Origin of the sequence: Bifidobacterium pongonis, from assembly GCF_019331805.1 — a bacterium.
Classification (GTDB): Bacteria; Actinomycetota; Actinomycetes; order Actinomycetales; family Bifidobacteriaceae; genus Bifidobacterium; species Bifidobacterium pongonis.
Genome location: NZ_JAHBBE010000011.1, coordinates 1 through 57,671 on the forward strand (window position 1 = coordinate 1; position 57,671 = coordinate 57,671).

The 57,671-nt window shown below is 62.7% G+C and carries 44 protein-coding genes, 5 tRNA genes, 1 pseudogene and 1 riboswitch; of the genes and pseudogenes, 10 read left to right on the forward strand and 40 right to left on the reverse strand.

All coding sequences use genetic code 11. The features are described 5' to 3' along the window. From KIH75_RS03945 to gltB, 6 genes are all read right to left on the reverse strand, one after another. On the reverse strand, window positions 1–658 hold a 658-nt coding region (locus KIH75_RS03945), incomplete at its 3' end, for an ABC transporter ATP-binding protein (protein WP_219055498.1). A 145-nt stretch (window positions 659–803) separates the two neighbouring features. Further along, window positions 804–2,048 (reverse strand): glycogen synthase, encoded by a 1,245-nt coding sequence (glgA, locus tag KIH75_RS03950; protein WP_219055499.1) that lies wholly within the window; start codon window positions 2,046–2,048, stop codon window positions 804–806. Window positions 2,049–2,150: 102 nt separating this feature from the next. Beyond that, the gene (locus KIH75_RS03955) at window positions 2,151–5,885 is read right to left on the reverse strand and encodes a DEAD/DEAH box helicase (protein WP_219055540.1); all 3,735 of its coding nucleotides are present in this window, start codon (window positions 5,883–5,885) and stop codon (window positions 2,151–2,153) included. Between the two features lie 209 nt (window positions 5,886–6,094). Beyond that, the gene (locus KIH75_RS03960; RefSeq protein ID WP_219055500.1) at window positions 6,095–6,556 is read right to left on the reverse strand and encodes a tripartite tricarboxylate transporter TctB family protein; all 462 of its coding nucleotides are present in this window, start codon (window positions 6,554–6,556) and stop codon (window positions 6,095–6,097) included. A gap of 222 nt (window positions 6,557–6,778) precedes the next feature. Further along, window positions 6,779–8,326, reverse strand: coding sequence for a glutamate synthase subunit beta (locus KIH75_RS03965; RefSeq protein ID WP_219055501.1), 1,548 nt, complete (start codon window positions 8,324–8,326; stop codon window positions 6,779–6,781). A 1-nt stretch (window position 8,327) separates the two neighbouring features. Next, a complete protein-coding gene (gene gltB, locus KIH75_RS03970) occupies window positions 8,328–12,899 on the reverse strand; it encodes a glutamate synthase large subunit (protein WP_219055502.1) in 4,572 nt (1,523 codons plus the stop codon). A 313-nt stretch (window positions 12,900–13,212) separates the two neighbouring features. Between gltB and KIH75_RS03975 the strand changes: the two genes are divergently transcribed. Further along, entirely contained in the window at window positions 13,213–13,731 is a 519-nt protein-coding gene (locus KIH75_RS03975; RefSeq protein ID WP_219055503.1) for a MarR family winged helix-turn-helix transcriptional regulator, read from the forward strand. Continuing rightward, window positions 13,728–15,260: an MDR family MFS transporter gene (locus tag KIH75_RS03980; RefSeq protein ID WP_219055504.1), complete on the forward strand. Its 1,533-nt coding sequence runs from the start codon at window positions 13,728–13,730 to the stop codon at window positions 15,258–15,260. The genes KIH75_RS03975 and KIH75_RS03980 overlap by 4 nt, the downstream gene beginning before the upstream one ends. 60 nt (window positions 15,261–15,320) lie before the next feature. Here the strand turns inward: KIH75_RS03980 and hemW are convergent, their stop codons facing one another. Together hemW and lepA are read right to left on the reverse strand one after the other, a co-directional pair. Continuing rightward, window positions 15,321–16,487: a radical SAM family heme chaperone HemW gene (hemW, locus tag KIH75_RS03985; protein WP_236028030.1), complete on the reverse strand. Its 1,167-nt coding sequence runs from the start codon at window positions 16,485–16,487 to the stop codon at window positions 15,321–15,323. Between the two features lie 72 nt (window positions 16,488–16,559). After that, window positions 16,560–18,440 (reverse strand): translation elongation factor 4, encoded by a 1,881-nt coding sequence (gene lepA / locus KIH75_RS03990; RefSeq protein ID WP_219055541.1) that lies wholly within the window; start codon window positions 18,438–18,440, stop codon window positions 16,560–16,562. 167 nt (window positions 18,441–18,607) lie between these two features. Between lepA and rpsT the strand changes: the two genes are divergently transcribed. After that, on the forward strand, window positions 18,608–18,868 hold the full coding sequence (gene rpsT, locus KIH75_RS03995) for a 30S ribosomal protein S20 (RefSeq protein WP_033522849.1): 261 nt from the start codon (window positions 18,608–18,610) through the stop codon (window positions 18,866–18,868). A gap of 84 nt (window positions 18,869–18,952) precedes the next feature. On the opposite strand, the gene KIH75_RS04000 is transcribed toward rpsT, so the two are convergent. The 3 genes from KIH75_RS04000 to KIH75_RS04010 form a co-directional block, all read right to left on the reverse strand. After that, the gene (locus tag KIH75_RS04000) at window positions 18,953–19,684 is read right to left on the reverse strand and encodes a trimeric intracellular cation channel family protein (protein WP_219055506.1); all 732 of its coding nucleotides are present in this window, start codon (window positions 19,682–19,684) and stop codon (window positions 18,953–18,955) included. A 224-nt stretch (window positions 19,685–19,908) separates the two neighbouring features. Then, window positions 19,909–21,036 (reverse strand): branched-chain amino acid aminotransferase, encoded by a 1,128-nt coding sequence (locus KIH75_RS04005; RefSeq protein ID WP_219055507.1) that lies wholly within the window; start codon window positions 21,034–21,036, stop codon window positions 19,909–19,911. A gap of 196 nt (window positions 21,037–21,232) precedes the next feature. Next, window positions 21,233–21,844, reverse strand: a complete 612-nt coding sequence (locus KIH75_RS04010; RefSeq protein WP_219055508.1) for a 50S ribosomal protein L25/general stress protein Ctc — start codon at window positions 21,842–21,844, stop codon at window positions 21,233–21,235. A 223-nt stretch (window positions 21,845–22,067) separates the two neighbouring features. On the opposite strand from KIH75_RS04010, the gene KIH75_RS04015 reads away from it, so the two are divergent. Beyond that, the gene (locus tag KIH75_RS04015; RefSeq protein WP_219055509.1) at window positions 22,068–23,072 is read left to right on the forward strand and encodes an alpha/beta hydrolase; all 1,005 of its coding nucleotides are present in this window, start codon (window positions 22,068–22,070) and stop codon (window positions 23,070–23,072) included. A 63-nt stretch (window positions 23,073–23,135) separates the two neighbouring features. On the opposite strand, the gene KIH75_RS04020 is transcribed toward KIH75_RS04015, so the two are convergent. The 9 genes from KIH75_RS04020 to treP all read right to left on the reverse strand — a co-directional run bounded on the left by KIH75_RS04020 (window position 23,136) and on the right by treP (window position 33,161). Beyond that, window positions 23,136–23,795: a hypothetical protein gene (locus KIH75_RS04020; protein WP_219055510.1), complete on the reverse strand. Its 660-nt coding sequence runs from the start codon at window positions 23,793–23,795 to the stop codon at window positions 23,136–23,138. A gap of 75 nt (window positions 23,796–23,870) precedes the next feature. Continuing rightward, a complete protein-coding gene (locus KIH75_RS04025) occupies window positions 23,871–25,346 on the reverse strand; it encodes an ABC transporter ATP-binding protein (RefSeq protein ID WP_476695623.1) in 1,476 nt (491 codons plus the stop codon). A gap of 44 nt (window positions 25,347–25,390) precedes the next feature. After that, entirely contained in the window at window positions 25,391–26,077 is a 687-nt protein-coding gene (locus tag KIH75_RS04030; protein WP_219055511.1) for an energy-coupling factor transporter transmembrane component T, read from the reverse strand. Next, window positions 26,077–26,703: an MptD family putative ECF transporter S component gene (locus KIH75_RS04035; RefSeq protein WP_219055512.1), complete on the reverse strand. Its 627-nt coding sequence runs from the start codon at window positions 26,701–26,703 to the stop codon at window positions 26,077–26,079. The genes KIH75_RS04030 and KIH75_RS04035 overlap by 1 nt, the downstream gene beginning before the upstream one ends. 151 nt (window positions 26,704–26,854) lie before the next feature. Beyond that, window positions 26,855–27,268, reverse strand: coding sequence for a GNAT family N-acetyltransferase (locus KIH75_RS04040; RefSeq protein ID WP_219055513.1), 414 nt, complete (start codon window positions 27,266–27,268; stop codon window positions 26,855–26,857). A gap of 157 nt (window positions 27,269–27,425) precedes the next feature. Then, the gene (gene bsh / locus KIH75_RS04045) at window positions 27,426–28,373 is read right to left on the reverse strand and encodes a choloylglycine hydrolase (RefSeq protein ID WP_219055514.1); all 948 of its coding nucleotides are present in this window, start codon (window positions 28,371–28,373) and stop codon (window positions 27,426–27,428) included. A 142-nt stretch (window positions 28,374–28,515) separates the two neighbouring features. Beyond that, entirely contained in the window at window positions 28,516–29,190 is a 675-nt protein-coding gene (locus KIH75_RS04050) for a Pr6Pr family membrane protein (RefSeq protein ID WP_219055515.1), read from the reverse strand. 185 nt (window positions 29,191–29,375) lie between these two features. Then, complete coding sequence (gene treC / locus KIH75_RS04055) at window positions 29,376–31,070, reverse strand: alpha,alpha-phosphotrehalase (protein WP_219055516.1); 1,695 nt, start codon at window positions 31,068–31,070, stop codon at window positions 29,376–29,378. A gap of 93 nt (window positions 31,071–31,163) precedes the next feature. Next, window positions 31,164–33,161, reverse strand: coding sequence for a PTS system trehalose-specific EIIBC component (gene treP, locus KIH75_RS04060; protein ID WP_219055517.1), 1,998 nt, complete (start codon window positions 33,159–33,161; stop codon window positions 31,164–31,166). Window positions 33,162–33,399: 238 nt separating this feature from the next. Between treP and treR the strand changes: the two genes are divergently transcribed. Then, window positions 33,400–34,116, forward strand: a complete 717-nt coding sequence (gene treR / locus KIH75_RS04065) for a trehalose operon repressor (RefSeq protein WP_219055518.1) — start codon at window positions 33,400–33,402, stop codon at window positions 34,114–34,116. 132 nt (window positions 34,117–34,248) lie between these two features. Here treR and KIH75_RS04070 read toward each other — a convergent pair whose 3' ends face one another. From KIH75_RS04070 to KIH75_RS04080, 3 genes are all read right to left on the reverse strand, one after another. After that, entirely contained in the window at window positions 34,249–36,921 is a 2,673-nt protein-coding gene (locus tag KIH75_RS04070) for a bifunctional amino acid transporter/iron-containing alcohol dehydrogenase (RefSeq protein WP_219055519.1), read from the reverse strand. Window positions 36,922–37,002: 81 nt separating this feature from the next. Then, a complete protein-coding gene (locus tag KIH75_RS04075) occupies window positions 37,003–37,593 on the reverse strand; it encodes a cytidylate kinase-like family protein (RefSeq protein ID WP_219055520.1) in 591 nt (196 codons plus the stop codon). A gap of 45 nt (window positions 37,594–37,638) precedes the next feature. Continuing rightward, on the reverse strand, window positions 37,639–38,856 hold the full coding sequence (locus KIH75_RS04080) for an aspartate aminotransferase family protein (RefSeq protein ID WP_219055521.1): 1,218 nt from the start codon (window positions 38,854–38,856) through the stop codon (window positions 37,639–37,641). Window positions 38,857–39,158: 302 nt separating this feature from the next. Here KIH75_RS04080 and KIH75_RS04085 point away from each other — a divergent pair, with 302 nt between their 5' ends. Continuing rightward, window positions 39,159–40,322, forward strand: a complete 1,164-nt coding sequence (locus tag KIH75_RS04085; protein WP_219055522.1) for a PucR family transcriptional regulator — start codon at window positions 39,159–39,161, stop codon at window positions 40,320–40,322. 34 nt (window positions 40,323–40,356) lie between these two features. Here the strand turns inward: KIH75_RS04085 and KIH75_RS04090 are convergent, their stop codons facing one another. From KIH75_RS04090 to KIH75_RS04105, 4 genes are all read right to left on the reverse strand, one after another. Further along, window positions 40,357–40,728 carry a fluoride efflux transporter FluC gene (locus KIH75_RS04090; RefSeq protein WP_219055523.1) on the reverse strand — a complete coding sequence of 124 codons (372 nt, stop codon included), beginning with the start codon at window positions 40,726–40,728 and terminating at the stop codon, window positions 40,357–40,359. Further along, window positions 40,725–41,186: a FluC/FEX family fluoride channel gene (locus tag KIH75_RS04095; protein ID WP_219055524.1), complete on the reverse strand. Its 462-nt coding sequence runs from the start codon at window positions 41,184–41,186 to the stop codon at window positions 40,725–40,727. Before KIH75_RS04095 ends, KIH75_RS04090 begins: the two co-directional genes overlap by 4 nt. A 91-nt stretch (window positions 41,187–41,277) precedes the next feature. Beyond that, window positions 41,278–41,355: riboswitch (Fluoride riboswitch) on the reverse strand. 57 nt (window positions 41,356–41,412) lie between these two features. Continuing rightward, window positions 41,413–42,039: a TetR/AcrR family transcriptional regulator gene (locus KIH75_RS10205; RefSeq protein WP_219055525.1), complete on the reverse strand. Its 627-nt coding sequence runs from the start codon at window positions 42,037–42,039 to the stop codon at window positions 41,413–41,415. Between the two features lie 138 nt (window positions 42,040–42,177). Continuing rightward, a complete protein-coding gene (locus KIH75_RS04105) occupies window positions 42,178–42,585 on the reverse strand; it encodes a cupin domain-containing protein (RefSeq protein WP_219055526.1) in 408 nt (135 codons plus the stop codon). A 275-nt stretch (window positions 42,586–42,860) separates the two neighbouring features. Here KIH75_RS04105 and KIH75_RS10210 point away from each other — a divergent pair. Both KIH75_RS10210 and KIH75_RS10215 read left to right on the forward strand, forming a co-directional pair. Beyond that, window positions 42,861–43,403, forward strand: a pseudogene (locus KIH75_RS10210) (aldo/keto reductase); the annotation flags it as partial. A gap of 181 nt (window positions 43,404–43,584) precedes the next feature. Next, window positions 43,585–43,827, forward strand: coding sequence for an aldo/keto reductase (locus tag KIH75_RS10215; protein WP_274608096.1), 243 nt, complete (start codon window positions 43,585–43,587; stop codon window positions 43,825–43,827). A gap of 117 nt (window positions 43,828–43,944) precedes the next feature. Here KIH75_RS10215 and KIH75_RS04115 read toward each other — a convergent pair whose 3' ends face one another. The 5 genes from KIH75_RS04115 to KIH75_RS04135 all read right to left on the reverse strand — a co-directional run bounded on the left by KIH75_RS04115 (window position 43,945) and on the right by KIH75_RS04135 (window position 49,958). Then, window positions 43,945–45,297 (reverse strand): MATE family efflux transporter, encoded by a 1,353-nt coding sequence (locus KIH75_RS04115; RefSeq protein WP_219055527.1) that lies wholly within the window; start codon window positions 45,295–45,297, stop codon window positions 43,945–43,947. 152 nt (window positions 45,298–45,449) lie between these two features. Then, window positions 45,450–46,832, reverse strand: coding sequence for a hypothetical protein (locus KIH75_RS04120; protein ID WP_219055528.1), 1,383 nt, complete (start codon window positions 46,830–46,832; stop codon window positions 45,450–45,452). A gap of 242 nt (window positions 46,833–47,074) precedes the next feature. Continuing rightward, window positions 47,075–48,502 carry an NAD(P)(+) transhydrogenase (Re/Si-specific) subunit beta gene (locus KIH75_RS04125; RefSeq protein ID WP_219055543.1) on the reverse strand — a complete coding sequence of 476 codons (1,428 nt, stop codon included), beginning with the start codon at window positions 48,500–48,502 and terminating at the stop codon, window positions 47,075–47,077. Next, entirely contained in the window at window positions 48,502–48,807 is a 306-nt protein-coding gene (locus KIH75_RS04130) for an NAD(P) transhydrogenase subunit alpha part 2 (RefSeq protein ID WP_033522866.1), read from the reverse strand. Before KIH75_RS04130 ends, KIH75_RS04125 begins: the two co-directional genes overlap by 1 nt. A gap of 2 nt (window positions 48,808–48,809) precedes the next feature. Next, window positions 48,810–49,958, reverse strand: a complete 1,149-nt coding sequence (locus tag KIH75_RS04135; protein ID WP_219055529.1) for an NAD(P) transhydrogenase subunit alpha — start codon at window positions 49,956–49,958, stop codon at window positions 48,810–48,812. A gap of 267 nt (window positions 49,959–50,225) precedes the next feature. On the opposite strand from KIH75_RS04135, the gene KIH75_RS04140 reads away from it, so the two are divergent. Next, window positions 50,226–52,259, forward strand: coding sequence for an AMP-dependent synthetase/ligase (locus KIH75_RS04140; RefSeq protein WP_219055530.1), 2,034 nt, complete (start codon window positions 50,226–50,228; stop codon window positions 52,257–52,259). A gap of 156 nt (window positions 52,260–52,415) precedes the next feature. Here KIH75_RS04140 and KIH75_RS10090 read toward each other — a convergent pair whose 3' ends face one another. The 6 genes from KIH75_RS10090 to KIH75_RS04170 form a co-directional block, all read right to left on the reverse strand. After that, complete coding sequence (locus KIH75_RS10090) at window positions 52,416–53,114, reverse strand: M23 family metallopeptidase (protein WP_236028032.1); 699 nt, start codon at window positions 53,112–53,114, stop codon at window positions 52,416–52,418. A gap of 219 nt (window positions 53,115–53,333) precedes the next feature. Continuing rightward, window positions 53,334–53,409 (reverse strand) — tRNA-Gly (locus tag KIH75_RS04150). A 20-nt stretch (window positions 53,410–53,429) separates the two neighbouring features. Next, window positions 53,430–53,502: transfer RNA gene (locus tag KIH75_RS04155), tRNA-Val, on the reverse strand. Between the two features lie 46 nt (window positions 53,503–53,548). Next, window positions 53,549–53,620: transfer RNA gene (locus KIH75_RS04160), tRNA-Val, on the reverse strand. Window positions 53,621–53,663: 43 nt separating this feature from the next. Continuing rightward, a tRNA-Cys gene (locus KIH75_RS04165) sits at window positions 53,664–53,734 on the reverse strand. A 29-nt stretch (window positions 53,735–53,763) separates the two neighbouring features. Continuing rightward, window positions 53,764–53,836, reverse strand: a tRNA-Gly gene (locus KIH75_RS04170). A 155-nt stretch (window positions 53,837–53,991) separates the two neighbouring features. On the opposite strand from KIH75_RS04170, the gene KIH75_RS04175 reads away from it, so the two are divergent. Further along, a complete protein-coding gene (locus KIH75_RS04175; RefSeq protein ID WP_219055531.1) occupies window positions 53,992–54,816 on the forward strand; it encodes a PAC2 family protein in 825 nt (274 codons plus the stop codon). Here KIH75_RS04175 and KIH75_RS04180 read toward each other — a convergent pair. Further along, window positions 54,783–56,405: a hypothetical protein gene (locus tag KIH75_RS04180; protein ID WP_219055532.1), complete on the reverse strand. Its 1,623-nt coding sequence runs from the start codon at window positions 56,403–56,405 to the stop codon at window positions 54,783–54,785. The two genes, KIH75_RS04175 and KIH75_RS04180, sit on opposite strands and share 34 nt — an antisense overlap. A gap of 138 nt (window positions 56,406–56,543) precedes the next feature. Next, the gene (locus tag KIH75_RS04185) at window positions 56,544–57,584 is read right to left on the reverse strand and encodes a hypothetical protein (RefSeq protein WP_219055533.1); all 1,041 of its coding nucleotides are present in this window, start codon (window positions 57,582–57,584) and stop codon (window positions 56,544–56,546) included. Window positions 57,585–57,671 lie beyond the last annotated feature (87 nt).

Here is a 57,671-nt window from a genome sequence, read left to right on the forward strand (position 1 = left end):
CCATGATGGCGATATGGTCGAAGCCTTCGGGGATCTCCTCGAGGCGATGCGTGACGAGCACCACCGCGCGTTGCGAGGATTCGCGCCCGATACGGCTCAACGTGCGCATCACCTGCTCGCGCCCGCCCAGATCGAGGCCCGTGGTCGGCTCGTCCATGATGAGCAGTTCCGGATCGCCCATCAACGCACGGGCGATGAGCACGCGCGTACGTTCGCCTTCGGACAGGCGCCACATCTGCTTGCCTTCGAGATAGCCCACGGAGAAATCGTGCAGCAGGCGGCGGGCGCGGGCGTACTCCTCGTCGGTGTATTCGTCATGCCATTTGCCGGTCACGGAGGTCAGTCCGGTGACCACCGCGTTGAGCGGATCCTCGCCTTCCGGGAACTGGCGGCCCAGGGCGGCGGAGGCCAGGCCGATGCGGGTGCGCAGTTTGAACACGTCGTATTTGCCGAGCTGATGGCCGAGGATGAACACCTTGCCTTCGGAGGGGAAGGTGCGCGTGGCGAGCATGCCGACCGCGGTCGACTTGCCGATGCCGTTGGGGCCGAACAGCACCCAGCGCTCCCCCGCATGGATGGTCAGGTTCATGTCGGTGATGATCACACGACGGTTGCGGCGGAATTCCACATTGTCGAGTTGCAATACGGTTTCGTTCATATCATCCCCATTCGCATATGCGTTGTTGCGACACGAAGGCCGCGCGATATTCCGTGTGTAAGAATATCGCGCGGCCTTCCGTCATGCCCTGCGCCGTCCACCGCCGCGACGGGCGGGCGCTGCACGGTACCGGGGTGGTCTTGGATCACTTGCGTTCGGCGAGCACGTCCTCGTAGACCTTGACGGTCTGATCGGCGATGGACTCCCAGCTGAAGTGGTCGCGTGCGCGTTCATAACCGGCCTGGCCCATCTTCTTGGCCAGTTCCGGATCGGCCATCACCTTGTCGATGGCGGCGGCCATGTCGGCCACGAACTTGTCCGGATCGGTGGGCGTGCCGGTGCCGTCGTGCAGCTGGTCGATCGGCACCAGATAACCGGTTTCGCCGTCGACCACGACTTCCGGGATACCACCGGTCGCGGAGGCGACCACCGGCAGGCCGCAGGCCATGGCCTCAAGGTTCACGATGCCGAGCGGCTCGTAGATCGACGGGCAGATGAACGCGTCGCAGCCATGTTCCAACGCGTTGAGTTCGGGCTTCGGCAGCATCTCCTCGATCCAGATGATGTTGCCGCGCTCCTCGTCGAGCTTGGCGAACGCGGTCTTGACCTCCTCGGCTATCTCCGGGGTGTCCGGGGCTCCGGCGCACAGCACCACCTGAATGCCCGGATCGACCAGATGCAGCGCCTTGAGCAGGTACGGCAGACCCTTCTGACGCGTGATGCGGCCGACGAACAGCAGCGTCGGCTTGCTGCGGTCGATGCCGTAACGGTCGAACACCTTCCAGCCTTCGTCGTCCTCGGCCGGGGTGGCGAAATCGGACATGGTGATGCCGTTGTGCACCACGACGACCTTGTTCGGGTCGACGTTCGGGTAGGCGGCGAGAATGTCCTCGCGCATACCGCCGGAGACGGCGATGATGCGGTCGGCGTGCTCGTAGGCGTCACGCTCGGCCCACGAGCTCAGGTTGTAGCCGCCGCCGAGCTGTTCGCGCTTCCACGGGCGGAAGGGTTCCAGCGAATGCGCGGTGATGACCAGCGGCACCTCATGCAGCTGCTGGGCCAGACGCCCGGCGAGGCAGGCGTACCAGGTGTGCACGTGGACAAGATCGGCATCCACGTCGTTGGCGATCTGTAGGTCGACGCCGAAGGTCTTCAGCGCCGCGTTGGCTTCGCTCAGCTCGGCTGGCGTGTCATAGCCGACCAGCTGCAGCGAGCCCTTCGGGTCGGTTCCGGGGATGGCGGGGATGTCCGCGCCGGTGCGTGCGCCGTCGAACGCGCGTACCGTCACGTCGATGCGTTCCGCCAGCACCTTGGAGAGTTCCTCGGCGTGCACGCCGGCACCGCCGTAGACGTGCGGGGGATACTCGCGGGTGAGAATGTCGACTTTCATGGGGGAAGGTCCTTTCCATCGTTGGAATTGGAGTCGTTTTCAGCTTACCTCATCGGCACGGTGAAGTTCCGGAGCATCGCCGGCGCGTGGGGAATTCCGCATTCAGGACAGCAGGTCGAGCAGCTCGTCCCTGGTGAGCGAACCCACGCCCCCACCGGCGGTGCCGTCCGTGAACTGTTGCGCGAGCTTGCTTTTCTCCTTCTGCAACCGCAGAATACGCTCCTCGATGGTGTCCTGCGCCACGATCTGGTACACGTTCACATCCTGCGTCTGGCCGATGCGATGCGCACGGTCGGTGGCCTGGTTCTGCGCGGCGGCGTTCCACCACGGGTCGGCGTGGATGACCACGGACGCGCCCACCAGGTTCAGGCCGGTGTTGCCCGCCTTCAACGAGATCAGGAACACGGGCACGTCGTCGCCGTTGAACCGGTCGACCAATTCGACGCGTCGTTTCTTGGGCGTCTCCCCCGTGATCGAATGGAACGCGACGCCGTGCTGCGCGAGGCGCTCGCCGATCAGGTCGAGGAACGAGGTGAACTGCGAGAAGATGAGCACCTTCTTGCCGGAATCCATGCAGCTCGCCACCAGATCGTCGATCGCGTCGAGTTTCGCGGAGTCGACGCGCGCATCCGCATACACGAGTTTCGGCGAACAGCAGATCTCACGCAGCAGGGTGAATTCGGCGAGGATGCGGATCCTGCTCGTGTCGAAATCGGCGTCGTCGACCGTGTCGAGCGAGGCGCGCAGCCGCTGCTCATGCGCGGCATACAGTTTGCGCTGCTCCCCCTCAAGCCTGACGGTGACGACGTTCTCGAACTTGTCCGGCAGATCGGTGAGCACGTCGCGCTTCAACCTGCGTTTGATGAACAAACCCACCAACGCCTGCAGTTTGGCGGCCATAACCGACTGTTCCGGGCCGGGCGCGAGGATCGGCTGCTCGTAGCGTGCGCGGAATGCCGCGTAGGAGCCGAGCAGCCCCGGCATGAGAAAGTCGAAGATGCTCCACAGTTCGCTGAGCCGGTTTTCGATCGGCGTGCCGGTGAGCGCGAAGCGATGCCCCGAACGCAACCGTTTCACCGCCTTGGCGACCTTGGTCGTATGGTTCTTGATGTACTGCGCCTCGTCGAGCACCACGCAGTCGAACGCGCAACCGTCGTATTCGTCGATGTCGCGACGCAGCAGATCGTATGAGGTGATCAGAATATCCGGCGCATCTTGCGGGCGATCGCCTCCCGAGTCTTCCCCATCGGCGTTCCGCGCCACGGCAGCCAACGCGCGTCGGCGTTCGGCCTTGCTTCCGGCGACGACGCCGACATGCAGGTCGGGCGTGAATTTCGCGCATTCCGCGGCCCAGTTGTATACCAGCGACGCCGGGCACACGATAAGCGAACAACCGTTACCCTTGCGTGATTCGAGCAGGGTGAGCGTCTGCAATGATTTACCCAAGCCCATCTCGTCGGCGAGAATGCCGCCGAACCCCTTGTCGCATAGCGTCGACAGCCACTGGAACCCTTCGACCTGGTACGGGCGCAGTATGCCGCGCAACGATTGCGGCACCTCGTAACGGCTCGGATCGATCACCTTGACGTCATCGACGTACGCGCGGAACGATGCGCTTTTCCCGCTGTCAGAAACGTCGGAGTCGAGCAGGAACGCCTGGTAGCCGGGCAGCTCGATGCCGCCCTCGTTGAGCTGGCGTTCGGTCAGCCCGAAGTCGACGGCGACCGTATCGAGCTCGTCGAGATCGGCGTCCTTCAGGTCGATGAAGGAACCGTCGCGCAGCCGGTGGTAGCGGCGTCTGCGCCGGTAGCTTTCCAGCAGCGAGCCGACCTCGTTCATCGGCACCTCGTCGGCGATGGGCGAGATCTCCACCAAGTTCGAGTCGATGGACAATCCGACCTTCACCGTCGGCGTGCTCTCCCTGAGCAAACCGTCGAACGCGGCGGTGGAGAACACGTCGCCGATGGAACGCAGCATCTCCACGCCGTCGGTGAGCAGCAGCAGAACGGCGTCTTCATCCTGTTCGTCGATGCGGGCGAGGCTATGGTCGCCATGTTCGGGGAACAGTTGCCCGACGAGTTCCACGCCGAGCCGTTCGCGTTCCGCGTCGCGTTTGACGAGCGACGCCCGGCTGGTGGAATCCGGGTGGATGATGCCGCGCAATGCCTTCGCCGCGGGCACGAGCTGGAACGCGAAATCACCGTAGCGGGCCAGGACTTCGCAGGTGATGCCGTCCAGATCGCGGTCCAAGTAGAATTCGAGCCCGCATTCGCCACCGGCGACGAACGCGATCTCCTGCGGCACATCGAAACCGATGCCGGCCTTCGCCAGTGCGGGCAGGATGGTCCGGGCGAACATCGGCCAATCGTCCTCATGCACGAACACGCCGTCCGGCTCGCCGGTGCACAACGATTCCAACGCGCGCAACGCCGGCTCAAACATGCTTGGGCAACGGTGGAACTCCGGTCGGGAGCGCCCGCCCTCCGAGGCGAGTATGTAGCGGCTGTGCGGGCCCGCGATGGTGGCGAACACCGTACGGTCGCCGGTGATCCTCACCCCGTTCGAAGCCATCCGATGCGTGTATTCCGCATGGAAGGTGACGTCGAGGCCGCCGTCCACTATGGGCGTGCCCTGATCGCCCGCCACGGTCACGCCATCCAGTTTCAGACCGATCGAGGCGGGCAGTTCACGATACAGATCGAGCAGGTCGCAGACCTCCCAGTCGGCGAGGAAAAGTTCACGGTCGACCATCACGCTGGAGGCGTACTGCCGGTTCTGCAGCATGGCGATCTTCCGGGATCGGATCGCGCGTTCGATGAACTCGATCAGGCTCCGGGAGAACGGGGAGAACATTTCCGGGGAATGCCGGAAGGAAAGTTTTCTGCCATAACTGGCGTATATGCCGCCACGGATGTCGGCCATCATCTTTGCGATGTTGCGCACCACATACGAGGTGTTCGCCCCGGCCGCGGCGTGCGTGATGCGCAATTGCAGCGACCATGTCCCATAGCCGAGTACCAGCGTCGGCTCCAATTCCACGCTTCCCGGTCTGACCGCGGGCGGTGCGGCGGTGCGTTTCCTCGCGCCCCGCCCGCCGCCCGATGGCAGAGGCTTGCCCTGTTCGGCGGCGAGACGGCGTTTCGCCCCGTCCATGCGTTCGAGGAGGCCGTCGCGAACATCGTCGCCCGTTTCGGTGTTCCGCCCGTCGAGCAGACGCATGCAGTCCCTCAGACGCCGAGGCGTCGCGCCGGAGACGCCATGGTAGCCGTGGAAGAGGTCCGGATTGTCCAAAAACAGCAGGATCATGGCCGCCACATGCTTGCACACCCCGGTGTAGCGCGCGTTCGCCGTCAGGCTTCCGGAGCCGTTGCCGAACCCGCGTGCCGGCGCGGGGGCCGGTTCGTCATCGTCGGGGATATGGCCGAATGCCGAACCGCCGAATGCCGAAGCGCTGCCCGTGCCATGGCCGTCATGGCCGAAACCGTCATAATCGTCGTAGCCGCCGTAATCCCCATACGAACCATACGAACCGTATGAACCGTATGAACCGTCGTCCCCGTAATCGTCCGCATCGAAATCACGGTACCCGGCCATGCCACGGTAGCCACCGCCATCGGCTTTCCCGAACGCCGGGCAGCTGCAGTAGCGTGACAACAGCAGTTCGTCGCCAAGATCGATGGTCGCCTGCACGGTATAGGTGCCGGCAGTGGTCGACGCGGCCCGCATACGGGCGGTCAGGGTGATGCGGGTGCCGTCGCCATCCGACGAATCCAGGCATTGCGCCCCCATCATCCGATCCTGCTCATACCATACGATCCGTTGCGCGCGCTGAAGCATCCCCTCACCGCATTCGCTGCGGATCTCATCGCCCAGCCATTTCAGTGAATCGTCTGCCACCCCATTACCTCTCTACCCGGCAAACCGTTTGCGTCCAACCATATCAGCCGCGCGCATTCCCCTACGCCCGGCATATACAAAAACGGGGGATGCGCCCGGCGGTTCATCGCCGTTCGCATCCCCGTTACGCCTTGCATGGCCGGCAGCCGTCAGACCGCGGTGCCGTTCTGGTCAAGATTCGGATTGTGCTTGTAATCGCCGGCGGTGAAGAACAGGCTCAGCACGCCCACGATGAATACGCCGGACACTGTGGCGATCAGCCACATGGGGTGGCTCGGCAGCCACATCACCACGAAGAAGCCGATGATGGACAGCGCGATCAGCACCCAGCTGACCACGCGGAACCACTGGCGCACGGAATGCGGCGCCTTGAACATCTTCGGATTCGTGTAGTCGGGGTTCGTGGTCAGCAGGTTCTCCTGCTCGGTGATGGTGTGCGCGGTGGGCTTCCAGGGGCCGTCGGTCCCCTCCTGCAGCCTGCGGGACTTCTCCTGCAGCTGGTATTCGTCGATCATTCCCGCGCGTGCGCGCCCACGGGTCTGGTCGTACTGGGAGGGTACTCCCCTGCGGTCGGCTTTGGCCTTGGCGCGACGTTCTGCACGATTGGGCATTGAAACACTCCTTTGTTACGTATCGCTGCATGTCACTTTACTGCATGCCGGCCGTTTTTCCCGGTCACGGCGCGGGATTCGGTCGTTTTTCGTTCCAAATCCCGCATCGCGGGCGGTCTTCGCATAGCAGTCGGGCGGCCACGCGTCCCCAGCGTTTCGTCTGGGAATCGCACGGCCGCCCGTATCACGCCTGTATTATCGGCGACTTATCGGCAACGCCGATCAGCGAGGCAGCATCATCGGACGCTTGGAGGCGACGATGGGCGCCTGCAGTTCGGTGGCTCCGGTCAGGTACTCGTCGACCGCGGCCGCGCAGGAGCGGCCTTCGGCGATGGCCCAGACCACAAGGCTCTGGCCACGTCCGGCGTCACCGCAGGCGAACACGCCGTCCTGGGAGGTGGCGAAGGCGTCGTTGCGGGCCACGTTGCCGCGACCGTCGAGTTCGACGGGCAGCTGGTCGACCAGCGTGGTGGTGTCCGGGTGCAGGAAGCCCACGGAGATGAGCACCAGATCGGCGGGGATCACACGCTCGGTGCCGGGCTGACGGGTGAACGGCCCGTTCTCGCCCGGAGCGACGTTCACGACCTTCAGACCGGTCACATGACCGTTCTCGTCGGCGACGAAGCCTTCGGTGGCGGTGGAGTTCTCGATCGTGACCTTGGCCTGTTCCTCCTCGGAATCGACGAAGTTCACCGAGTCGGTGTTGTAGACGTATTCGGCGCGACCCGTCTCGAAGCCTTCCTCCATGGAGGATGTCTTCTGGTACAGGCGAGCGAAGGTAGGCCACGGCTGGTTGTCGGGGCGCTCGCTCGGCTCCTGGGGCATGATCTGCAGCACGGTGACGTCCTTCGCGCCCTGGCGGATGGACGTGCCGAGGCAGTCGGAGCCGGTGTCGCCGCCGCCGATGATGACGACGTGCTTGTCCTTAGCGGTGATGTCGTGCACCGGCTTGACGCCGTAGACGCGACGGGTGGCGTCGGGCAGGAACTCCATGGCGAAGTGGATGCCTTCGAGTTCACGGCCGGGAAGCTTCATGTCGCGCGGCACGGTGGAACCGATGGCCACGACCACGGCATCGTAACGGGAACGCAAATCGTCCCAGGAGATGTCCTTGCCGATCTCCACGCCGGTGCGGAATACGGTGCCTTCGGCTTCCATCTGCTCCACGCGGCGGTCCAGCAGTCGCTTGTCGAGCTTGAAGTTCGGGATGCCGTAGCGCATCAGACCGCCGATGGCGTCGTCACGCTCGTACACGACCACGGTGTGGCCGGCACGGGTGAGCTGCTGGGCGCAGGCGAGGCCGGAAGGGCCGGAACCGACCACGGCCACGGTCTGGTCGGTCAGACGCTGCGGCGGCAGCGGCTTGACGTAATCCAGATTCCAAGCCTGATCGATGATCGTGCACTCGTCGTTCTTGATCATGGTCGGCGGCTGGTGGATGCCCAGCACGCAGGCAGCCTCGCACAACGCGGGGCAGATACGGCCCGTGACCTCAGGGAAGTTGTTGGTTTCGGACAGGCGGTTGTACGCGTCCTCCCACTTCTCCTGGCGGACTAGATCGTTGAATTCGGGGATGATGTTGCCCAGCGGGCAGCCGTTCATGCAGAACGGGGTGCCGCAATCCATGCAGCGTGCGGCCTGTTCGGTGGTCCAGGACTGCAGGCCGGATTCGGCGTGGACGTCGAACCAATCCTTGATTCGCTCCTCAACGGGGCGTTCGGCCAGTTCGCGACGGGTACGGACCTTCAGGAATCCACGAGGATCTCCCATGTCAGCGCGCTCCTTCCATAACCTGCTCGTACACCTGTTCCCAGACGCCGGGCGTATTGAAATCGATGTTCTTCTCCTCGGCTTCCTTCATCGCCTTCTGCATGGCGAGGAAGTGCTTCGGCACGATGCGGGTGAATCGCTTGGACGCGTTCGCCCAGTCGGCGAGCAGGTCGGCCGCGAATGCGGAACCGGTCTCCTCGGCGTGCTGCTTGACCAGATCATGCACCAGCTTGTCGGATTCGCCGTCGAGCGGTTCGAACAGCAGGGCGCCGTTCTTCGCCGCATCCGGGTTGACCTTGTCCATGTCGAGGTCGAGCACATAGACGTTGCCGCCGGAGAAGCCAGCGCCGAGGTTGCGCCCGGTGGGGCCGAGGATGACCACGGTGCCGCCGGTCATGTATTCGCAGCCGTGGTCGCCGACGCCTTCGACCACGAAGGTCGCGCCGCCGTTGCGCACGCCGAAGCGTTCGCCCGCACGGCCGGCGACGAACATCTGGCCGGAGGTGGCGCCGAAGCCGGTCACGTTGCCCGCGATCACGTTGACGTGCGGGTCGAAGGTGACGTCGGATTCGGGGCGCACGATCATGCGGCCGCCGGACAGGCCCTTACCCGCGTAATCGTTGACCTCGCCGTAGATGCGCATGGTTTCGCCGCGCGGAATGAACGCGCCGATGGACTGGCCGCCGGAACCGTGGAAGGTCATGTCGATGGTGTCGTCGGGCAGGCCCTCCTCGCCGTAGCGCTTGGTGATCTCGTAGCCGACCATGGTGCCGAGCGTACGGTTCACGTTGCGGATCGGCATGTCGATGCGCACGGGCTCCTTGTTCTCAAGGGCGGGCTGTGCGATCTCGATGAGCTTGTTGTCCAGTGCCTTGTCGAGCTCATGGTTCTGATCGATCGTCTTGTGCAGGATCGTTCCCGGAACCGGGCCGGGCTGCATGAGCACGTTGCTCAGGTCGATGCCGTCGGACTTCCAACGCTTGATGGCTTCGTTCTGGTCGAGGCACTCGACGTGGCCGACCGCTTCCTCAAGCGTGCGGAAACCGAGCTGCGCAAGCAGTTCGCGGACTTCTTCGGCGATGAACATGAAGAAGTTGATCACATGCTCGGGCTTGCCCTTGAAGCGTGCACGCAGTTCCGGATCCTGGGTGGCGATGCCCTGCGGGCAGGTGTTCTTCTGGCAGGCACGCATCATGACGCAGCCTTCGACGATCAGCGCCGCGGTGGCGAAGCCGAACTCCTCGGCGCCGAGCAGCGCCGCGATCACGACGTCACGGCCGGTCTTGAGCTCGCCGTCGCACTGCACGGTGATGCGGGAGCGCAGGCCGTTGAGCACCAGCGTCTGCTGGGTTTCGGACAGGCCGATCTCCCACGGGGTGCCGGCATGCTTGATGGCGTTGAGCGGAGCCGCGCCGGTGCCGCCGTCGTAGCCGGAGATCAGCACCACGTCGGCATGGCACTTGGCCACGCCGGCCGCGATGGTGCCGACGCCGAATTCGGAGACGAGCTTGACGTGCACGCGGGCCTTCGGATTGGCCATCTTCGCATCGTTGATGAGCTGCTTCAGATCCTCGATGGAGTAGATGTCGTGGTGCGGCGGCGGGGAGATGAGCTCGACGCCTGGCGTCGCGTGACGCACCTTGGCGATCCACGGCGGAACCTTGGCTCCGGGCAGGTGACCGCCCTCACCGGGCTTGGCGCCCTGGGCAAGCTTGATCTGCAGGTCGGTGGCATGGACCAGGTAGTCGCTGGTGACACCGAAGCGTGCGGACGCGATCTGCTTGATCTTGCTGTAGCGCAGCGGATCGTTGATGCGGTCCTCGGATTCGCCGCCCTCACCGGAGTTGGAGCGCGCGCCGATCTTGTTCATGGCGATGGCGAGCGTCTCGTGCGCCTCCTGGGAGATGGAGCCGTAGCTCATGGCGCCCGTGGAGAAGCGCTTGACGATTTCGCTGGCCGGTTCGACTTCGGAGATGTCGATCGGCTTGCGGGTCTGCTTGAACTTCATGAGTCCGCGCAGCGTCATCAGACGGTTGGACGTGTCGTTGATGTGGTCCGAATACTTCTTGAACATGCCGTAGTCGCCGCGCTGGGTCGACTGCTGCAGCAGGAAGATGGCTTCCGGATCGTTGAGATGGTCCTCGCCGGTGCGACGCCACTTGTAGTCGCCGCCGGTGCGGAGGTTGCGATGCGGGGTCGCGGTCCACTGGTTCGGATAGGCCACGCGGTGGCGGGTGGCGACCTCTTCGGCGATTTCGTCGAGGCCGACGCCGCCCACGCGGGAGGTGGTGCCGGTGAAGTATTCGTCGATGACGCTCTTGTCGAGGCCGACGGCTTCGAACAGCTGCGCGCCACGGTAGCTCATGATGGTGGAGACACCCATCTTGGCCATGATCTTGAGCACGCCGGTGGACAGCGCCTTGGTGAGGTTGCTCACGGCGGTTTCGGCGTCCACGTTGAGGTAGCCTCGGCGGGACAGATCCTCGACGGATTCGAACGCCAGATACGGGTTCACCGCGGCGGCGCCGTAGGCGATGAGCAGTGCGACATGGTGGATTTCGCGCACATCGCCGGCCTCCACGACCATGGAGATCTGCGTACGCGTATGGCGGCGCAGCAGGTGGTGCTGCACGGCGGAGGTGAGCAGTAGCGACGGGATCGGGCCCCACGTGTGGTTGGAATCGCGGTCGGACAGCACGAGGAAGTTCTTGCCCGCGGCGATGGCCTCGTCGATTTCGACGAAGATCTCGTCCAGACGTTCCTTCAGCGCCTTGCCGCCGCCTGCGACCTGGTACAGGCCCTTGACCACGTACGGCTTGTAGTAGCCGCCGAGCAGCTTGGCCTTGTCCAGGCGCTTGAGCTGCGCCATTTCGTCGGAGTTGAGCACGGGAAGCGGGATCAGGATCTTCTTGGCGTGCAGTTCGCTGTCGGACAGCAGGTTGGGCTCCGGGCCGATGGCGGATTCGAGGCAGGTGACGATCTTCTCACGTTCCCAATCCAGCGGCGGGTTGGTGACCTGCGCGAACTTCTGCGTGAAGTAGTCGAACAGCATGCGGCTGTGGGACGACAGCGCGGCGAGCGGAGCGTCGTTGCCCATGGATCCCAGCGGTTCCTTGCCGGTGTTGGCCATGGGGGTGAGCAGCAGTTTGAGATCCTCTTCGGTGTAGCCGAACGCGCGCTGGCGGCGCTGCACGGACTGGCCGGAATGGTTCACGTGCTCGCGCTTGGGCAGCTGGCTCATCTCGATGGAGTTGCCTTCGACCCACTTGCGGTACGGATGCTGGGCGGCGAGGTTCTTCTTGATTTCCTCGTCGGGGATGATGCGGCCTTCCTCGGTGTCGACCAGGAACATCTTGCCCGGCTCCAGGCGGCCTTTGGAAACGATGTGCTCGTCCGCGATCTCGGGCAGCACGCCGGCCTCGGAGGCCAGCACGACATAGCCGTCGTCGGTGAGCTGCCAGCGGCCGGGGCGGAAACCGTTACGGTCGAGTAGGGCGCCGACCTGGGTGCCGTCCGTGAACACGATGTGCGCGGGGCCGTCCCACGGTTCGATCAGCGTGTTGTTGTACTCGTAGAACGCCTTGACGTCCGGGTCGAGCTGGTCGTTCTTCTCCCATGCGGGGGGAAGCATCATGCACACGGCGTGCGGCAGGGATCTGCCGGCCAGATGCAGCAGTTCGAGGCATTCGTCGAAGGTGCCGGAGTCGGAGTAGCCGGGGGTGGTGATCGGCAGCAGCGGCTCGAATTCGCCGAGCAGTTCGCTGCTCAAACGGCCTTCACGGGCGGACAGCCAGTTGCGGTTGCCCTGGATGGTGTTGATCTCGCCGTTGTGCGCCAGCAGGCGGAACGGCTGAGCCAGCGGCCAGCTCGGGAAGGTGTTGGTGGAGAAGCGGGAGTGCACGATGGCGACCTTGGCCTTCATGCGCTCGTCGGAAAGATCGAGGAAGAAGGGCTTGAGCTGCATGGTGGTGAGCATGCCCTTGTAGGTGATGGTGCGCGAGGACAGGGAGGCGAAGTAGATGCCCACTTCATGCTCCACGCGCTTGCGGATGCGGAAGGTCTTCCGGTCGAGTTCCACGCCCGCCAGCTTGCCTTCGGGATCGGCCACGACAAGCGTCTTGAAGGACGGCATGCTGGCCAGTGCCTGCAGACCCAAGCCGTCGGGGTTGGTCGGCACCACACGCCATGCGAGGGTTTCCAGACCTTCTTCGCTTACGATGCGGGCGATGGCCTGCTCCTGCTGGCCGGAGGTGGCGATGTCGCGATCAAGGAACGCGATGCCGGCCGCGTAATGCCCTTCCTCGGGCAGGTCGACGCCGACGGTCGCACGCATGAACTCGTCGGGCATGCTCATGAGGATGCCGGCGCCGTCGCCGGTGTTCTCCTCGGCACCCACCGCGCCACGATGATTGAGGTTGACGAGCACTTCGATGGCATCGTCCACGATCTTGCGTTCCGGGCGCTTGTTGAGGGTGGTGACCATACCCACGCCGCAAGCATCATGCTCAGCTCCAGGATCGTACATACCTTGTGAATCATGGATCGTTAGATCTAACGGGGCGTGGAAAGTCACCGAAACCACCTTCAATGTTTTTGGGCAAGAAAAGTCTTGCGGTTCTTTAATGCGTGGATTAGAATAACGCGCCCTTGTGTCGTGAACATTTCCGTGTCCATATAACGAATACCCCGAAAAGTCAAGACATATTTTCCTTGGAAAACGGCCGGAGTGTCGAATGTCAGGCGATATCCGCGACCGTGTTTCCGAAGTACGTTTCCGCCCGAAACGCCCATGCGGAAACGTGTACGACACATATCAGGTTTGGCCACACGATGAGATAGTCTGCTCTCAGACTAAATTAGTCCGAAAACAGACCAATGGAGAATGAATGGAATCCATATCCATCGAACAGCTTCACCCGATCGACGAGCTGTATACCCTGGGATTGCGCCTCGACAAAATCTACAGCGCTCTGGCGAAACGGTATGACGAAACATATTTCAGCCTTGGCGTGCTGGAAGAGTTGAAGGATCACCCCGAAGGCATGACGCAGAAGCAACTCTGCACCGCTCTGTACATGCCGAAACAGACCGCCAGCTCGGTCATATCCTCATTGGGACGCCGAGGATTGGTCGAAACAAGCGCCTCCCCCGCCGACAAACGCAGCAAAGTGCACACACTCACCAGCCGCGGACTCGGCATCGCCGTACGCGCCGGAGCCGAGGAACGCCAAGCGGAGGAACATTGCATGACCGAGGTCGGCGTACAGAACATCGCAGCCATGATCGACACCATGCACCGACTGGTCGATCATCTTGAACAAACCCTCGGCAGCACCGTCGTCACCGACCCCATCAGCGTACCCGTCGATGACCTGACGGCAGGCAGCACGGAGGCCAAAGCATGAACGAAACCTCCGAACAGACACTTCAGGTCCGTTCTACCGGACTGGTATTCGCGGCCCTGCTCATCGGCGAAACCATCAGCTCGCTCGATCAGACCATCGTCGCCACCGCACTGCCCACCGTCGTCGGCGAACTGGGCGGCGTGGACCACATGCTCTGGGTCACCACATGCTATGTGCTTGCCAGTACCATCGGCATGCCCGTATACGGCAAAATCGGTGATCTTATCGGGCGAAGAGAACTGTTCCTCGGCGCACTCGCGTTGTTCCTCACCGGTTCGATCATCTGCGGGTTCACTCCGAACATGGCCGGGCTGATTGCCGGACGCGCCATTCAAGGGCTCGGCGGAGGCGGTGTCATGGTGCTTTCGCAAGCGATCGTCGCCGACATCATACCCGCCCGCAAACGAGCCATATATCTGAACGCGATGGGCGTGGGCTGGGCGGCACCCATGCTAATCGGCCCCCTGCTTGGAGGTTTGTTCACCGACCATCTCACCTGGCGTTGGGCGTTCTGGATGAACATCCCGCTGGCGGTGGCCTGCATCGGCATCTGCGCCGTATTGTTGCCGAAATACCCACAACGCGCATCATTGTCGCATTTCGATTCGTACGGCATGGTCACGATTGCCGTGGCGGTGACGACGCTTACGCTGGCCACATCCTGGGGCGGTGTGCGGCATGACTGGCATTCGCCCGTCATCATCGGTCTGATCGCGGCAACCATACTGTTCGGCGTGTTGTTCGTAATCGCGGAACACCGTGCGTCCGAACCAATCATGCCGCTCGCATTGTTCCGAAACCGTAATTTCGTACTGGCCACCGTCGGAGGGTTCATCATCCTGTTCGCCATGATGGCGTCCATGTCGTACCTGCCCACCTATTTCCAGCTGGCACACGGCATGAGCGCCACGTTCGCCGGGTACATGGAAGTCCCGTCATCGGTCCTGTATTTCGTGGCCTCATTGATCTCCGGGGCATTGGTGGCCAAATATGGCCGATACAAGAAGCTGATGGTGACCAGTTTCGTCATAGCGCTGCTGGGAGCGCTCGGACTGTGCACGTTGACAGCCACCGCATCGCCGTTCCTCGCCTGCATGTATCTGACGGTCATGGGATTCGGCATGGGGTTGAGCTTCGAGATCCTGGTATTGATCGTGCAGAACGAATTCCCCTCATCCATGGTGGGCACGGCCACCAGCGCGACGAACTTCTTCCGTGAAATCGGCACCACGCTCGGCTCGTCCGTGGCCGGCGCGATTTTCACCGGAAATCTGACTCGCCTGCTCATCGAGCGACTGGAACCGTTGGGCGGCGCACATGCGCTCGGCGTCGACCCGAATTCGCTCACACCCGGCATCGTCCACGCATTGCCATCCCATGTACGCAGCACAGTCGCGGCCGCCTACAACGACGCCCTCGTCCCGCTGTTCATGCTGGTGGTTCCGTTGATAATCCTCGCTGGCATTCTCATGGCGCTTCTCCGGGAAACACCGTTGGCGGAAAGCCTGCAGGAGCAGGGAACCAAATAACCATTCGGGGGTGCAAGGCATGATGTTCCGCACCCCCACCAGCATTTCCCGTACGCGGCGTTATAACGAGCAGGCGTCGAAGAAACGCTCGATGACGGTGTCGTTGAGCAAGCGGCCGGTTCGGGTGGGAATCACACGGCCGTCACGAATCGTGATCAGCCCTTCGCCTTCCATGGGGCGAATGCGGGACATGTCAACCACGCCGTCCAGAAGCGCCAGATCCAATCCCTCGCGGATGCGCAGGCCGAGCATGATGGTTTCCTCAAGATGCTCCTCATGGGAGATCCGTTCGTTTCCGCCCCATGGCACCTTGCCGTCGGTGATGGATTGTCCCCATAGCTTCGGATGCGCGATATCCCAACTGCGCAGACCGAGCGGCGAAGATGCCGTCTCCCCCGGTTCACCGGAGGAATCCGCAGGGCACCGGTTGTAATGGCTGTGCGCCCCCGGTCCAAGCCCAGCCCAGTCGACGTTGCGCCAATACCCAAGGTTATGTTGCGATTCGTAGCCTGGACGTGCCCAATTGCTGATCTCATACCATTCGAGCCCCGCGGCGCTCAGCAGATCATCGGCGATCTCGTATTTGCTCGCCTCATCGTCGTCATCCGGCGTGGGCAACGTTCCCGCGGCGATTCGGCGCCCCATCTTCGTATGCGGCGCGATGGTCAACGCGTATGCGGAAATATGGTTCACGCCCAGATCGATGGCGGTGCTCACGGAAGTACGCCAATCGTCGAGGCTCTCCCCCGGCGCTCCGTAAATAAGATCCACGCTGGAACGCATGTTGGCCGCGTTCGCCGCCGCGACGCCGGCCGCCACATTGGCCGGGGTGTGCGTACGGTCAAGCGTCTTCAGCACGGACGGCACCGCCGACTGCATGCCGAAGGAAATACGGTTGAATCCGCCATCGGCCAGTTCCTTCACGTAATCGGCGTTCACCGTATCCGGATTCGCCTCGGTGGTGATCTCCGCGTCTTCGGCGATTCCCCACGTGCCACGTATGGCATCCAGCATGGCCACCAGATCGGAGGCCGGCAGGATGGTCGGCGTGCCGCCGCCGAAGAACACGGTCGCCGCCGACGGTTCAGCGACGCCGTGCGCCTGCTGCCAGTCGTGCACCAGGCGCATCTCACGGATCACCATATTGGCGTAGTTGCCACGGGACGCGCCGCCACCCAAATCGGTGGCGGTATACGTGTTGAAATCGCAGTAGCCGCAACGCCTCATGCAAAACGGCACATGGATGTAGATTTCATATACCAAGGGAGACTCCCGTTCCACGCGCTTAGGCTTCGAACATCAGCCTTCGGTCTTCTGCGCGGCGCGGATCTTATCCTTGGTGTCGCGATCGTTGGCGTCCTCACCGGTGGACAGCGCGGCGATGAAGGCCTCCTGCGGCACCTCCACATGGCCGAGCATCTTCATGCGCTTCTTACCGGCCTTCTGCTTTTCGAGCAGCTTGCGCTTACGCGTGATATCGCCGCCGTAGCACTTGGCGAGCACGTCCTTGCGCAGGGCGCGGATGTTCTCGCGGGCGATGATGCGCGAACCGATGGCGGCCTGGATCGGAATCTCGAACTGCTGGCGCGGAATCAGCTCACGCAGCTTCTTCGTCATCATCACGCCGTAGCTGTACGCCTTGTCGCGGTGCACGATGGCGCTGAACGCGTCGACCTTCTCCCCCTGGATGAGAATATCCACCTTCACCAGGTCGGCGGACTGTTCGCCGTCCTCATGGTAGTCGAGCGACGCATAACCCTTCGTGCGGCTCTTCAACTGGTCGAAGAAGTCGAACACGATCTCGGCCAGCGGAATGCGGTAATGCATTTCCACACGATCCGTGGAAATATACTCCATCGTGCCCATCTGTCCACGGTGATCCTGGCACAGGTCCATCACGGCGCCGATGAACTCCTTCGGCGCGATGATGTCGGCGGCGACCATCGGCTCGACGATGTTCTTGATCTTGCCGTCCGGGAATTCGCTCGGATTGGTGACGTGATGTTCGCTGCCATCCTCGGCGGTCACCTCGTAGGTGACGTTGGGCGCCGTCTGGATGAGATCGAGGTTGAATTCGCGGCTGAGTCGTTCGGACACGATCTCCATGTGGAGCAGGCCGAGGAAGCCGCAACGGAAGCCGAATCCCAGCGCGACCGACGTTTCCGGCGTATAGACCAGCGCGGCGTCGTTGAGCTTGAGCTTGTCCAACGCCTCACGCAGTTCGGGGAACTGGGCGTTGTCGATCGGGAACAGACCCGCGTACACCATCGGCTTCGGATCGCGGTAGCCGGGCAGCGGTTCGGACGCCGGCTTGAGCGCGGAGGTGACGGTGTCGCCCACCTTGGACTGGCTGACATCCTTCGCGCCGGTGATCACATAACCGACCTCGCCGGCGCCGAGCGCTTTGGTGGGGGTCATGTCGGGGCTGATCACGCCGATCTCGATCGGATCGTGCGTCATGCCGATGCCCATCATGTGCAGTTTCTCACGGGAGCGCAGTTCGCCATCGACCATACGGATGTAGGTGACGATGCCGCGGTATGAGTCGTACACGGAGTCGAAGATCAGTGCACGGGCGGGAGCTTCCGGATCGCCCTTGGGAGCGGGAACGTCCATGACGATCTGGTCGAGCAGGTCGGCCACGCCTTCGCCGGTTTTGCCGGAAACGCGCAGCACGTCGGACGGCTCGCAACCGATGAGGCCGGCGATCTCCTCCGCATGCTTGTCCGGTTCGGCGCTCGGCAGGTCGATCTTGTTCAGCACGGGGATGATGGTCAGATCGTGGTCGATGGCCATATACAGGTTGCTCAGCGTCTGCGCTTCGATGCCCTGCGTGGCGTCCACCAGCAGCACGGCGCCCTCGCATGCGGCCAACGCTCTGGAGACCTCATAGGTGAAGTCGACGTGGCCGGGAGTGTCGATCATGCCAAGCGTGTATTCGGTGCCGTCGAAGGTCCACGGCACGCGCACCGCCTGGGATTTGATGGTGATGCCGCGCTCCTGCTCGATGTCCATGCGGTCGAGGAAACGGTCGCGCATCTCACGCTCCGGCACGATGCCGCTGAGTTGGAGAATACGGTCCGCGACGGTCGACTTGCCATGGTCGATATGCGCGATGATGCAGAAGTTGCGGATCAACGACTGATCTGTGGAACCGGGTTGGTTGTGCTGAACGACCACCGAATATGCCTCCTGACGAATGCTCAAACTTCACCCAGTGTAGCAAGCACCGGCCTGTTCTCCGTCATTCCCGCGCTGTTTCCGGCGTGCCATCCTGACTTTTTCCAACCCCCATGCTATCCTCTAACTTTTGTATGTCCTTGTAATACACATCGTTTGGAGTAAACGTGGCAAACATTAAGTCGCAGAAGAAGCGCGTTCTCACCAATGAGAAGTCGCACAAGCGCAATGTGGCCGTGAAGTCCGGTCTGAAGACCGCCATCCGCGCCACCCGCAAGGCCATCGAGGCCGGCGATAAGGCCGCTGCCGAAGCCGCCTACAAGGTCGCCGCTCAGAAGCTCGACAAGGCCGCCGGCGCCGGCGTGATTCACAAGAATCAGGCCGCCAACCGCAAGTCCGGTCTCGCCCTGGCGATCAACGCTCTGTGAGCTAGCGCCTAGCGCATGAAAATCCCGCAGGTTTTCCTGCGGGATTTTTTGTTATCCGGAGAGTTTCGCAATCAATCTCAATCCTCAGTCCTTGTGCCCGTCTCCCCTACGGCGCGTTGCCGACGAACCCTTTTCCGTTGATTTTCCTGGAAGATGGGCGGTGTGTCTTGTCAACGCCCCGGGAAGCTGAATATCGAAGATCACGGACGCCAATCTCATGCCGACCATCAGCACGACGATCAGCACGTCAAGCACGACCTCACCGGCGAAGTCGATGATCCCGGCGTTCACGCCCTTGCAGACGAGCACGGTGAGCACGCAGCCGACCGCGGATGGCACCGCATACCAATGCTTGTCGCGGATCACCATCGGCACCTCGTTGATGAGCATGTCGCGGATCAGACCGCCGCCCAAGGCGGTGAACATGCCCAGGAACACGGCGGTGATGCCGGACATGTGGTACATCATGGCTTTGCTGGTGCCGTTGACGGCGTACAATCCCAACGCCAGCGCGTCCAAGGTCAGCATCGACCATTTCAGCTTGTCGATTTCGGGATATATCACGGCCACGGCGATTGCCGCGAGCAGTGCGGTGATCACCAATCCCTTGTCGGAAACGCCCACGGGCGGCAATACGCCGAGCAGCACGTCACGGATGATGCCGCCTCCCAGAGCCGTGAGCCATGTCGTGACGAGGATCGCGAAAATATCGTACCCTTTGCGCACCGCCGCCAGACCGCCGACCATACCGCAGCAGAACGTCGCCAGATATTCGATTCCCCAGAAGAACGCGTTGCTCTCCAAGGCGACTTCCATACTTCCCTCCATTCCTTAGGCCTAGGTGAGCCTACCATCATTCGCCCGATCCCACGCCCGGCCCGCATCGCACGTCTGCGCCCCGCCAAGCCTGCGCCCGACTGCTGTGTTCAAGGCGCAGCGAAACAACCCGCGACAACGAAACGGAGGGCGGGACATGCGCTGCCAATGCGGCGCATGTCCCGCCCTCCGGCGGTTCACACTGGTGATTCAGCGGATGCGAATCAGCAAACCTTCCACATCCAGTTGTGCGGATCGTCGATCTCGCCAAGCTGAATGCCGAGCAGCTGGTTGCGCAGGGCCATGGTCAGCTCGCCGGAGTTGCCGTCGGCGACGGTCACGTCGAACTTCTCGGACTTGAAGCGGCCGATCGGGGTGATGATGGCGGCGGTACCGCAGGCGAACACCTCGGTGACCTCGCCGGACTTGATGTCTTCGAGCAGCTGGTCCAGGGCGATCATGGTCTCGACCACGTCATGGCCGTCGTCCTGCAGCAGCTGGATCAGGGAGCGGCGGGTCACGCCCGGCAGAATGTTGCCGGTCAGCGACGGGGTCTCCACATGGCCGTCCTTGTGCACGACCATCATGTTCATGCCGCCAAGCTCCTCAAGGTAGGTCTTGGTCGCGGCGTCGACGAAACAGACCTGCTGGCAACCGTGGTCGATGCCGGTGTACTCACCGAGCAGGGACGCGGCGTAGTTGCCGCCGCACTTGGCGAAGCCGGTGCCGCCAGGGCCGGTACGGAACCACTTGTCTTCAACCCAGATGCTGACGGGCTTGACGCCGCCCGGGAAGTACGGGCCGGACGGGGAGGCGATCACGCAGTAGTCCACTTCCTGCGGGGCACGCACGCCCAGGAACGGCTCGGAAGCGAACATGAACGGACGCATGTACAGGGTGTATTCGCGGCGGGACGGAACCCAGTTCACGTCACGCTTGACGAGAGCGGCGACGGAGCCGATGAAGTCGTCGATCGGCAGCTCGGGCAGGTACAGACGCTTGGCGGAGTTCTGGAAACGCTCGGCGTTCGCATCCGGGCGGAACAGCCAAGTGGAGCCGTCGGCGTGACGGTAGGCCTTCAGGCCTTCGAAGCACTCCTGCGCGTAGTGCAGCACGGATGCGCCCGGGTCCATCTTCAGCGGTGCGTACGGTTCGATGCGGCGATCGGACCAGCCTTCGCCCTTGGTCCAGGTCATGTGCGCCATGTTGTCGGAGAAGACCTGGCCGAACGCCGGCTTGTCGATCAGTTCGTTGCGCTTGGCGTCGGATGCGGGGTTCTCGTTCGGCAGGACGGTGAATGCCTCGGTCAGCTTGTCCAGGGCTGCGGGGTCGTGATGTGTGTTCTCAGTCATTTCACTTCTTCTTGACATCGATGGCCGTTGGGGGCGGCCGTTGTACTGTTTTGTCCGCTTGTGGCGGGCGCTGATGTTTACTTTCTCACAGCGTCGTAACTCATCGCGGGAAAGGTTCACATCGTGAAAGCAATGAAGGCCCGCGAATATTCGCGGGCCTTCATCACGTTATATGGTCACGTCTGTGGCGTTACGCTCACTCGGCGTCGGCGGCCGGAGCGGCTTCGGCGGCGGCCGGAGCGGCGGCCTCGGTGGACTCGGTGGCGTCATCCGGCACCTCGACGGTGACGACGGACTCTTCGAGGTCGTCCATGTCGAGCTCGGCGCCTTCCGGCATCTGGACGTCCTTGAGCAGAACCTTGGTGCCGTCGGTCAGGCCTTCGACGTTCACGACGATCTTCTCAGGCAGGTTGGCGACATCGGCGCGGACCTTGAGCTCCTGGATGTCGACGAACGCCACGGCGGCGCCCTTCGGCTGGCCTTCGACGAACACCGGCACCTCGACGTCGATCTTCTCGCCGGCCTTCACCTCGAGGAAGTCGATGTGCTCGATGATGCGCTTGACCGGGTTCTTCTGCACGTCCTTGACGACGGCCATCTTGGTCTGGCCGTCGAAGGTGAGGCTGAACAGGGCGTTGGTGTGACGCAGGGCCAGGGTGGTCTCGCGCATCGGCAGGGTGAGGTATGCGGGCTCGGTGCCACCGGCGTAGATGGTCGCCGGGATCTTGTTGGCGACGCGCAGGCGGCGGGCGACGCCCTTGCCGAACTCGTTACGTGCTTCACCGTTCAGGGAAATGGTGTTGGCCATGTTGGATTGCTCCTTCGTAGTGTTCTTGTATTGGCGCCACGACGCGCCGAACAACATCCGAGGAGGGTGAGATACGCCGAGTCGATAACGGAAGTGCACACCTGTGCCTTCCCTCGCCAAAGCCTTCTCAATCATACGCATGCCTCGGACAAACCTCCGCACACCGTGAACGGTCTGAAGGAAGGTAAGCTGTACTGAAGTAGTGAATGTCCGAAACGAGGCAATGATGACGCAGCATGACACCCACGATATCGTCCGTACTTCCTGTATTGCGGCCACGGCGGCCACGCTCGCGGCGACGGGGCTGCTCGCCGCCACCGCGGACGGCATGTTCCGGTTCGCCATCGACACCCAGTCCAAGAACTCCATCTTCCATAGGAACCTCATCGCGCCCGACCGCAACGAGAAGATGAACATGGGTGAGGCCAAGGAGGCCGGCGAATGGTTCGACCAGGCCAAGCAGCCGGTGCGAATCGTCAGCTCCGACGGTCTTCGCATGCATGGTTGGCTGTTCGACCCGGATTGCGTCGCTCCCCTGCCCCACGCCTACGCGATCTGCGTGCACGGCTACACCGGCGCCCCGGCGGAGATGGCGAAGTGGGCGCATCGTTACGCCCGTCTCGGATTCACGGTGCTGACCCCGGCGCAGCGCGGCCATGAGCTCAGCGAGGGGCGTTATGTGGGCATGGGCTGGCTGGAACGCAACGACCTGCTGGATTGGATCCGTCTCATCGTCGCCAGCGACCCCGATGCGCGGATCCTGCTGTACGGCGGTTCGATGGGTGCGAGCACGGTGATGAACACGGTGGGCGACCCGCGCCTGCCGCGCAATGTGGTCGCGGGCATCGCGGAAAGCGGGTATTCCTCCGCCCGCGACGAGTTCATCGACATGGCGCATTCCATGTTCCATCTGCCGCGCTTGGCGGCGGCGGCCTGCGTGGATGCGGCCGGCCTGATCTGCCGGAAGCGCGCGGGCTACGATTTCACCGAGGCATCCTGCGTCAAGTCGTTGAGACATGCGGTCATTCCCATGCTGTTCATCCACGGCGGCGGCGACCGGATGGTAAGCCCCCGCTTCCTCGCCATGAACTACGACGCCTGTTCCAGCATCGACCGTGAACGACTGCTCGTGCCCGGCGCCGACCATATGGAAAGTTCGGCCGTGGCACCGGACGTGTACTGGCATAAGGTGGAGGGTTTCATCAGGCGCACGTTCGACCTGCAGTAACGTTCGACCTGCGGCAACGCGCGGCCCGCACACACGGCCCTGCACTACAGCCGGCATACACGGTCACTCTGCGTGCGGCAACGCCGTCCATACCGGCAGCTGGTGCAACGCTCGCACGATATTGCACTGGTCGAGCAGGCCGCCTTCCGCCGCGCACATGGTCGGGTACCACATGCGGCGCTTGAGCTTCGCGCCCTCGCCCGCGCCTTTGATGAGCTTCCCCTCGCTGGACGCGTACTGGAAATGCATGTGGCTGAGCAATCCGCCGTCGGCGAGCGCGGCGCGTTCCGGCATGGGGTCCATGGCGATGAGCACGTTGAATGGGTTGTGTGGTTGTTGTTGGGTGGCGTGGAATACGTAGCAGGGTTTGCCTTCGAGTCCGTGTTCGAGCATGTGGTCGAGTTGGTAGTCGAGTGTGCGTAGTGGTTCGCCGTGTTCGTCGAGCCAGGTCAGGCGGAGGCCGGGGGTTTCCGCTGGTGTTTGCTTGTTCGGGGTTTCGATGCGCCATCCGCCGATGCGTGTGGGGTTTTCCCTGCTGGTGGTGGTGCAGGCTTTGTTCCAGAAGCGTTGTGCGCCGCCGAGCATCATGAGGGCGAAGAGTGGTTTGCCGCGCATGGCTTGTGTGGCTTCGTGCCATGCTTGGGTGAGGTTGGGGTCGTTGCTTTCGATGATTTGTTCGAAGCTGATCCATTCCCCTTGCCAGTCGTTGGGCCGGAAGGTCATGCGTGTTCCTTTCGTTCGTCCGTTTGCGTGGTTGCGTTTGTGTTGCCGGTTTGCGCGTGGTTCATGGTGCGTGGTTCATGGGGTGAGGGTCATGATCTGATCGCACCATCCTGCGGCAAGTTCGTTGTCGTGGGTGACTACGAGTACGGCTTTGTCGTGTTCCGCCAGGTTGCGTAGCAGTTCGCCGACTTGTTCCATGTGCAGCCGGTCGAGGCCGCTGGTCGGTTCGTCGAGCACGATGAGTCGTTTGTCGCTCATGAGGGCGCATGCTATGGCCAGTCGTTGTTTTTGGCCGCCCGATAGGCTCATGGGGTGTCGTTCGGCCATGTCGAGCAGGTCGAGGCTGGCGAGCACGTCGTCGCATCGGCGGCGTGTGCCGGTGTCCGTTTCGTCGCATCCCAGCATTGTCTCTTCGCGTACGCTGTCGGAGAAGAGCTGGTAGTTGACGTCCTGCATGACGAGGAATCCGGCTTTGGTGAGTTGGGGGCGGTTGGCTGGCTTGCCGTCCAGCAGTATGGTGCCTTCCAGTGGTCGTTGCAGTCCGCATAGTGTGCGTACGAGTGTTGATTTGCCGGAACCGTTGAGTCCCATCAGTCCCATGATCCGTCCTGCGTGCAGGTCGAAGTCGTCGATGCGTTTGCCGAATGCGGTGGTTTTGCGGAGTCGTCCCTTGCGGTAGCCGACGTTGAGGCCGCGGGTGGCGATCACCGGGGTTGTGGTTGGTTCGCCGGGGCCGGTGGCGTGGTTGGCCATCCGTTGCACGGCGTGTTCGTATGGTGTGGTGTCGAGTGCGCGCAATCCCAATGCGGCGATGCGTTCCTGCGGCATGGCGCGCATGGTTGCCGCGGTGTATTCGCCGGTGATCCGCCCGTGGTTGAACAGGATGAACCGGTCGGCGATGTCGGCGCACCAGGCGAGTCTGTGTTCCGCGATGATGACGGTGCGCCCTTCGGCTTTCAGTTGCGCGACCATGTCGTGCAGTCTGCGGATGGCTCCCATGTCGAGGTTGCTGGTCGGTTCGTCCATGACGACCGTTTCGGGGTCGAGCATTACCGATACGCCTACCGCGAGCTGTTGTTTCTGCCCGCCGGACAGTGCCATGATGTTGCGGTCCAGCAGTTGTTCGATGTGCAGGCGGCTGGCGACCTCGTGGATTCTCGCGTTGATGGTTTGCGGTTCCATGCCGAGGTTTTCGAGCGGGAAGGCCATTTCGTCGGTGGAGTTCGCGTTGAAATACTGCGTTTTCGGATTCTGGAACACGCTGCCCACGTGCGGCACGTATTGTTCCATCGTCGATTCGCCCGCCATAAGCCCGCAGGTTTCGTGCGTTCCGCGCAGGATGCCGTTATGGAAGTTCGGGATGAGCCCGTTGATCAGGCGCGTGTATGTGGTTTTGCCGCAACCGCTCTGCCCGCACAGCACCACCACTTCGCCTTGCCTGATCGTGCATGTGATGGTTGCCAACGCGTTGATGTTCTCCGCATGATCTTCGCCGATGTTGTAGGAGAACGAGCAGTCCTCGGTGCGCACGATGGGCGTGCCATCCGCCATGCCGCCCGCCATGCCGGCGCCGCGCTGGTATGGTTCGTCGAGGCTCATAGCAGTCCTCCCATGTTCAACGCCAACGGCAGGGTGCATGCGAGCATCCACGCCCAGTCGAACCAGCGCATACGGATCAGCACGCGACTGGTATGCTCGCCCGGCATGCCCAATCCCTTGGTCAATGCCGCAACCGAAAGATCCTGCGCCACGTTGGCCGCGTTCATCAGCAGCGGCATCAGAACGTATTCCAACGATTGCGCCGGGTGGCGCAGCAGCGCGGCCCGCCCTTGCGCGATGCCGCGCAACGCCATGGCGTTCCTGATCTGCCGGTAGTCGCTGTGGATGGTGGGGAAGAAACGGATGCACACCACGCAGGGAATCACCACCGATTCCGGAACGTGCATGCGGCGCATCGCGCAGACGAATTCGCTGGACGACGTGGTGGTGAACGCGTACGCGCCCGCGACCAGGCAGGGCATCATCATGCGGATGCCGACGCACAGCAGACCCAACGCGTGCAGCCAGACATTGCCGTCATCCCACGTGGACACCCATGTTCCGGCAAGCAGCAGCGCGTAGACTGCGCCGAGCCGGACGCATGACGCGTATTTGCGCGCGGCGAGCAGCAACATGAGCAGCATCGCCACCAGCAGTACCTCCGCCGTGACCGAAGCGTGGAAGAACAGCAGCAGATTGGCGAGCAGCAGCAGATACAGTTTGGCGCGCGGGTCAAGCACCATCAGGCGATGCCGGCCTTGACGAAATGCTTCCTCATCATGCGCTGGCCGAACCAGCCGCCCGCGAGCGCGCACACCAGAATCGCGATCATGGACAGTGCGAAGGTGCCCATGTTGATGTTCGCGAACACGCCGTCGATGTATGCGGTGTCCTTGCCGCGGGCTTCGAGGCTGGCCACGTACGCGTCCTTCATGAACCACAGGGGCAGGATCGGGCCGGTCAGCCCGTATGAGAACACCACGTAGCTGGCGAGGATGCCGGCCTTGCTTTTGTATCCGCCGGCGCGGGCGACCAGATCGGCGGCCACGGGGAACACCACGCTGGCCGCGAAGGAGAGGATGAAATGCCCGGAGATGAACAGGAACAGGCCCACCACGATGCCCATTATGGAAATGCCGCCGAATTTGCCTACGCGGGCGACCAGCAGCATGTACACGCAGCCGCTGATCAGGGCGGAGACGGCGGGCAGCAGGATCATGCCGAAGCCTGCGAGCGCCACCGAGCTGAACAGTGTGGCCACGGCCACGAGCACGAAGTACAATGCGGTGAACACGCCGATGGTGATGAGGTCGGGGATGGTCAGGCGTGTGGATGGGGTGGCGTTGTTCCGTTCGATGCGTTCGGGCATGTCGTGGCCTTTCGGGAGTTGTTTTCGGACCAACGCACCAATGTATCGGCGTGTGGGTGAAAAGGCAATACCCAATTTTTCCGAATATTTCCGAATGTTTCCGAGTGTTTCGTAAGGCTGCGGGGGCGTTCGCGCCTATGGGACCGTTGGCTTAGCGGCGCTCCCCCGGATTGCAGATCTGCATGGCGACGCCGTCCTCCATGATTGTGAAGCCGTGCTTCTGGTAGAACGTGGCGTTCTTGCTTTCCTCGGGCATGACCTCGATGTAGAGGTAGTCGCGGTATTTCTCCTTGACCATGCCGACGAGATGGCCTGCGATGCCGTGCCCCTGGTATTCGGGGTCGACGAGCACGTAATGCATGTACGCCACCATTTCGGTGTCGTCCAAGACGCGCACCAGTCCGGCCAAGCGGTCGCCGTCCCATGCGGTGAACACGGTCGACGATCCCATGAGCGCCTTGTGCAGGCGTTCGGGGTATTCCCCCGACACCCATCCCACGGATCGGAACAGCTTCTGCGTCTGCTCTTTGGTGAATCGCTTCTCGTCGGTGTACGTGATGGTCATGGTTTTGCGCCTTTCCCGCTGGGTCCGTTGTGTTGGTCAGTCGCGATGATAGCCGCGCGCATATGGGGCAAGGCCGTTCCCTTTCGATGGGTGGAAGGTTCCCATCGAAAGGAAACGGCCTTGCCGTGATGTGTGCAGGTGTTTTGCGGTGCGCCGGTCAGGCCCTGATGAGCTCCGTGGAGTCGAGGTCGTAGTCGGCGAGCGGGTATGTGCGGATGGCGGGATCCTCGTAGGTGTTCATGTAGTAGGCGTTCGTCTTCGCGTAGTAGCCGCTGGTGAACAGGGTCCTCTCGTACTTGCCGTCGGCCATCCGGGCCATGCCTTCGACCATCTGCACGGAGCCGAGTGTGTGGAACAGCCGGGCGATGTTCGCGGTTTCGCCGCTCTGCACGGGGTAATGGGTGTTGGTGTACGCCACGCGCACGAAACGCGACGGCGAGCTCACATCGCCGGGGATGCCGTGCATGCTCACGCCGGCACCCCACGCGGTGAGCCGCTGTTCGCCCCACGTGACGGGTTCGGCCATGTCGCTGCCGACGTTCATGTAGTTGCGCAGGTTCTCCATATGCCAGTCGAAGGTCGGCTGGTTGGTGAGCACGTCCACGTTGTCGTGGTGGATGTGCATACCGTCGGCCATCTGTTCGACGACGATGCTGCGGGTGGCGTCGCCGATGAACCAGTGCAGGAACGACTTGGGGCGCTTGGGATCGTCTGGGGCGACGAGGGTGACGCCGGCCAGCGCCTTCTCGACCTCGTCGACGGTGTCGAAGTTGCGGGCGACCCACAGCGGGAATTCACCGGTGAGGATGTTGGTGCGGCCGCTCTCCGGTTCGGAGGCGAACGAGGCGTAGCCGGGGAAGTTCAGTCCGGCGATGGCCAGCCCGGATTCGTTCGCGCAGTCGAAGTACATGGGCATGCCGCCCATCTCCACACCGACGCCGATCACCGCACGGCCGCGCTCGCCGTCGATGTCGCCGTACGCGTAGTCGCCGGAGAAGCCGCGGGGCGTGACCAGGATGGTTTCGCCGTACGAGAAGCTCCAGTCAAGGTTGCGTCCGAAGACCATGTTGCCTTCGTCGTCGGTGAAGCGAATACCAGTGCACATATGAAAACTCCTTCATCGGTTGGTCGGCCGGTCCGATGCCTGCCGACGAAAGCCATTCTACGCCCGCACCTCGTTGCGCAAACCGTGTTTCGCCAGCGGAATAGCGGCGACAGGTCGGGCACCCGGGGCACGCACACGCCTGTCAGGCGTTCGGCTGCGAGACCACGCCCTTCCTTGCCATCAGATGGTCGATCAGCATGTACACGTACCCGAGCACCACGAAACCGACGATCAGCAGCAGGATGGTGAGCGTCACGGCGGGCACGCCGTTATGGTCGAAGTCGAGGAAATCGTACGGCCAACGACTGTGCTGGGCCGGGCGCACGTTCAGCCCGAAGCACCAGACGCCCACCATGATGCAGACGAGGTAGCACAGCGGGAACACCGTCCAGAACGGCGGTTCGACGGCGCGCATCGTGCCCTTGCGGTCGAACAGCAGCCAGTCCAGGATCATGCCGATGGGCACGATGTAATGCAGTACGAGGGATGTCCAGTGGAAGGTGCCGCCTGCGAACACGCCGCCATGGTCGAGCAGAAAATGCGCGACCAGCCAAGTGACGGTGATGGCGAGCATGAGGGCGTGCTTGAGCTTCGGCCTCCACGGTTCGGGCCAAAGCCCGCCGCGGCGCAGCATGGCCACGGCGGCGGCGCACAGGTAGGCGACGACGGCGATATTGCTCAGGTTCGTGAAATAGCAGAAGAACGAACTGTTGAGATGCCCGTCGCACAGGCCCGCGGAATACAGCAGGGCCGCGATGCCGACGAAGGCCACGATGAATTTGTAGGCGATGGACGCCGTTCTTGAATGGATGTACATGTGTGGGGATTTCCTTTCCGAAAACTCCACACAGCATAGCGACGGGCGCCCGCAAATCGGCGCGACGTCTCATATCAGGCTCCGTGACGCGAATCGAACCGCTGGTCTGCGGGGACAACGCCGGGCGGGCCGTTCACGATGGATCGTGGACGGCCCGCCCGGCGACGGTTCTCGGCGGCACCGGCTCAGCGGTACCAGACGTTAGCCTCGTAGGGGCGCAGCAACACGCGACGGGCGTACGCTTTGACGCGCTGATCCGGGTAGTTGCCGAGCACGCGTTCGAATCCGGCGAGATCGGGCGCGCCCTCCCACATGCAGTCCTTGCCGTGGAAGTTCGCCGCCACGATGAGCTCATGGCCTTCGTAACGGCGGCGGTAGGCGAACACCGAAGGGTGGTCGAGCGCGAGCGGTTCCACGTCGCCGTAGGCAATCACGTCGAGCTTCTTGCGCAGGGCGATGAGCGCACGGTAGTAGTTCAGGACGGAGTCGGGGTCGGCATCCTCACGCTTGGCGTTGATGACCGTGTGGTTCGCGTTGACGCCGATCCACGGCCGTGCATGCCGCGCGCCACGTTTCGGCTCGTCCATGAACCCCGCGTACCGCGATCCGTCCCATTGCATGGGCGTGCGCGCGTTGTCACGCGAGTGGATCTGCACGACGCGCATCGCGTCCCTGGCGTTCAGGCCCTTGTCCTGCAGGATGCGATGGTAGTTGAGGCTTTCCACGTCGCGGAATTGGTCGATGCGGGTGAAATCGGCGTTGGTCATGCCCAGTTCCTCACCCTGGTACACGTACGGTGTGCCGCGCAGGCAGTGGATGATGGTGGCCAGCATCGTGGCGGACTGCCGCCAATACCGGCCGTCGTCGCCGAATCGCGAGACGACGCGCGGCTGGTCATGGTTGCACCAGAAGACCGCGTTCCACGCGTCATGGTCGGCCATGCCGGTCTGCCAGTCGAACATGATGCGCTTGAGCTTGGCGAAATCGGGCGGGACGACCACCCATTTGTCGTTGCCCGCGAAGTCGACCTTGAGATGGTGGAAGCTGAACACCATGGACAGTTCGCCGGTGGTGCGCCCCGCATACCAGTAGCATTCCTCCATGCTGGTGCTGGACATCTCCCCCACGGTGACGATCCGTGTGTCGGTGCCGAAGGTCGTCGCGTTCAGTTCGCGCAGGTACTGGTGGATCTTCGGACCGTCGGTGTAGAACCTGCGGCCGTCGCCTTCGGGGTCGTCCTCGAACGCCGCCTTGCTGATGAGGTTGATGACGTCGAAGCGGAAGCCTTTGACGCCCTTGTCCATCCAGAAGCGGACGATGTTGCGGATCTCGCGGCGCACGTTCTCGTTCTCCCAGTTGAGGTCGGCTTGGCTCCGGTCGAACAGGTGCAGGTAGTATTCGTCGAATTCGGGCACGTACTGCCAGGCGCTGCCGCCGAATTTGCTTTCCCAGTTGGTCGGCGGGCGCCCCTCCCCCTTGCCTTTGCGGAAGAAGAAGAACTCCTTGTAGTACGGGTCGCCGGCGATGGCCTTGCGGAACCATTCGTGGTCGGTCGACACATGGTTGAACACCATGTCGAACATCAGTCCGATGCCGCGCTTGTCGGCTTCGGCGATGAGCCGTTCGACGTCCTCCATGGTGCCGTAGCTCGGGTCGATGTTGTAGTAGTCCGCCACGTCGTAGCCGTTGTCGTGCTGCGGCGAGACGAAGAACGGCGTCAGCCAGATATAGTCCACGCCGAGATCCCTAATGTAGTCGAGTTTCTCGATGACGCCGTTGATGTCGCCCAGGCCGTCGCCGTTGCTGTCGCGGAAGGATTTCGGGTAGATCTGGTAGACGACGCTCCTGCGGAAGTCATCCGGTTTGTTGCTGTGCTGCATGTTGTGTCCTTGATCGTGGTCGTTATGTGCGGTTGTTCGCGTTATGTTCGAGGATGCCGACGCCCCATATGAGAGGCGTCGGCTTAGGGGCGGTCAGGCCCGGTTGCTCCAGGTGATGACCGGGGTGGCACCCGCCTTCGCGTCGACGCCGGAGCGCATCGTCACGCCGGTCGCGCCCCCTTCGGCGGTGACGATGAGCATCGTGGTGCACGGATGCCCCGCCTTGCGAATCTTCCCGGGATTGAATCGGATGAGCGGGTCGCCGCGGTGCACCGTGTCGCCCAGTCCGACGAGGCATTCGAATCCGTCACCGCCCATGGAGACGGTGTCGATGCCCACGTGGATGAGCAGTTCCATGCCGTTCGCGAGTTTCAGACCGCATGCGTGGCGCGTGTCCGCCATGACCACGGATACGGTGGCGTCGGCGGGTGCCAGCACCACGTTCCCGGCGGGTTCGAAGGCGACGCCGTCGCCGACGACCTTCTTGGAGAACACCTCGTCCGGCACCTGGCTGAGCGGGATGACCTTGCCGTCCACGATCGCGGTGGCCTTGCCATCATCGACGAGTTCGACAGGCGCGGCGGGCTTGGCGGGTGCGGTCTTGGCGTTCCTGCCGGCGGAAGCGGCGGAGGAATCGCCCTCTCCCTCGATTTCGGCGGAGACCAGGCCGCGTTCGGATGTGGTCAGCTTCGCCTTGCCGACCATCAGGGTGAGCAGGAACGGCACGATCATGGCCACGAGCATGGCGATGAGGAAGACGAGGAAGAAACGGGGCTTGATGGACAGGATGCCCGGAATGCCGCCGACACCGATGCTCAACGCCTCGGCCCCGAAACCGACCGAGATCATGGCCGCGCAGGAGGAACCCAGCATGCCGCACACCAGCGGGAACACATATTTGAGGTTCACGCCGAACAGCGCGGGTTCGGTGACGCCCAGATAGCAGGAGATGAACGCGGGGACGTTGACCTGCTGGGCGCGCTTGTTCTTCCTCTGCAGCACGGACATGGCCACCACGGACGACCCCTGGGCGATATTCGACAGCGCGATCATCGGCCACAGGATGGTGCTGCCGGTGGCCGCGATCAGCTGGGAGTCGATGGCGTTGGTCATGTGGTGCAGGCCCGTCATCACGAGCGGCGCGTACAGCAGGCCGAAGATGGCGGCGAAGACGAGGCGGTACGGGGAGGTCAGGCCCGAATACACGATGTTGGCGATGCCGTCACCGATCTTCCAGCCGATCGGTCCAACGATCGTGTGCGAGATGAGTACCGCGAGCAGCAGCGAGCAGAACGGCACCACGATCATGCTGATGACTTCGGGGCATATCCTGCGGAAGAACCGTTCGAGATACACCAGCACGAAGCCCGCCATCATGGCCGCGATGACCTGGCCCTGGTAGCCGATCATCTGCACGTGGGCGAATCCGAAATCCCAGTACGGGATCTTGGACGCCGGCGTGGAGGCGACGGAGAAACCGTTGAGCAGCTGCGGCGAGACGAGCGTCAGGCCGAGCACGATGCCGAGGATCTGCGTGGTGCCCATCTTCTTGGTGATGGACCATACGATACCGACCGGCAGCAGGTGGAACACCGCCTCGCCGATGAGCCACAGGAACTGGTACATGCCGCTCCAGAACTGGGAGATGTCCGCCAGGCTCTGGGTGCCGTTGTTGAAGAAGTTGATCTCGCCGATCACATTGCGCAGGCCCAGGATGAGACCGCCGCACACGAGGGCGGGGATGATCGGGGCGAAGATCTCGCCCAGCACGCCCATGACGCGCTGCAGGACGTTCTGGTTGCTTTTGGCGGCATCCTTGACGGCCTCCTTGCTCACGCCCTCGATGCCGGCCAGATCGGTGAACTCGTTGTAGAAATCGGCCACGCCGTTGCCGATGATGACCTGGAACTGGCCGGCCTGCGTGAACGTGCCCTTGACGCTGGGCAACGCTTCGATGAGGCTGGTGTCGGCTTTGCCCGGGTTCGCCAGCACGAACCGCATCCTGGTGATGCAATGCGAGACCGCCTTGATATTCGACTTGCCGCCCACGTATTGCAGGAGGCGCTTCGCGTCGTCTTCGTATTTGCCCATGGTTATTCCTTGACTCCACTTCGCTGTGCTTTGGTTATGCCGACCAGTGCGCGATCCTTGCGTCGTCTCCCTCGCACGCCAGTCTGTTTAAACAAGAGGAAAACTTGTTTAAACAAGATTATCCCACCGTACGTCGGCCTGTCAATCCGCGCAACATGTGCAAACAGGCTCGCCCGACCGCAGGCAACGCGACACGCCCTACAATGGACACAGTCGTTTAAACAAGATGGAGAACACCATGCCGAAGGCGAAATACGAAGACATCTACAAAGACCTGAAACGGCGCATCGAACAGGGCGAATTCCCCCACCAGGCGCTCCTGCCGTCGGAGAACGCGCTCGCCACCGCATACGAATGCACGCGCAACACCGTGCGCAGGGCCCTCGCCCAGCTCGCCCAAGACGGTTACGTCCACCCCATCCAAGGCAAAGGCGTGCGCGTCATCTTCCAGCCGACCGACAAGACGGCGTTCACCGTCGGCACCATCGAATCCTTCCAGGAATCGGCGGAACGCAACCGCAAGACGCCCTCCACACGTGTGCTCAGCTTCGCCGAAATCACCGCGGACGAAGCGCTGGCGCACAGAACCGGATTCGACGTCGGCACGAAGCTGACGGAAGTGAAACGCCTGCGTCTCATGGACGGCGAACCGCTCATCATCGACCACAACTACTTCCGCACCGATCTCGTCCCCGGGCTCAGCGTGCGGGTCATGGCGCATTCCGTCTACGCCTACCTGGAGGACACGCTCGGCATGACCATCAGCACAAGCAAACGCACCATCACCGTCGAACTGGCCAACCCGATCGACAAGGCCTACCTCAAGCTCGGAGAATACAACTGTATGGCGGTGGTCAGCAGCCAAACCTTCAACGAGGACGGCGAACAGTTCGAATACACCGAATCGCGGCACCGGCCCGACTACTTCCGCTTCCAGGACATCGCCACACGCTAGGCCGCAAACGGCGAGCCGGACGGCAAATCGACCGGCCGCATCGGCGCGATTCACGGCATGACACAACACAAGGCGGGCCCGCACCGTAGTTCGGTGCGGGCCCGCCTCGCTTCAGGCCCTTCGGGTGCTCCCTCAGAGCATCGACTCGTACAGCCGTTCCAGCGACTCCTCGGTGGTGACGAGTTCGGAACCGGGCGTGTTCACGAGGTTGCCGGGCGAAACCTTATGGGCGTTGGCGGCCAGCCACGGGATATCCTTCTTCGTGATGCCCAGATCGGTGAGGGTCACGTCAAGGTCGAGATCCTTGAGCAACGTTCTCATGCGCGGTGCGCAATCCTCAGCGGTGAAGCCGCCGAGCACCCTGGCGACGCGCCCGAACTTGAAGCGGTTGTACCGGTAGGTCGCCTCGATGGCCGTGGGTTCGATGGCAGCCAGACCCTTGCCGTGGGTGACGTCCTTCAGACCGCTGACCGGATGCTCCATGGCGTGCCCCAGCGTGATGCCGGCGGTGTTGATCACCATGCCGCCGATGGTGCCGGCCAGGCAGACCTTGGACCACTGTTCGTCGGTGCCCTCGCCGCGGTACAGGCTCACGATGTTGTTGGCGATCAGCGGGATCGCGTACAGCGCGAGCGCGTCGGTGAACGGCTGGGCGTTGTTGGCGGTGAACGCCTCGATGCAATGGCAGAGCATGTCACATCCGTTGGCCGCGATGACACCGCTCGGCATGCTGCGCATGAGATCGGGATCGACGATGGATGCGGTGGCGACGAGCGCCGGGCTGCGCAGGGACTTCTTGTCGCCGTTGTCGGGATTGGTCATGACCGCGAAGCCGTTGGATTCCGAACCGGTGCCGAAGGTGGTGGGTACGAGGATGAGCGGCAGGGCCTTGCTGGAGGTCTTCTCGCCGTAGATGTATTCGGTGACGCGGCCGTCGTTTCTGGCCATGAAGGCGATGCCCTTGGCCGCGTCCATGGCGCTGCCGCCGCCGAGGCCGATGATGACGTCGGCGTGGCGTTCGACGGCCAGCTTCGCGCCCTCCTCGACCGTGGTGGTCAGCGGGTTGGGGGTGACCTTGTCGAACAGGACGGTGTTCATGCCCTCGTTCTCAAGAAGCGTGCGGACCCTGTCGTAGGTGCCGGTGCGCTTGACGGAGTTGCCGCCGGTGACGATCATCGCGGTCGAACCGTGGGCGGTGGCGATCTTGCCGACCTGCTCCACCTTGCCCTGGCCGAACACCAGGTTGACCGGCAGGAAGTAGTCGAAGCCGTGGCTCCACTCGTCCGGGGCGCTGGCCTCGGCGGCCATGATCGCGGTCGCGGCGCGTGCGGGCTTGGCCGTTTCGCCTTCCGCTTCGGCCTTGTCGGTTTCGCTGACGGCCAGCTGGGCGTAGTAGCCGAACTTCTCCTTGTAGACGAGCTTGCTGAAGATGAAGAACACCACGCCGAGCAGCGTCCAACCGGCGACCATCGCCCATTCCTGCGGGGCGAGGGTGACCCCCGTGCCCGGGAGGATGTAGAGCATGATCATGATGGCCGACATGAGCACGGCCATGGTGCCGATGAACTTCCAGTGCTTCACCTTGTACGGGCGCGGCAGGGTCGGTTCCTTCACATGCAGGATGATGAAGGAGAGCGACACCATGCAGTAGGCGAGGATGCAGCCGAAGTTGCCGGCGTCCACGATCCAGACGAGCATTTTGCGGCCGGCGAACGGGGCGAGCACGCTGAGCAGGCCGACGACGAGGATGGAGACGTACGGGGTGTTGGTCTTCGGATGCAGCTTGCCGAAGAACTTCGGGATCATGTAGGACTCGGCCATGGAGTACATGGCGCGGCTGCCGCCGATCATGAACGAGTTCCAGCTGGTGATGATGCCGCACATGCCGGCCAGGATCAGCACCTTCGCCATGACGGTGCTGTGGAAGGCGTTCGCCATGGCGTCGGCGGTGACCAGACCGCTGCCGTTGTAGGAAGCGGCGATCTGGCTACCGTTCATGACGTAGCCGACGGAGAAGATGACCAGCGCGTAGAAGCCGACGCCGAGGACGATGGAGAGGATCAGGATCTTGCCGATTTTCTTGAGCGGCACGTTGATCTCCTCGGCGGCCTGCGGGATGACGTCGAAGCCGATGAAGAAGAACGGGCTGACCGCGGCGACCTTGATGATGGTGCTCATCATGCCCTGCATGCCGCTGCCGGCGAACATCTGCCCTTCCAGGTTGGAGGGGTTGCCGGTGAACACGGACGCCACGATGAGCAGGATGCCCGCCGCGCCGATGGCGAGGGTCAGGATGTTCTGCAGTTTGGCGGCGGTTTTCGCGCCCATGATGTTGATCACGGTGATGAACACCGCGAAGACGATGGCGGTGGCCAGCCAGGTGGCGTAGATATCGAATCCGGCGACCGTGTACAGGTAGCCTTGCAGGAACTGCGGCCACACGTAGGTGATGATGGTCGGCAGCGCGCACGCCTCGAAGCATACGACGCTCACATAGCCGAGGATGATGGCCCAGGTGCAGATGAACGAACCGACCGGCCCCATGGCCCTCATGCTGAACACATGCTCGCCGCCGCATTCCGGCATGGCGGGTGTCAGTTCGGCGTAGGCCATGCCGATGAAGAAGATCATCACGCCGCCGAGGATGAAGCCCAGCATGGCACCGACGACGCCGGCCGTGCCGATCCAATCACCGGTGGAAACGACCCATCCCCATCCGATCATGGCGCCGAAGGCGATCATCAGGATGTCCATGGAGCTGAAGGTCTTGTTGAATTTCGAATTTGTTCTAGTGTGTGTTTCCATCGTCGTTCCTTCCGAATACGCGATGCGCGATGGCGGTGCCGTGCGGCCCTCACCCCTTCGGGCCGCACGGCTGATCGCGCGTTATTCGTTCAGCATTTCCACCAGCAGAAGCAGATACTGGCAGGTTTTCTCCCAACCCAGCAGGCTGCTGTCGATCAGCAGGTCGCGCTGGGTGCGGTCGCCGCGGTTCGTGCCGGTGATGTACTGGTGCCGGCTGCGATTGCGGTCGTCGTTGTAGCTGATGATCTCCCGCGCCTTGGCTTCGCTCACCGACTGGTGTTCCATCACCGCGCGCACCCGGTCCTCCTCCGGCGCGTAGATGAAGATGTTGACCAGATCGTCGCGGTCCTGCAGCAGGTAGTTCGCGCTGCGCCCGATGATCACGCAGGAGGATTTCTCGGCCATCTTGTGCATGGCCTGGTATTGCAGCGAGATGACCCGGTTCGTCAGGTTCGCGTACCGCGGGCCCAGCGTCGTTTCGAAGGTGTAGGGCACGTTCGTCGCCTTGTCGGCCTTCTCGACCAGCTCCTTGTCGACGTCCAGATCGTTGACGATCTTGTCGACCAGATCGCGGTCGTAGTATTCGATGCCGAGCGCGTCGGCGAGCATTTTGCCGATCTCCGGGCCACCGGCTCCGTATTCGCAACCGATGGTGATGACCATGTGTTTCATGTCGTTCCGCCTTTCATGCGTTGCGTTCCTCCGGTCTGGCCGGAATCATTCGGAGAGGGAATCGATGGTGTCCGCGATGATGGCCACGGCCTTGTCGGCGTCCTCCTCGGTGATGATCAGCGGCGGGACCATGCGGATCACGTCCTTGCCGATGGCGGTGATGAGCAGCTTGCGGTCGAAGCAGCCGTGCTTGACATCAACGGCGTTGATGGTGCCGTCGAATTCGACGCCGACGAACAGGCCCTGGCCGCGGGCCTCCTTGACGTGCGGCAGCTTGGAGAGCTTGTCGATGAAGTAGGCGCCGACCTTCTTGGCGTTGCCGGGCAGGTCGCGGTCGATGATCTCGGTGACCGCGGCGAGCGAGGCGGCGCAGCAGACCGGGTGGCCGCCGAAGGTGGTGCCGTGCGAACCCATGGTGAACGCCTTGGCGACCTCCTCGGTGGCGCAGATGGCGCCGATCGGCATGCCGCCGCCCATCGCCTTGGCCATGGAGACGATGTCGGGCTTGATGCCGTAGTTCATGTACGACATGAGTGCGCCGGTGCGGCCCCAGCCGGACTGCACTTCGTCAAGCAGCAGCAGGATGCCCTTCTCATCGCAGAATTCGCGCAGGCCCTGCAGGAATTCCTGGGTTGCGGGGTGCACGCCGCCTTCGCCCTGCACGGGCTCGACCATGATGCCGATGGTGTTTTCGTTGCAAGCTGCCTTGAATGCCTCAAGATCGTTGAACGGCGCGTAGGAGAAGCCTTCGGTCATCGGGCCGAAGCCGACCTGACAGGCGTTGTCCGGCTGGCCGGTGGCGGACATGGCGCCGAAGGTGCGGCCGTGGAAGGATTCGCGCGCGGTGACGATGTGGTACTTTTCCGGACCGTACTTCTCGACGCCGTACTTGCGGGCCATCTTGATCATGGCCTCGTTGGCCTCGGTGCCGGAATTCTGGTAGAAGATCTTGTCCATGCCGATGGCGGTGCAGATCTTCTCGGCGAGCAGGGCCTGCGGCACGGTGTACGGGTAGTTGAAGGTCTGCATCAGTGTGGCGGCCTGGTCCTGGATGGCCTTGACGACCTTCTCGTTGCAGTTGCCGACGGAGTTGACGGCGATGCCCGCGTAGAAGTCGAGGTACGGGGTGTCGTTCTCGTCGTACATGTAGACGCCCTTGGCATGGTCGGCCAGGAAGTCGAAACGCTCGTAGGTTTCGATCATGTACTTGTCGACCTTGCCCTTGATGTCTTCGAAAGTCAGTCCGGTATCCTGCAGCTTCATGATGCTGCCCTCCTTGCGATGCTTGGTGTAGGCCGTGGTTCGCGCGGCCCGTTCAGCTGGATTCTTCGGCGTGAACTGACTTCAGTATGTTGGTTTCCGTTTCGCTTCTCCAGCCGCCCCGACCCAAAAACGAATGTGCTCCAGCACAATCGGCGCGGTGTCGTTAACATGGGCGGGCCGTATCGGCATACGGACCCGCGCGGGAAGGCGCAATATGGTGCCGATATGCTCCGGAAGCATCGAAATGAACGCGCAATAGGCCGCAAACAGGCCGTTACATCAATGTTTCAGGGAGATTACGCATGGCGTTGGAATTGAGGGAACTGCTGGACGGATGCCCCGAGGCGAGGCTTGATCTGCTGGCCGGGGCCGATGGACTCACGCATCGGGTCACCTGGGTGCATGTGCTGGAGTCCACCATGCTCAGCGATTATTTGGGAGGCGACGAGCTCATCCTCACCACCGGCGTCGCCCTGCGCGGCGATGACGACCTGCTCTCCTACGTGCGCGCCCTGTATGCGAGAGGCGCCGCCGGCGTCGCCCTCGACACCGGCCATTACATCGAACGCATCCCCGTGGAGGTGACGACCTTCTGCGAGGAGCATGCCTTCCCCCTGTTCGCCATTCCCAAGGACGTCGCCTTCGAAAGCATCGCCCGACCGCTGTGCCGCCGCCTCATCGACGAGGAGACGAAGGACCGCATGATCGGCAACGCGTTCCGCAACGCCATCTCCTACCCGGACCGGCAGGAGCTGTACATCCCCGCGTTGTCCGAATTCCATTTCGAGATCGAATGGCGTTACGCGGTCATCATCATCCGGCTCGACGATTTCGCCGACGACCCGTACAAGCGCATCGACGCGATGAACGAGACCGTGCGCAAATACCTGCGCAGACGCGTCCGGTTCAGCGCGACGTACGGGGAATGGGAACGGATCGTGGCCGTCGTCCATTGCGCCGGCCCCGAGGAGCTACGCGATGTGGGGCGAGGCGTGCTGGAGACCGCGCAACGTGCGCTGCGCGGGAAGGAAACCGTTTCGATTGGCGTCGGCAAGCTGACGCAAAGCATCCGATGCATCTGCAAAAGCCACCGCCAGGCCGAATCCATCCTGAAACTGCAGGCGAGGGGCAAACTGGACGATCGGCTCAACTTCTTCGACGATCTCGGCGCCTACCGCGTGCTGCTCGGCGTGGAGGATCCGGAGATATCGCAGGAATACTACCGGCAGGTGCTGGGGCCGCTGCTCGAATACGACAAGGAGAACGGAGCCGATCTGACCGACGTGCTGCGCAGCTATCTTGACCATAACGGCAGCGTGCGCGACACCGCCGCAGACCTGTTCGTCCACCGCAACACCGTGAACTACAAGATCGCCAAGGCCGGCGAGATCCTATGCATGGACCTGTCGCAGTTGAAGAACCGCATGCAGCTGATGCTCGGCTACATGCTCATGGACATGATGTGACGTCGCACGACCCGGCCGCCGCGCGGGCCGTGATTCACATGACGCATTGGAATCCGAACGCGGCGGCCGCCACGGGCACGATGATCGATGCCGCCATATACCCGGCGAACACCGCGGCCCGTCCGCCGCGCAGCAGCGTCACGGATTCGTTCATCATGGTCGAGAACGTGGAGAACCCTCCAAGGAAACCGGTGGCCAGCAGCAGACGCGTCTGGCCCGACATGGCCGAGTTCGCATACCATCCCGCGACCAAACCGGCCAGGAAGCCCGCGACGATGTTGATCGCGAACGTGGACAGCGGGAACGCTTTCTTCCAGGCGGCTTTGATATAGGAATCGCAGATGTACCGGGCGGCCGCGCCGAGGCCGCCGCACAGGCATACCGAAATGGCGATGAGCGTGTTCATCGGCTCGCCTCCTTCCCGGCCTTGCCTGCCTTGCCGCCGGGTTCGCCTTCCACACCGGCGAGGCGCAGCCCGGCAAGCACACCGGCGTAGGCGAGCATGCAGCCCACGACGAACGTCACGCAGCAGTACAGCGCGCAACCCGCCGCGTCGCCGCCGCGCAGCATCATGAACTCCTCAAGCGCGAGCGTGGACATGGTGGACAGGCCGCCGCACATGCCCATGCCGAACCCGCGGTTCACGTATTCCTTCGCCCTACCTGCCAGTCTGCCGGTTCCGCCCAGCCAGGCGGAGAGCATCGCGTACGCGAAGCAGGCGATCATATTGGCCGTGAACGTGCCGATATGGAACGAGCCGAGATCGGCCATGCCGGACAGCGCGTAGCGCAGCGCCGTGCCGATGCAGCCTCCGAGGAACACCACGCATACGAGATCGAAGCGGATGAAATGTTGTCGCGTCATTTGCTCTCTTTTCCGCGGGGCGCCGCGCCCATGCGGCGACCGCGGTCGGCGACGCCGTGTCTTCCGGATGCCGCAAGGTACGGCACGCCCGCACGTCGTAGGAACCGTCAGCCCAATCGCGGTTCGGAGCCGTTACCGGCCCCAGGCGAGTCCCATCGCCGGAACCCAAGTATATCCGCGGTGCGGATACGTCTGCGCGGCCATTCGCCATGCGGACGCGATGATGTCAAGCCTTATAGCGTTCCATGAAGTCATCCACACCGCTCGCGAAGATATCCAGCACGCGACGGCGAGCGTTGCTGCTTTCCACCGCGTCGGCGGCGCTGACCAACAGGAAGAACGGCGCATACAGTTCGATGGCCATTTTCTTCGGATCGTCGCCACGCAGCAGCCCCGCATCGACCATCGCGCCGATCATGTCTTCGATGTACGCGACCGGGCCGCTGCCGAGCACCTTCTGGTACATGGCCATGTTCTCCGCGGACTTGTACTGTTCGAGGGTGAGCATGCGGCGGTAGTCGTGGGCGAGGCCGTCCTCCGTCCAGTAGCGGAAGCGATCGACCATGAACGCGCGCAGATTCTCGGGGGCAGGCGCCTCGATGTCGCCTTCGCCATCCTCCTCGTCCATTCCGGGAACCTCGGCCTGTTTCGCATGTTCCGCGTCCAACTGCCTCATATGTTCCACGATCGCGTCGAAAATGGCCCTTTTGCTGGTGAAATGCTTGTACAGCGACGGGGCTTTGATGCCCACCGCCTGCGCTATCTGCGAAACGCTGACCGCATCGTACCCGTTGGATGCGAACAGATGCAGGGCCTCCTCGATAATCCTCTGCCGCGTATCGCTTCTCCTCATGACGCCCTCCTCGGCTAAAAACCATTAGCAAATAATATGATAACGGTGGTTAGCGTGGCGACATTCCTTCGAATGTGAAAAGACCGCACCATTTCGGGTGCGGTCTTTGCCGGTGCTTCGGTTTTCGCCGGGCTTGGCTCAGTCGAGCGCGTCGTATGCCTCGGCGTCCACGGGCTCAAGCCATTCGTTGCTCATGGTGGCGGGGTCGCCCGTGGGAACCATGAAGGCGAGGTGGGAGAACGACTCGCCGGGCGCCGCGCCATGCCAGTGCTTGGTGTCGGCGGGGATGCGAACGGCCTGGCCGGCCTTGAGCTCCTTCGGCTCCTCGCCCTCGATCTGGTAGTAGCCGCGGCCGCCGACGGCGATGAGCACCTGGACGGCGTTGTGGTGGATATGCCAGTTGTTGCGACAACCCGGCTCGAAGGTCACGTTGTGGATGCTGATCTCCGGGGTCTCCAGCACCGGAGCGAGATAGCTCTGGCCAACGAAGTACTGCGCGAACCCGTCGTTCGGGTCGCCCATCGGGAATGCGCTCGGATTTTCCATATTCGATTCATCCTTTCGTATGGTTCGTAAGGTTCATGGTTCCGTTCGTGTTCCCATTCAACGCCCGCCGAAAAGAAATGTCCAATGATTACCTGACATGCCGTTCCATGCACCGAATGCATGAAGACCCGCTTGCGCCCGGCATTGGTTCGGCCACGCCGCCCGGGGTACGCTGGCATTCGTACAACCTACGCAAAGGAGTCTCAATGACCGATATGGAATACGCCCCGCTGGGATGGTCCGGCATCAAGGTCTCCAAGGTCTGTCTCGGCGGCATGAGCTTCGGCAAGGCCTCCCCCGAATTCCACCAGTGGACCATCGACGCCGATGCCACCGAACGGGTGATCGGCCACGCCTACGACCGCGGCGTGAACTTCATCGACACCGCCAACTGCTACGCGTTCGGCACCTCCGAGGAGTACATCGGGCGCGCGCTGCGCAACCTCGGCATCCCGCGAGACAAGGTCGTGCTCGCCAGCAAAGTCTATTTCAACGAGGGGCATCTGTCCCGCGAAGCCATTGAACGCGAGATCGACGCCACACTCAAGCGCTTGGGCACCGATTATCTCGACCTGTACATCATCCACCGCTTCGACTACGGCACCCCCATCGAGGAGACCATGGAAGCGCTGGATTCCCTGGTGAAGGCGGGCAAGGTGCGTGCGCTCGGCGCGAGCGAGATGTACGCCTACCAGTTCCACACCATGCAGACCGTGGCCGAGGCGAACGGGTGGACCAAATTCACCAGCATGCAATGCCATTACAACCTGCTGTACCGCGAGGACGAACGCGAGATGATCCCCGTATGCCGCCAGTATGACGTGGCGCTCACGCCGTACTCCCCCATGGCGTCCGGTCACCTGACCCACATGGGTTGGGATTCGGATTCCAAGCGCGGCTCCACCGACGGCACCATGCGCAACAAGTACGATCAGGCGCGCGCAGGACATGCCGATCATCGAACGCGTGCACGAGATCGCCGAGCGGCTCGGCGTGCCGATGGCGCGGGTCGCCCTCGCCTGGCATTGGGCCAAGGGCGTGACGGCTCCCCTCGTCGGCTGTTCGAAGCCGGAACGCGTGGACGATGCCATCGAGGCGCTCGGCGTGCATCTGAGCGCCAGCGACATCGACTACCTTGAGGAGCCATACACCGCGCACGAACTGGTCGGCCCGTTGGCCAGGCCGGGCGAGCGTGCGCTGGCCGGCACCCATGCGCCCACACTCAAGGAGCACACCAAGTAGCCGCACTGGCCCGGGCTCACGAAGGCCCAGCCCCATCAGCAAACCCAACTCATCAACAAACAAAGGCGGGAACCGTTCGCGCAATGGCGAAGGTTCCCGCCTTTCCAGTTGCGGGCATCACCGCGTGGCGGCAGCGGCGGCGAACACGCCACGGTGCTTGAGCCATGCGTAGAAACCAAGGCAGATCAGCACGGACAGTATGGAGCCGGCCGGCGCCGCAAGACCCATGGGGAACAATGTGCTGGGGAACAGCTTGGACGCGAGGTACGAGCCGGGGACCCTGACCAGCGTAATGGCCACGATGTTGTGGATGAAGCCGATGTAGGACTTGCCATACGCCGCGAAGAAACCGCTGAAGCAGAAATGGATGCCGGCGAAGATGCTGTCGACGATGTAGCTGCGGATGTATTGCACGCCGAGCAGCACCACCGTGGCATCAGTGGTGAACAGACCGACGATGGGTCCTGCGGTCAGTTCCACGACGATCGAGATGATGATGCCGTAGATGACGGTGATGGCGGTGGCGTATCGGAGCGTTTGTGCGGCGCGTTCCGGCTTGCCTGCGCCGATATTCTGCGCGGACACCGCGGACACGGTGGCCAGCATGGCCGATGGCACGAGGAATAGGGCGCTGATCACCTTTTCGACCACGCCCACGGCCGCCGCGTCGTCAAGTCCGCGATAGTTGGCGATGACCGTGATGATGATGAAGGCGATCTGGATGCACCCGTCCTGCACGGCGGTCGGCACACCGATCGTCAGCATGCTTCCGAGCACGGAGCGATCGGGCCGCAGATCGGCGGCATGCAGGCTGATGCCGGAACGTTTGCGCCGGATGGCGATGAACGACACGATCACGCTGATGACCTGGGCGAGTATGGTGCCCCAGGCGGCTCCGGCCGCACCCAGATGCATGGCTCCCATGAACAGGTAGTCGAGCGCGATATTGCACAGGCAGGCCACCGCGATGAAATACATCGGGGACTTCGAATCCCCCAGCCCACGGAACACGGAACTGATGATGTTGTAGGCGACGACGAAGGGGATGCCCGCGAAGCAGATGGTCAGGTAGTCGGTCATGCCACCCACCGCCTCCACCGGCGTCCCCATCACCGCGACGATGCCCCGTACGCTAAGCAGCAATGTCGCGGTGAGCGCAATGGCCACGCCGATGAACAGCGTGATGGTGTTGCCGATGGCCTTGGACGCCTTGTCGAGCCTGTTCGCGCCGATCGCGCGACCGATGGTCACCGTCGATCCCATGGCGAGACCGACGATGACCACCGTCAACATGTACAGCACCTGACTACCGTTCGCCACCGCCGTGATGCCGTCCACGCCGATGAACTGGCCGGCTATGAACAGATCGGCCATGCCGTACAGCGTCTGCAGGAAATACGACAGCAGATACGGCAGCGCGAAGGCGACGATGGTTCCGAACACGCCGCCCGTCGTCAGATTCTTCTCCATGGTTTCCGTTGACTGTCCTCTCCAAGGCCTGTTCCAACGGATAACCCTAAACCTTGGGAACGCCGAACCGGCAATCCGCATGGCCGGCACGTCCACTATCCGATACCGTTCACGCCGGGCGGCAGCGGAAACAGCCATAGGGAAACCGGGAATCAGAAGACGCTCATTGCGGCCGGTTCGCCGTCACGCTCCTCCCCCGCGTCACGATCGGGCTCGGCGGAACCGTTCATCGAAAACGCTTCCGCATACCCATCGATATCGCATCGCAGAATCGCCAGGGCGGCCTTTCCCACCGCATCGTCGTAGGTCAGGCGCGACAACGCCATGGTGGCGGCATCATCGCCGCACCTCCAATACCCGCGCAGCATCCCGGTCCGTTCCACGTTCGACGCGGCCTCCATATCGTCCGGCCACGCCTTGCCCATGATGACCATTATGGGCGGCAGCATTTTCACGCCGTGCCTCACAACGGTCTCCTTCAGCTTCTCCAGATGCTCACGCCCACGTTCAAAACGCTCGCGATCACGCTGCTCGAAGCCCTGCACCAGGTCGATCGAACCGTTGACGCCCATGAGCGACACGGCCAGTTCGCGCAGGTACATGGGATTCTTCCACAACGTGCAATCGGGCTTGCTGCGCCTGAATTCCACGTCGTCGCGAAGCTGTTCGAGCGGCATGGTCCCGGTGTCCCACAACGCCGTATACGCCTCGATGAGTTTGCCCGCATCATACAGATACCGGTCATCCGCCATAAGATCGTTCATGAAGCATCGTCTGATACGCCCGGCAAGCTCATCGACGTGGGGATGCTCGGCACGGTCGTATTCCGCATCCGCCTCCGCGCGTAGTTCGCCGAAATAGTCGATCAGCCTCCGGTAGCGCATGTCCGGCGACGGCCCCATCGCCATCACTTTCGCGTCCTCCTTGAGCATGCACATGCCCAAACCGCCATCGGCGAGCATCATCCGCGCAATGGCCTCGGACCGCGGCTCATCGCCACCCCAACGCAGCATGACGTACGCACCGAGACGGTACATCTGATGCAGATGCTCGTCCATATCCGATTCGCGCTTCTTCCTGCCGCCATACCGTTTCCCGGCATCCGGCCTGCATCGGCGGGCGAGTTCGTCGCCCTCGCACAACCGGATCAGCGGGGGCATACGCTCCGTGGGACGTCTGATGGACATCGCGACCGCGGCGTCGTTGATCAGGTCGTACAGCCACACGCTGATGCCGTAGGTGCGCACCATGTTCGCGCAATCCGAGATGAAACCGCGGCAGATCCGCGCCAACCGTTCGTCCGGCACGACCGTGGCCGCCAGCAATGATGTGGCCCAAGCCGTATTGCCGAACACGTCTTCCGTCATGCGGCTCAACTGTTCGTCGGCTTTGAACGACTGGCATACCGAAACCGGACCGTCACGGTTCAGCACCTTCCCCCAGGCCGCGTGCGATGTCGTTTCGTCGAATCGCCTGCCGAGCCGGTTGAGTTCCTGCAGCAATCCCATATCGTCCATGTTGAACGTCGTACTCATGGCAACCTCCTTTGGTTTGTAATGGGTATGGTCACTGTGGCATAGGCCGTCCACGCGCCGCCACCGCTTCGCCGAAATTTGTGGAAATGTGGATAACTCGCGTGTCGCGTTCCGTTCTTCGCGGGGAATCCGCCCGAAAACAAGGCAAGGCCCCTTCCCGGAATTCCGGGAAGGGGCCTTGCGACCAGGAACCGATGGTCGGTTCCGATGCGATTATGCGGCGCTTTGGGCGCTGCAAGCCACTAGTTCAGCAGCTCCTTGACGGCCGCGATCACGGCCTGCAGGCTCTTCTTCGCATCGCCGAACAGCATCTGCGTGTTGTCCTCGAAGTAGAGCTCGTTCTGGATGCCGGCGTAACCGGTACCGCGACCACGCTTCATGACGACCACGTTCTGCGCCTTGTCGACGTCGAGGATCGGCATGCCGGAGACCGGGGTGCCGGGCTTGCGGGCGGCGGGGTTGGTGACGTCGTTCGCGCCGACGACAAGCGCCACGTTGGCCTGCGGGAACTGCGGGTTGATCTCATCGAGATCGACGAGCTCCTCGTAGGGCACGTTGGCCTCGGCGAGCAGGACGTTCATGTGGCCAGGCATACGACCTGCGACCGGGTGGATGGCGTAGGAGACTTCCACGCCGTGGCCCTTGAGCAGTTCGCCCAGATCGGCCAGCTCGCGCTGGGCCTGGGCCTGGGCCAGACCGAAGCCCGGGACGAAGATGACCTTGTCGGCGTAGACCAGCTGCACGGCCAGATCGTCCGCGGAGGTTTCCTTCATGGTGCCTTCGGGGCCGTCGCCCGCAGCGGCGGAGCCGGAGCCGCCGCCGAAGCCGCCTGCGAGGACGGAGAGCAGCGGGCGGTTCATGGCCTGGGCCATGAGGATGGACAGGGTCACGCCGGCGGAACCGACGAGGGCGCCGGCGACGATCAGGGCCACGTTGTCGATGGCCAGACCGCTCATGGCGACTGCGGTACCGGTGCAGGCGTTCAGCACGGAGATCACGACGGGCATGTCGGCGCCGCCGATCGGGATGACGAAGACCAGGCCGTAGCACAGGGCGAACACGGTGGTCAGGATCGACCACATGAGACGCTGCTGCGGCTGCACGCACAGCATGACGAGGGATGCGATGGCGAGCACGGCGAACAGCACGTTCCACACGCCCTTGCCCGGCAGGCTGAGCTTCTTGACCCACTTGATGCCCTGCAGCTTACCGGCGGCGATAAGCGAACCGGTGAAGGTGACGGATCCGATGAGGATGCCGAGGCCGGCGGTGATGAGGACCACGAGATCCGGGGTGCCGTCCTTGGTAAGCACGTCGTTCAGCGCGACGAGCGCGGCGGCGCCGCCACCCACGGTGTTAAACACGGAGACGAGCTGCGGCATGTCGGTCATCTTGACCTTCTTGGCGGAGACCACACCGGCGATGGCGCCGATGAGGATGCCTGCCACGAGCACGACGACGGCGATGACGTTGACGAATCCCTTGGCGAAGAGCACGACGAAGGCCATGATGACGGCGACGATCATGCCGAACGCGGAGAGACGGTTACCCTTGCGGGCCGTCTTCGGGGAGTTCATGAAGTGCAGGCCGACCACGAACATGACGGCCGAGAACAGGTAGACGAACCAGGCGACGATATCGATGGCGCCCACGGTGGCTGCGTTCTGCATCACTTATTCGCCTCCTTCTTCTCATTCTTGTTGGACTTGAACATCTCAAGCATGCGGTCGGTGACCACATAGCCGCCGACGACGTTCATGGTGCCCAGCACGGCGGCCAGGAAGATGAACACGTAGGCAAGCGGGGAGTTGGCCTCGGCGGCCACGATTACGACGCCGACGATGACGATGCCGTGGATGGAGTTCGCGCCGGACATCAGCGGGGTGTGCAGGGTCGCGGGGACCTTGCCGATGACCTCGATGCCGATGAGCAACGCCAGAACGAACAGCGTGATGGATACAACAAGCGTAGGCATGTTTAGTTTTCTTCCTTCTTCTCCTCGGACTCGACGCGACCGGCCACGACCAGGGCGTTGTCGAGTTCTTCCGTCAGATCCATGCCCAGCTTGCCGTCGCGCACGAAGTGGGTCAGCACATCGGCCACGTTACGGCTCAGCAGGTTGGATGCGGTGGTTGCCACGCCGCTGGCGAGGTACGGGGCACCGATCAGCTTGACGCCGCCTTCGGTGACCTGCTCGCCCACGGCGGAGCCCTCGACGTTGCCGCCGAGAACTGATGCGGCGCAATCGACGATCACGGCACCGCGATGCAGGCCGTCGACGCCGGCCTTGGTCAGCAGCACCGGCGGCTTGCGGCCGGGCACCTTGGCGGTGGTGATGACGATGTCGAAGCCGGACGCCTTCTCATCGACGGCGGCCTGCTGCTGGGCCTGCTCCTCGGCGGTCAGCGCACGGGCGTAGCCGCCCTCGCCCTGGCCCTTGGAGAAGTCAAGTCCGAGATCGAGGAACTTGGCGCCCAGGGATTCGACTTCGCCCTTGGATGCGGGGCGCACGTCGTACGCGGTGACGACCGCGCCGAGACGCTTCAGCGTGCCGATGGCCTGCAGGCCGGCGATGCCGGCGCCGAGTACCAGCGCCTTGGCCGGACGAATGGTGCCCGCGGCGGTGGTCATCATCGGCAGGAACGAACCGTATGCGTTGGCGGCGGTGATCGCGGCCTTGTAACCCATGACGGAGTTCTGGGACGTCATTTCGTCCATGGACTGGGCGGAGCTGAGCTGACGAGGCAGCTTCTCGATTGCGATGCCCACCAGTCCGGCGTTGGCGAGGGATTCGACGTATGCGGCGTCGGTGAACGAGCCGAGCATGCCGATCACCCATTGACCGGCCTTGAGTTTGGCGATGGTCTCCGCGGACGGTCGGTCGATGAAACCCAGCGCGTCGGCGGCGTTGATGACCTCGTCGCGGGAAGCGACGGTCGCGCCGGCGGCCTTGTAATCCTCGTCCGTGTATTCGGCGGCGTTGCCCGCGCCGCTTTCGATGATGCAGGAAACACCGTTCCTGCCGAGCCTGGTGACGATATCGGGGGTCAGCGCGACGCGGGATTCGGTATCCGACGTCTCGTTGAGCACACCGAAGGTCACCGTGGCTTCCTTCTTTTCAGCCATGAGAGCCCTTTCTAGCTATTGGCCGTGCCTTGTTACTACGCCGCATCAGTGTAGTCAACGCCGCGCGATCGGGGCTTCTCTTTCCCACCAACTGAGCCGACCTGTTTTGTATATGTCCGCCAAACGGACAGATCGGAGCGCCGCTGATAACGATTGACGTGGCGGTTTCCCTACGCTACCGTAAGGTGACGTGTCGCGGCAAGAGGATTAGACTGGCGTATTTGAGAACTGGATAGTCAAGAACAGAACAGTATCAAGGAGCGTCACGTGTCCGTTATCTCTTCGTTGAAGCAGCAGACCACCAATCTCACCCGAAAGGCGCTGAAGCTCGGAACGGATTTCGTGCATCCCGGCAGCGGCAATTCCGGTGACCAGCCTGATTATGCGGGCAATATCGCGATCAAGGATGAAAGCGGTATCACGCTCCCCCACACCGACGAATGGGGTCCGGATCGCCCGACCGTCACCGATATCGATCCCGAAACCGGCCTGCTCACCTCCACCACCCAGGGCAATGCGCCGCTGGATGACGGCGTTTCCATCTACGACCTGTATGCCGACCGTGCCGCAAGGCGTGGCGACGACGTGCTGTACACCTATAAGGACGGCAACGAGTGGGTCGATCGCACCGCCAACGAGTTCCTCGCCGAAGTGCGCGCCATCGCCAAGGGTCTGATGAAGTACGGCCTGCGCAAGGGCGACGGTGTGGCGTTCATGTGCCGCACCTGCTACGAGTGGAACCTGACCGACGCCGCGGTCATGGCCGTCGGCGGCGTGCTCGCCACCATCTACGACACCGATTCCGCGGAGCAGATCCGCAATATCGTGAATAATTCCGATGCCCGTCTGCTGATCGTGCAGGACACCGATATGCGCGAGAAGGCGGATGGCGCGATTGAGGAATGCCCTTCGCTGGAGCACATCATCACCATCGCCACCGGCGGTCTCGACGAGCTGAAGGCGTACGGCGCCAAGGTGAGCGACGAGGAGCTTGACGAGCGTATCGAATCGGTGCGCAAAACCGACCTGTGCTCCATCGTGTACACTTCCGGTTCCACCGCCGCGCCGAAGGGCGTGGAGATGACCCACGAGCATTACTGCGCCACCGCGCTCAATCTTCCCGACTTCATGCCCGACCTGCTGCACGACAAGCGCAACACCGTGCTGCTGTTCCTGCCCCAGGCCCATTCTTTCGCACGCGCCATCAACTACATCTGCGTGGCCAGCGAACTGCACATCTATATCGCGCAGGGCATCAAGACGCTGACCGCCGATCTGCAGGTAGCCAAGCCCACGGTGATGATCGTGGTGCCGCGTGTGCTGGAGAAGGTGTACAACGCCGCCTCCCAGAAGGCCGGTCATGGTCCGAAGGGTCTCGCCTTCGCCTCCGCCGTGGTCACCGCGCAGTCCTATATGCAGGAGATCAGCGAAAACGGCAAGGCGTCCGTGATGCTGCGCGCACGTCGTGCCGCGTTCGACCCGATGGTCTACGCGCCGCTGCGTGAGGTGCTCGGTGGCCGCGCGAAGTGGATCGTGGCCGGTGGCGCACCGCTCGACCCGAAGCTGCTGGAGTTCTTCCGTGGCGCGAACATCCCGGTGTACGAGGGTTATGGCCTGACCGAAACGACGGCTCCCTGCTCCTTCACCGTGCCCGGCGAGCCGTTCCATCAGGGTTCCGTCGGTACCGCATTCCCCGGCTTCTCGCTGCGTATCGCCGAGGACGGCGAAGTGCAGGTGAAGGGCACTTCCGTGTTCCCCCGCTACCACAAGAACGAGGAGGCCACCGAAACCTCCTTCACCGAGGACGGCTGGTATGCCACCGGCGATCTTGGTCGCATCGACAACGACGGCTTCCTGTACATCACCGGCCGTAAGAAGGATCTCATCATCACGGCCGGCGGCAAGAACGTCGCCCCCGGCCCGATCGAGGAGGTCATCAAGCGCTGCGAGTTCGTATCCCAGGCTCTGGTTCTCGGCGATAAGCGCCCGTTCATCTCCGCGCTTATCACGCTGGATGAGGAAACGCTCCGCCCGTGGCTTGCCAGCAAGGGCCTTGACGAGAACATGTCGTTGGAGGACGCCGCCGACAACGCCGCGGTCCGCGCCGAAGTGCAGAAGTGGGTCGATCAGGCGAACGAGGGTGTTTCCCGCGCCGAATCCGTACGCAAATTCATCATCCTTCCCGAGGAGTTCACGCAGGAGAACGGTCTGATGACCGCTTCGATGAAGGTCATCCGCCCGAAGGTCATCAAGCGTTACGCCACGCTGCTGAACACCAGGATGTACACCAAGAAGAAGTGATCTTCCATCCGCCGGCCTGATTCGGCCACGGGTTTTTCAGGGGGCGCGCACGAATATGCGCGCCCCTTTCGCATACTTGGAGGAAACCCTTCTTTGCATACTCGGTCCCGCCCGCAGCTACCGAGCAGGGATTTCCACGGCACCGCGTCCAGACGATCACCGTGCCGGTTTGAGTACGATGCGGTACGGCGACACCATCGATGAGGGGTCGAGATAGGACTGTTTGTTGGAGCGGATTCCCCAATGCAGGCAAACGTTGTTGCAATGGTCGGATTTCTCCCCCACCGTGGCGAACCGTTCTCCGCGCCTGACGGAGGTTCCCACGGAGGATTGCGTGACGGCCGGTTCGAAGGTGAGGATCAGCTCCCCATGTTTGATGCTGACCACATCCTTGCCCGCGACTTTGCCGGCGAATGAGATCACGCCATCCCCCGGTGCCAGCAGATCCTCGCCAGGCGCCGTTTTCAGGTCGACTCCCCTATGCCCGGACAGCCACGGTTGCGCCGGGCCATCGTATGCCTTCAACATGCTGACCGGCTCGCGCAGCGGCCAGTCGAGCATCGCATGGCAGGTGTTGCCCAATGCGGATTCGACCGCCACATACCCGCCTTGTGATTGCCTGTCCAATGCCGGGGTGGCTCCTGAGGAGGTGATGTACGCCGCCGCGCAGGCGCTGTGTTCGCCGCTGGCCTGCGTTTTCGGCTGAGCTGACCATGCCAGGCACGGCACCGCCAATGCGCATACGATCAACAGACATATGACGGATGCCTTCGCTGAACGCCATCGTTCCTCCACCATACGGCGGATGCGTATCGCTTTCCGCTTGCCCCGTTCCGGCCGGTTGTTCCCTGTCATCGCCCCATCTCCTTTCTTGAGGTTCATCTGCCCACGATGACGGATGAGGGATCACGCTGTCCAGCCGTACGGAAAATGTGGATAACCCCTCCCCGATTCTTCACATTTTCATTACATTCAGTGAAAGGAGAGATACTAGGAACCACGAAGGCGGAACTCCACCAACATAAGGAAAATAGGTTTGAAAACAAGAAAACCCCGCACAAGGCGGGGTGTTAATGGAGCGGACAACGGGACTCGAACCCGCGGTCTCAACCTTGGCAAGGTTGCGCTTTACCAACTAAGCTATGTCCGCAAAATCCTCGGAAGGATTCGTGGGCGATGTAGGAATCGAACCTACGACCCCTTCGGTGTGAACGAAGTGCGCTAGCCGCTGCGCCAATCGCCCGTACATGACGGATCTTCAATTATGCACCGAATTGCTCCGGCTTGAGTGGGCGATACAAGATTCGAACTTGTGACCCCTTCCGTGTCAGGGAAGTGCGCTACCTCTGCGCCAACCGCCCAGGTCTGCAAAAAATCAGGCGGATTGCTCCGCCTCAGTCCGAGAGGTGGGTACGAGAGTCGAACTCGTCTATACGGCTTTGCAGGCCGCTGCCTAACCGCTTGGCTAACCCACCGTAAAGGTCTGTCAACTCTTCGGACCTAGAGCGGACAACGGGACTCGAACCCGCGGTCTCAACCTTGGCAAGGTTGCGCTTTACCAACTAAGCTATGTCCGCCTAATGTCTCCGGCAGTCGTTCCTGCCTGAGCACGAGTAACTACTATAATGACATCCGCGTAATTTGCAAACTCGGCGTGTCGCCCTGCTCGCCTGCGGCGAAAACGGCATGGAATCAACGCTTCCGAAGCATTCGCAAGCTATGCTTACGTTATATGAGCGAAGAACGAGAATCCACGCTGATCGCCGCGTTCGGCGGATGGAACGACGCATGCCAGTCGGCTACAAACGCCCTCCACCATCTCATCGACTCCTATGACGCATGCGAGATACGCCATATCAATTGCGACGGGTATTACGACTATCAGGTGTCGCGCCCGACGCTATGCCGCGTCAACGGAAAAGCCCGCATCGTCTGGCCTCAGACATCGTTCTACGACGTGCCCTGCTCCCCCGGTCAGCATCTCATCACACTCATCGGCCCCGAGCCGAACTACCACTGGCGTGAATACTGCCAGGAAGTGCTATCCATCGCCAGCGAACTCCATGTGAGCCGCGTCATCACGCTTGGATCGATGTTCGCGGATTGCACGCACACGCGCCCACTCCCCGTCGGCGTATGCGACGACATGGATTGCGACAGCGACTGCGATTGCGGCGAATACAGCGGCCCCGTGGGCATCACCACCGTGTTGGAGGCCATGGCCCGCGAACAGCATTTCGCCGGCACCTCAATATGGGTTTCCGTACCGCAATATATGGGCAACGACGATTGCCCGATGGGTACGTTGGCTTTGCTCGACGCACTGGGGCGCAAACTGGATATTCGTTTCGAAAGCTCAAAGCTCGCCAAGGAAACGCAGGAATGGCAGGCCAAGGCATCCATGCTCACCCGTTGCAGCAACCAGCTGAGCGATTACGTGCATCAACTTGAAGATGACTGGGATAAGGCCGAACAGGCGAAGGAGACGTCCGGCGACGATCCACGCAAGGCCGATCAGCTGGTTCAGGAAGCGGAGGAATTCCTCAGGAAATTCTGATCACTGAATAGTTTTTGGGTGATGCGGTCGGCCAGTTCGCCGTTGTTGGTGATGGTCGCGTTCGCGGTCTGGCTGGAAACCAGCAGGCGAGTGTGATGCAGGGTCGCCTCGTTCTTGTCGCCCGCTTCGGCCACGAAGTCGGCGGTGATGCGGTCGGGCTGTTCCTGGGCGTCCTTGCGAATCACCCACACCCATGTACCGTAATAGCCCGCCATGTCGGACGGGACGGTGTAGTCCCCGCCGTCGGCCCGCGCCCGGACGGTGTTGGTCTGGCCGGAGCCGGTGAACTCGGTCGAACCGGTGGCGACCGGCTCGCCGTACAGCCCGTTCAGGCGAGCCAGGTACTGGTCGACCGTCTCGTTCGCGTCGCGCTTGACCGGCCGGAGGACGCTCTCGTCCTCGGACGCGTAGTAGTAGCCCTCGGCCTTGACCTTGGTGCCCGCGTTCCACGTGTTGTGGGTGGTGCCGTCCGCGCCGGTGCCGGAGATGAGGTCGCCCACCGAGCTGGTCACCTTGTCGACGGGCGTGTCGCCGGGTTCGAGCCTCTTCGGGTCCGCGACCGTCGTGGCCTGCGGCTGGAAGCTCCACTGGACGCGATAGGCATGGGACTCGACCTTGACCGGGTCCTGATTAGCCGAGCCGCGTTTCGCCATATGCTGGAAACCCTGCGGATTCTGCGGATACTGGTACGTGTACCAAATTTGCCGGCATTTCACCGTGTACTTGGCCTCGCCATCTCCGGTTGCCGTATAAGGCAGCTGGAGGCCGGCCGCGCCGAGGTTGGGCTGGGTCTTGCCCGTCCACGTCTTCCCATCGGCGCTTACGGTGCCACCGTACATGCCGTTTGCGGCGACATCGAATTTAGCGTTACTGTCAAGTGTGACGATGACATCGGTGGAAGCGAACTGTCCATTGCCGTCCTTGAACCAGATTTCCTTGGTACGCAAGTGACGCTGGGCATCGGTATATTGAATTTCCTTGACATTCACCGTGCCAGACTTGGCCTCGGTTTCGGACTGCGCCCACAGCTGGGTCGCCTTCTGGCGCACCGCGCCGAGCGTGGTATCGCCCTCGTGCCTCCTCGTGCCGCCGACGCTGACGTTATGCCACAGGCCCACCGGCGTGGAGTCGGGCAGGGCGTTCACCTTGGCGATGGTGGACTTGTCACCGATGTCGATGCCGCTGAGCTGGTGGATGGCGTAGGCCACGCCCGCGTTGCCGAGCGCGTCGTCCTTCTGGCCCTCGCGCAGGAGCCAGCCGATGCGCCGGGACAGGAGCGTGTCCTCCTTCTGCTTCCAGCCCATCGACGGGGACGCGTACTGCGCGGCGTTGCCTGCGGGCGCGTTGGACTCGTAGCAGTAGCCCTTCTCGTTGCCCACGTTGTAGGAGCCGAACCACCGGTCGTAGCCCGACCCGTAGAAGTCCGCGATGACGCCGCCCGTCCATGCCTCGCCGTTGGCGAGCGACGGGGAATCGACCGATGCCTGGGCGCTCGACACGCCCATCGTCGCGGTCGCCGCGATGGCGGCGAGCGTGGCGACGGCGGTCCTCACGAACCGCCTGAGCCTGTGGGGTTTGTTGGAACCCATACACATAACCTTTCCCTAGACCGCGCGAACACCGGACGATGCCCGCGCACGGGATGAAGCTATGCAGACAAAAAGGCGACCCAACCCACAAGGTATTCCTTGCAAGTTGAGCCGCCATTCAGGAGCGAAAGAACAGCGTCACCACCACTGTTCGCCACCTCCACCAAAGCTGCTACTACCATGCTCTGCTGAAACTGAGCCGCTAGAAATCCATTCCTCCATATTGGGCGCTCCCGACCCACTGCCCGTGGATTGCGAGCCGTCGCTGTTGCCCGTGGACTGGGACGGGGTGCTTGCCGCGCCCGACCCGCCCGTCGAGGAGGAGCCGCCCGCATACCCGCCGGTGGAACCGGAGGAGTACCCGCCCGTATACCCGGTGTAGCCGCCGGTCGAACCGGTCGAATAGCCGCCCGAATACCCGGAGGACGCATACCCGGAACCGGCCGAACCCGCCGAACCCGAACCGGCGGACGAACCCGCCGAACCGTCGGCCGCCGCCTGGGCCGCCTTCGCCCTGGCCTGCGCGTCCGCCTTCTCCTTCGCCTTCACGGAACCGTCCACCGCCTTCACGGCCTTCGCCACGGCGTCCGTGTCCTTCGCCTTGATGGCCTTGTCCAACGCGGTGCGGGTCTTCTCGTCGGCCACCTTGCCCTTCGAGTCCTTCAGGAGCTTGGCCGCGTCCGCGACGGTCTTCGCGTCGCGCGATTCCCCGACCGCCTTCACCGCCTTCGCCAATGAGGCCTTGTGCTTCGCGTACCAGGCGCGGCTCGACTCGACCCTGCCGGTCTGCTTCTCGTAGTCGGCGCGGGTGTCGGCCACACACACGGCCGTCCCCGGCTCCCTCGCCTCCAACTCGTCGGCCAGCGCGGTCACGGTCTTCGCGTCCTCGACCTGCTTGGCGGTCACGCCTGCCGTGTCGGCGGCACGCCCGTTTTTGAGCGTGTTGTATTCGTTCATCGCCACGCGCAACGACTCCGACGCCGTCGCGCACGCCGCACGCGCCGCCTCCAAACGATGGGATTCGTAGGCATTCCAGCCCGCCCAGCCGCCGCCCGCCAACAGCACCGCCACGGCCACACCGGCCACGACGAAACGCCTCGTATGCCTCACCGGACGGCCCGCCGCCTCCGACGCGGGGGTCGTGGCCTGACCAGACTTGACAGGATCTTCCGTACTCATGATGCGTTCCCCTTCTTCTCGAACTGTCACCCTCTGCTCCAATTTAGAATACTCGCGTACCCGGAACCCAAGCGATAAGATCACGTC

What these genes read in the sequence shown, in the direction of transcription:
- glgA (WP_219055499.1), bottom strand. Translation starts at nt 2,048, where the DNA reads ATGAAAGTCGACATTCTCACCCGCGAGTATCCCCCGCACGTCTACGGC.
- KIH75_RS03955 (WP_219055540.1), bottom strand. Translation starts at nt 5,885, where the DNA reads ATGCTTCAGCGCGCGCAACGGATCGTATGGTATGAGCAGGATCGGATG.
- KIH75_RS03960 (WP_219055500.1), bottom strand. Translation starts at nt 6,556, where the DNA reads ATGCCCAATCGTGCAGAACGTCGCGCCAAGGCCAAAGCCGACCGCAGG.
- KIH75_RS03965 (WP_219055501.1), bottom strand. Translation starts at nt 8,326, where the DNA reads ATGGGAGATCCTCGTGGATTCCTGAAGGTCCGTACCCGTCGCGAACTG.
- KIH75_RS03975 (WP_219055503.1), top strand. Translation starts at nt 13,213, where the DNA reads ATGGAATCCATATCCATCGAACAGCTTCACCCGATCGACGAGCTGTAT.
- KIH75_RS03980 (WP_219055504.1), top strand. Translation starts at nt 13,728, where the DNA reads ATGAACGAAACCTCCGAACAGACACTTCAGGTCCGTTCTACCGGACTG.
- hemW (WP_236028030.1), bottom strand. Translation starts at nt 16,487, where the DNA reads ATGAGGCGTTGCGGCTACTGCGATTTCAACACGTATACCGCCACCGAT.
- KIH75_RS04000 (WP_219055506.1), bottom strand. Translation starts at nt 19,684, where the DNA reads ATGGAAGTCGCCTTGGAGAGCAACGCGTTCTTCTGGGGAATCGAATAT.
- KIH75_RS04005 (WP_219055507.1), bottom strand. Translation starts at nt 21,036, where the DNA reads ATGACTGAGAACACACATCACGACCCCGCAGCCCTGGACAAGCTGACC.
- KIH75_RS04010 (WP_219055508.1), bottom strand. Translation starts at nt 21,844, where the DNA reads ATGGCCAACACCATTTCCCTGAACGGTGAAGCACGTAACGAGTTCGGC.
- KIH75_RS04015 (WP_219055509.1), top strand. Translation starts at nt 22,068, where the DNA reads ATGATGACGCAGCATGACACCCACGATATCGTCCGTACTTCCTGTATT.
- KIH75_RS04020 (WP_219055510.1), bottom strand. Translation starts at nt 23,795, where the DNA reads ATGACCTTCCGGCCCAACGACTGGCAAGGGGAATGGATCAGCTTCGAA.
- KIH75_RS04025 (WP_476695623.1), bottom strand. Translation starts at nt 25,346, where the DNA reads ATGGCGGATGGCACGCCCATCGTGCGCACCGAGGACTGCTCGTTCTCC.
- KIH75_RS04030 (WP_219055511.1), bottom strand. Translation starts at nt 26,077, where the DNA reads ATGGTGCTTGACCCGCGCGCCAAACTGTATCTGCTGCTGCTCGCCAAT.
- KIH75_RS04035 (WP_219055512.1), bottom strand. Translation starts at nt 26,703, where the DNA reads ATGCCCGAACGCATCGAACGGAACAACGCCACCCCATCCACACGCCTG.
- KIH75_RS04040 (WP_219055513.1), bottom strand. Translation starts at nt 27,268, where the DNA reads ATGACCATCACGTACACCGACGAGAAGCGATTCACCAAAGAGCAGACG.
- bsh (WP_219055514.1), bottom strand. Translation starts at nt 28,373, where the DNA reads ATGTGCACTGGTATTCGCTTCACCGACGACGAAGGCAACATGGTCTTC.
- KIH75_RS04050 (WP_219055515.1), bottom strand. Translation starts at nt 29,190, where the DNA reads ATGTACATCCATTCAAGAACGGCGTCCATCGCCTACAAATTCATCGTG.
- treC (WP_219055516.1), bottom strand. Translation starts at nt 31,070, where the DNA reads ATGCAGCACAGCAACAAACCGGATGACTTCCGCAGGAGCGTCGTCTAC.
- treP (WP_219055517.1), bottom strand. Translation starts at nt 33,161, where the DNA reads ATGGGCAAATACGAAGACGACGCGAAGCGCCTCCTGCAATACGTGGGC.
- treR (WP_219055518.1), top strand. Translation starts at nt 33,400, where the DNA reads ATGCCGAAGGCGAAATACGAAGACATCTACAAAGACCTGAAACGGCGC.
- KIH75_RS04070 (WP_219055519.1), bottom strand. Translation starts at nt 36,921, where the DNA reads ATGGAAACACACACTAGAACAAATTCGAAATTCAACAAGACCTTCAGC.
- KIH75_RS04075 (WP_219055520.1), bottom strand. Translation starts at nt 37,593, where the DNA reads ATGAAACACATGGTCATCACCATCGGTTGCGAATACGGAGCCGGTGGC.
- KIH75_RS04080 (WP_219055521.1), bottom strand. Translation starts at nt 38,856, where the DNA reads ATGAAGCTGCAGGATACCGGACTGACTTTCGAAGACATCAAGGGCAAG.
- KIH75_RS04085 (WP_219055522.1), top strand. Translation starts at nt 39,159, where the DNA reads ATGGCGTTGGAATTGAGGGAACTGCTGGACGGATGCCCCGAGGCGAGG.
- KIH75_RS04090 (WP_219055523.1), bottom strand. Translation starts at nt 40,728, where the DNA reads ATGAACACGCTCATCGCCATTTCGGTATGCCTGTGCGGCGGCCTCGGC.
- KIH75_RS04095 (WP_219055524.1), bottom strand. Translation starts at nt 41,186, where the DNA reads ATGACGCGACAACATTTCATCCGCTTCGATCTCGTATGCGTGGTGTTC.
- KIH75_RS10205 (WP_219055525.1), bottom strand. Translation starts at nt 42,039, where the DNA reads ATGAGGAGAAGCGATACGCGGCAGAGGATTATCGAGGAGGCCCTGCAT.
- KIH75_RS04105 (WP_219055526.1), bottom strand. Translation starts at nt 42,585, where the DNA reads ATGGAAAATCCGAGCGCATTCCCGATGGGCGACCCGAACGACGGGTTC.
- KIH75_RS10215 (WP_274608096.1), top strand. Translation starts at nt 43,585, where the DNA reads ATGGCGCGGGTCGCCCTCGCCTGGCATTGGGCCAAGGGCGTGACGGCT.
- KIH75_RS04115 (WP_219055527.1), bottom strand. Translation starts at nt 45,297, where the DNA reads ATGGAGAAGAATCTGACGACGGGCGGCGTGTTCGGAACCATCGTCGCC.
- KIH75_RS04120 (WP_219055528.1), bottom strand. Translation starts at nt 46,832, where the DNA reads ATGAGTACGACGTTCAACATGGACGATATGGGATTGCTGCAGGAACTC.
- KIH75_RS04125 (WP_219055543.1), bottom strand. Translation starts at nt 48,502, where the DNA reads ATGCAGAACGCAGCCACCGTGGGCGCCATCGATATCGTCGCCTGGTTC.
- KIH75_RS04130 (WP_033522866.1), bottom strand. Translation starts at nt 48,807, where the DNA reads ATGCCTACGCTTGTTGTATCCATCACGCTGTTCGTTCTGGCGTTGCTC.
- KIH75_RS04135 (WP_219055529.1), bottom strand. Translation starts at nt 49,958, where the DNA reads ATGGCTGAAAAGAAGGAAGCCACGGTGACCTTCGGTGTGCTCAACGAG.
- KIH75_RS10090 (WP_236028032.1), bottom strand. Translation starts at nt 53,114, where the DNA reads ATGACAGGGAACAACCGGCCGGAACGGGGCAAGCGGAAAGCGATACGC.
- KIH75_RS04175 (WP_219055531.1), top strand. Translation starts at nt 53,992, where the DNA reads ATGAGCGAAGAACGAGAATCCACGCTGATCGCCGCGTTCGGCGGATGG.
- KIH75_RS04180 (WP_219055532.1), bottom strand. Translation starts at nt 56,405, where the DNA reads ATGGGTTCCAACAAACCCCACAGGCTCAGGCGGTTCGTGAGGACCGCC.
- KIH75_RS04185 (WP_219055533.1), bottom strand. Translation starts at nt 57,584, where the DNA reads ATGAGTACGGAAGATCCTGTCAAGTCTGGTCAGGCCACGACCCCCGCG.